Here is a 42,666-nt window from a genome sequence, read left to right as displayed (position 1 = left end):
CGCCCTTTACTAACAATATATTATTATCTTTATCAACTTCAATTATCTCTAAATTTTTAACAGTCGCCCTGTCCCCTCCCATGCGTCCGGGCATTCTCATTCCCTTGAAAACATGGGCTGGTCCGGTAGCGCCGATAGAACCGGGCATTCTCACCTGATCTTTTGTGCCGTGAGTTTTGTTGTGGCCATGAAAGCCATGGCGTTTAACTACTCCCTGAAAACCCCGCCCCTTGGAAACTCCGATCACATCAATGGTGTCGCCGGAGGAAAAAGCGCTAACATCTATCATGTCCCCGACTTTTAAATCTTTATCATCGGTTTTAAACTCTTTCAAATACCTTAAGTTGATTTTTAATTTTTTTAGGTGCCCTTTCTGCGGCTTTTTTATATTCTTTTCTTTTCTTTTCCCAAAACCAAGCTGGACAGCGTTATAACCGTCTTTATCTTCATTTTTGACCTGGGCTATCAGGCAAGGACCAGCCTCTATTCTGGTAACCGCTACCACCTTTTCGCCTTGCCAAACCTGGGTCATGTCTAGCTTTTTTCCTATAATAAACTTCATAATTACAAATTACAAATCACATACAAATTACAAATCACAAATCCTATTATTCGTATATTTGTAATTGATTTGTAATTTGTAATCAAAAAAACTGGTCCTTTTTAGAAAGACCAGCAAACACGCGCTATTTAACGCTTTTAGTGTGTTTTATGCTGAAATCTTCTAAATTCTTCCCTATCTGCCAGGCACTTTCCCCGCCTTAAGCAAAGAGTTGCCTACACAAACTTGATTATTTTAATGTATTATTTATATTATAACTTTAAACAATTTCTGTCAAGCACGATTACAAATTACAAATTGATTACAAATTTTACAAATGATTATTGTTTTTATTAAAATTTAGTTCTAATTTGTAATATTTGTATAGAATTTGTAATTTGTAACTACTGCATTTTTATTTCCACATCAACCCCGGCCGGCAAGCTTAAATTAGTCAAATCTTCAATGGTCTTGGCGGTCGGCTCGACAATATCAATCATTCTCTTGTGGATTCTCATTTCATACTGATCGCGCGCGTCCTTGTGGACAAAAGTCGATCGGTTAACCGTATATTTCCTTTTTTCCGTAGGCAAAGGAATGGGGCCGAAAATCTGCGCATCGCTTCTTTTGGCCGTATCAATAATAGTCTTGGTGGACTGATCTATAATCTTATGGTCAAAAGCCTTTATTTTTATGCGAATTTTCTGCTTGAAATCATTATTACCTTCGCTTTTGTCATCGGATTTTTTATTCTCCGCTTTTTCTTTTTCTGACATCAAATTTTGTCTGACAGAAGAAAACAAATTTCTTTTTCCTTCTTCTCTATAAATTAAAATAAACACTACAACCCCGCTCTTCAGAAAAGAGCGGGACTAAGTGACTACTTTATAATTTTTGTTACCGCGCCGGCGCCTACGGTCCGTCCGCCTTCCCGAATGGCAAATCTTAATTTTTCTTCCAAAGCGACCGGAGTAATTAATTTTATCTTCAGATTAACGGTATCGCCCGGCATAACCATCTCCGTTCCTTCCGGCAATTCAACTTCGCCGGTCACATCGGTTGTCCTGATATAAAATTGCGGCTTATAACCCTTAAAAAATGGCTTATGGCGGCCGCCTTCTTCTTTGGTCAGAATATACACCGCCCCTTCAAACTCGGTGTGCGGAGTAACCGAACCCGGTTTGGCCAAAACCTGGCCTCTTTCCACTTCGTCTTTCTTTGTGCCTCTAAGTAAAACTCCGGCGTTATCGCCAGCCTGACCTTGGTCAAGCATCTTATTAAACATCTCAATGCCGGTAACTACGGTTTTTCTTGTTTCCCCTAGGCCGACAATTTCCACTTCGTCGTTTAATTTTACAACACCCCTTTCAATTCTGCCCGTAACCACGGTGCCGCGGCCTTCAATGGAAAAAATATCTTCAATCGGCATTAAAAACGGATGGTCAACGTCTCTGGTCGGCTCAGGAATATATTCGTCCAAAGCTTTTAAAATATCCACAATCGGCTCGGCGTCAGGGCCGGTTGGATTTTCCAGGGCTTTCAGGGCGGAACCGCGAATAATCGGGGTCTTGTCGCCCGGAAATTCATATTTTTTTAACAAATCGCGAATTTCCTCTTCCACTAAGTCAATCAATTCCTTGTCTTCCACCATGTCGCATTTATTTAAAAATACCACAATATAAGGAACTCCTACCTGCCGAGCCAAAAGAATATGCTCTCTGGTTTGGGGCATGGGCCCGTCAGTCGCGGCCACAACCAAAATCGCTCCGTCCATCTGGGCGGCGCCGGTAATCATATTTTTCACGTAATCGGCATGGCCCGGACAATCAACGTGCGCATAATGGCGCTTTTCTGATTCATACTCAACATGAGCGGTGGCAATAGTGATGCCGCGCGCCTTTTCTTCCGGAGCCGAATCAATCTGGTCAACCGATCTTTGCGATGCCTTTAATCCCTTGGAGGCGATAATCTTAAGCATCGCCGCCGTTAAAGTGGTCTTGCCATGATCAACGTGGCCGATAGTGCCCACGTTGATATGGGGTTTTGAGCGTTCAAATTTATCTGCCATGGTTTTTTTGTTTGCGGCCCCCTTAGGAAGGGGTTACCTCTCCGCTCTAAAGCAGAGAACCAGCCGTCATTTGTTAATTATTTAGTTAAATAATAAAATAATATAAAAATAAAATAATATAAAAATCTATTTTATCTGACAGGACAACAGGCATCCAAAGCGCCGAAAATTATTTTATTATTTTATTATTTTATTATTTAAAAAGGAACATCTTTTACAACTTCTTCCGCGCTACTTTTTATATCAGGAGGTATTTCCCAGTTGTTGCCGAACTTATTTTTATCCTCATCTATCTCCTCCATACTTTTGCCGGAAATATGAAAATCGTCTTCCGCCGGCCCATCATCTTCCATCCCGCCAAAAGGTTCTTCGTAATAATACATATCCTCTTCGCTCTCATCAAAATCAATTTCTTCGTCGTCTTCGCTCTCCAAATCCCCCAGATCCCTCCGGAAGTATGGGGACATTTCCTTTCTTCTTTCCCCTCTTCTCTCTCCCCTTGGAAATTCCTTATCCCCTTCGGACCTCTCGTCATTCTCACTTTTCCAAATGGCTATATCACGATTTATTCTATCAAGTAGTTCATCTTCTGTCAAGTTTCTCAACTCGTTCTGGCCCAAAACAAATTTTTCGTATTCTTCCAACCCCATTATCACAAAAACGCTGTCCGGTTTGGCGCTGTCAATCACAATTATTTTATCGCCGGTAATTTTTGCTAAATTAATGGCTTTTTGCAATTGATTAAGCATGGTATTAATATTATTTTACTTTATATTAACCTGGTCTTAATCTTATCCTAATTTTAGCTAAAGGTCAATACAACTATTTAAATCCTAATTTCAAAATCCTAAATCCTGAATAAATCTAAATGTTCAAAATTCAAAACTCTAAACAATAGTTTAAAACATCTGGTAATTTTAATTTTAACTTTATTTGGAATTATCTCTGGCTGCGGCTGGTTATGGTTTCAACAATATTGCCCGGCACTTCGGAATAGCGGAAAAATTCCATCGTATAACTGGCCCGGCCCTGGCTAGAGGAACGCAAAGTGGTGGCATAACCGAACATTTCCGCCAAAGGCACTTTGGCCATAATCACTTTAGCCGTGCCTCTTTCCGTAAGCTGGTCAATCTGGCCGCGTTTGGAATTAAGGTCGCCGACAATATTACCCATATATTCTTCGGGCGTTACCACTTCCACTTTCATAATCGGTTCAAGCAATACCGGTTTGGCTTTGCGGCAAGCTTCTTTGAAGGCGAAAATTCCCGCCATCTTGAAAGCCGCTTCCGAAGAATCAACTTCGTGGAAACTACCGTCATAAACCGTAACTTTTATGTTAACCATCGGGTAACCGGCGACCACTCCCTGATCCATAGCTTCTTTCACCCCTTTGCCTATGGCCGGAATAAATTCCCTCGGAATCACTCCTCCTTTCACTTCATCAACAAATTCAAATCCAACTCCTTCCGGCTGCGGTTCAACTCGCAACCAGCAATCGCCGTATTGGCCGCGTCCGCCGGACTGTTTTATATATTTGCCCTGAGCCTCGGCCGTTTCCTTAATTGTCTCGCGATAAGAAACCTGGGGCGCGCCCACGTTAGCTTCAACGTTGAATTCCCTTTTCATCCGATCAACAATAATGTCAAGGTGCAGCTCGCCCATGCCGGAAATCAAGGTTTGGTTTGTTTCTTCGTCGGTTTCCACCCGGAAAGTCGGGTCTTCTTCCGCTAACCTCTTCAAAGCCGCCCCCATTTTTTCCTGGTCAGCTTTGGTTTTTGGCTCAACCGCTATTTTTATAACCGGTTCCGGGAAAACAATGGATTCAAGCAACAAAGGATGGCTCTCGTCGCAAAGGGTATTGCCGGTAGTGGTATTTTTTAATCCGATAACAGCGGCAATGTCTCCGGCATAAACTTCCTTTATTTCCTCCCGATGATTGGCATGCATTCTTACCAGACGGCCCACCCGTTCCTTACTGCCGGTAGAAGAATTTAAAATATAAGAACCGGCCTCCAAAACTCCCCTATAAACCCGGACAAAACACAACCGGCCCACAAACGGGTCAGTGGCTATTTTAAAGGCTAATCCGGCAAAAGATTCGTTGTCATCCGCCTTTACCGGCATTTCCTTGCTTTCATCGCGCACATCCATGCCCTTAATTTCCGGCACATCCAAGGGGGAAGGCAAATAATCATTAACCGCTTCAAGAACCAATTGAACGCCCATATTTTTTAAAGCGCTCCCGCACATAACCGGATAGATAGAATTGGAGATTACCCCTTTTCTCAAAGCTTCCTTAAGCTCTTCCTGGCTGATTTCTTCTCCGTTTAAATATTTTTCCGTTATTTTGTCATCGCATTCCACAATTCTTTCCGCCATTTCACTTCTGTATTTTTCCACCTGCGCTTTTATTTCTTCCGGAATGGGAATCTCAACCACTTGTTCCCCGTGAACTCCCTTAAATTCATAGGCCTTCTGGCTAATTAAATCAATCACGCCCCGGATGCTTTCTTCGGCGCCGATCGGAAGTTGAATGGCCACCGCTTTCGGATTCAATCTTACCTTAATGGAATCAAGACTCATATAAAAATCCGCGCCCATTTTATCCATCTTATTGATAAAACAGAGACGCGGAACTTTGTATTTATCCGCCTGCCTCCAAACTGTTTCCGATTGCGGCTCTACGCCCTGGGAACCGTCAAAAACCGCTACGGCCCCGTCCAGAACCCGCATAGACCTTTCCACTTCCACCGTAAAATCAACGTGGCCGGGCGTATCAATTATATTTATTTTATTACCTTTCCAAAAACAAGTCGTGGCCGCGGAAGTAATGGTTATGCCCCTTTCTTTTTCCTGGTCCATCCAGTCCATGTCGGCCGCGCCGTCATGAGTTTCTCCTATCTTATGCTTTTTGCCGGTATAAAAAAGAACCCGTTCCGTAAACGTGGTTTTCCCGGCGTCAATATGGGCGGCAATGCCGATATTTCGTATTTTATCTAGAGAATAATCTCTGGGCATAAGTTATTAAATTTTTAATTTTGTAATTTTTAATTAATTTCTAATTCTATAATTTTAAAACTATTAATTTGAAATATCTGAATCGTCGAACTTCACCGGTATTTCCACTAGATTCAATTCCGAGCCATCCGCGCCTTCTTCATAAACCGCGACAAAACCTTCTTTGGTATTATTAAATTCAAAATTCAACTTATTGATTACATAATCGCCCATTTCTCCGGTTTGCCCGGAATTGTAAATTTTAACCGTTTCTTTAACAAGGGTTTCATGGTTGTTGTTTCGCAATTCAACCGTCAAAACGTCTTTTTCAGCTGACGCTTTTCCAAAAACAGCAAGAGGGCTATAAACTGTTTGCCCGTCTTCTATATTAAAAACCTTGATCTTGTCGTTGCCTAATACTGAATTTATCTGTTGCGAACCATCCGAGGTGTCCTCGCCTTTATCCCCGGGCTGGCATTCCTTTCTGAAAAACGCCCATTCTTCGCATTCGGAGCCGTCGCTAAATTTGCAGACTCCGTACTGCCCGTCGGCATTTTCCCTGATTTCCAGCTCCCCGCCCTGCTCAAGGCAATACTGCGAAGCCGGATTGGCTAATTGGGCGCCTGATTCATCCGGAGTTTCTTTAACAACCTGCCTGATGCAGCCGCTTAAAACCAAGCTTACTATTAAAATTGTAAAAATAAATAACTTTTTCATATATTTTATTTCCTTTCTACCCCGCTTTAGCGGGCTTTTAACTCCGACTGAAGTCTGGTAGAATAATAATAATAATAATTTCTATTTTAGTTCCGCATAAGTCCATATCAGTCCGCGCGAGTCCGCGTCTAGCGGGAGAAATGCGCGAATGCCTTGTTGGCTTCGGCCATCCTGTGGACCATCTCCCGTTTCTTTACGGCCGCGCCTTCGCCCTCGGAAGCTTCCAAAATCTCGGCCGCTAATTTTTCCGCCATGGGTTTGCCTTTGCGCGCCTTGGCCGCTTCAATCAGCCAGCGGCAACCCAAAGCAAAACGACGGTCGCCTCTGACCTGGAAAGGCACCTGATAATTGGCTCCGCCGACTCTCTTGCCGCGAATTTCCACTATTGGCGAAACCCTTTTCAAGGCTTTATTAAAAACATGCCTCGGATCTTGCTTTGTTTTTTCTTTTATAAAATCAAAACAACCGTAAACGATTTTCTCGGCTGCGGTTTTTTTGCCGCCCTCCATAATGTAATTCATGAATTTGGCGACATTTTTGTCGTTATATTTGGCATCGCCATCTATATCTCTTCTTGGCGCTGGTTTTCCTCGCATAGTTACGAATTACGAATTCTTTACAAATTTACGAATTCGAATTATATTTATTAAATTTATTATTTTTTCATTAAATAATAATTCTAGATATAGCTTGTTTATAATTACAAATTACGAATATTATTTTTAACTTATTATTTAGTATTTGTAAATTTGTAATAGATTTGTAATTTGTAATCTTTATTTTTTTTCTCCTTTCGCCCCGTACAAACTTCTTGACTGTTTTCTGCCTTCCACCCCCTGCGTATCATAAACTCCTCTGATAATCTTATAGCGAACACCCGGCAAATCTTTTGTTTTTCCGCCCTTAATTAAAACTATGGAGTGCTCTTGCAAATTATGGCCCTCGCCGGGAATATAAGCCGTTACTTCCATGCCATTGGAAAGGCGGACGCGGGCAATTTTGCGCAGAGCTGAATTCGGCTTTTTCGGAGTGGTGGTTGTCACTTTTAAACATACCCCCTGTTTAAAAGGCGATCCTTTGGGCAATTCCTTCCTTCGCCGGTGCAGTGTGTCAAGATTGGTATGCAAAGCCAAGGTTTTCTTTCTTTTTCCGATTTTTTTCCTCCCCTTGCGGAGTAATTGATTTATTGTCGGCATATCTAATTAAAATAATATCACCGCTTAAGCCGCCGCAGAAGCGGGGCAGGCGGGATCCCGTCACCGCCACCTATGAAAATTTTAATGTAGGCGGGATAATAAAGTGGCGGGATAAAAATAAAATAAAAAAATAATATAAAAAATATAAAAACGCCAAAAAAATAACCTTCTTTTTATATTATTTTATTATTTTATTATTTTGCTTGTTATTTTACTACTTAAATTTAGCAAAATCCCAAAAATAAGTCAAGAGAACTTCAAAAAAACAAAAAAACAAGAAAAAAACACCTAAATGCCTATTATGGCTATAAATAACCGAAGAACCGTTAAGCTTACAAAACTTAATAATCCCATCATCAGTAAGACTAATATGATGATAATGCCATAAGGTTCTAATCTAAGGAACTTTTCTCTTAAATCATAATTCAAGAAGGCGGACAATATCTTTGACCCGTCCAGGGGGGGGATCGGCACCAAATTAAAGACCATCAGAATCAAATTGACAAAGCAAAAAATTGCCGACAAAACGAAAATGCTGTTAATTAAAGAGCCTTGGACCTGGCCCAATAGCGCCTCATAGTTCCCTCCCAGAAAATTTATAACCAATTCTTGCTTCAGCTGCGCCGGCGCGATAAACCTTGCCAAGAGGCCGAAGAATATAGCCAGAAGAAAATTCATCCCCGGTCCGCTTATGGCCACTTTTAACTCTCCATACTTTTGGTCTCTCAAGTTATAAGGGTTAAAGGGCACCGGTTTGGCCCAGGCTATAAAAACGGGGGATCTGGAAAAAACCAAAAGCAGGGGCAAAATTACCGAACCAAAAATATCCAAATGGGCGAGGGGGTTTAAAGTAAGCCTGCCCAAATCTTTGGCGGTCGGATCCCCCAGCTTATAAGCTGCCCAGCCATGGGCATATTCATGAAAAACTGCGGAAATAATTAAAGCAAATATAGAAAGAAATATTATTAACATAAAATATTAAATTCCAATAACCAATCTCCAATAATCAAACAAACTTCAATAATCAATAATCAAAATTTGGTTATTGGAATTTAGTAATTGGTTATTGCTTGATTATTGTTTCTTGGTTATTGATTATTATATCTTACCACAGCTTGCTCTTTTTTCCAAAACATGATAGCATTTTATTATTCATTATTCATTTTACATTATTCATTCCAAACTTATGGCTAAAAAATGCGATGTTTGCGGCCGCGGTTCTACCAAAGGCGCCAGCCGTTCCCACTCTAATATTAAAACCATCAAAAGGCAGCATATAAATTTGCAAAGCAAAAGAATTGACGGCAAAAAAATGAAAGTCTGCACCGCCTGCATAAGAACTATGGCGAAAAATAAAAAGTAGACGATAAAACAAAAAACCACCCCGCTCTTCGCGAAGAGCGGGGTGGTTTTTTGTTTGCCAGCCCTAATAACGCAAACTTTCAAAGGTATGTCGCCAGCGCGGAGACTGGCGACCAGCGGCAACCAGCGCTACTATTTATAGTTAAAATCTAATTTCAAACTCTTTATAATTTTTAATCTTCCCCTCCTCCGCTTCCGTATTTTCCACTCTGGCCCAAGAAGGGCCTTTTTGGCACCACTTTAAAAATTTTTTTAATTCTTCCTCCTCGCCTTCGGCCTCAATATAAACTCCGCCGTCCGCTTCATTGCGCGCAAAACCGGCCAAATTCAATTCTTTAGCCTTTTCTTGGGAATAATATCGGAAACTAACTCCCTGCACCTGCCCGTGAATTTTAATATTCAAATGCTTCATAACTAAGTTATAAAGTTTATAAAGTAAAAAGTTATAAAGTTTTTATCAAGCCAGACAGCAATTTTGAAATCTCTATTACTGAGAAAGATAATTTATTAAATTGTTTTTCATTAATGTAATTTAGCCTATAACCAAGATATAACATTGACCTTGCTTCGGCGCATGAGCCCTTGGCGATAAATAAAAAATTCCTGAATTCTTTATTGGTATTTCTTTCAAAACCTTCGGCAATATTATTCATTATGGAGATAACTGCTCTTCTTATTTGATTAAGAAATGAAAAATCAGAACAACTGTTAAAAATGCTATATATTTCTAAAGTCAGCTTTCCGGCCTTCTGCCAGGCAATAATATCCTCAAATCTTTGTATTTTCATAAACTTTCAACTTTATGGACTTTATAACTTTCTAACTAAAATTAGTCTTAGCGCTCTGATTATAACGACGAGCAAATATTATTAGGTAAATAACGAACAAATAATACGCCCCGGCCCAACCCCACCGCAAATAATCAATTTCCCAATAAGACAAAGGCAACCGAGTGAGCCAATCAGCCACTGCCATAATATATTTTAGCGCTAAAAAAGCTGGGAAGAAAAACAGCCAACTCAAACTCGGCCAAATTAGGCCCAAGGCCAAGCCGGTCAGAATTGCCGACAACAAAAATGGCAAAACCCAGAGAACCAGCAAATTGCTGATTGGCGCGATTAAAGAAACCTGGCCGAAATTAAAAGCGATAACCGGCAAAGTAAAAACTTGGGCCGAAAGAGTGATGCCCGCGATATCCAAAAAAATTTTAACCGCTCCCCTTTTCTCTCCCGCCAATTTTCTAAAAATTGGAAAAAAATAAGCGATGCCCAAGACCGCCAAAAAAGAAAGCTGGAAGCCAATATCATCCCGCAGGAGTTTCGGATTTATTAAAAGCAAAATGGCTGCGGCTAACACCAAAGAATTGGTTAACTTATTGAGCCGACCCAGATTCATGGCCCAAAGCACTAAAAATCCCATTAAACCGGCCCGCATCGCCGAGGCTGGCAAACCGATTAAAAAAATATAAACCAATAGAAATAAACCGGCCAGCCAAAAAGCTTTCCGCCGCGGCAAACCAATTCCCAGGGAAAAACCCATAACCAAAGCGGCCAAAATGCTAATGTGCAATCCGGAAATGGCAACGATGTGGCTTAAGCCGGCTTGGGAAAATTTTTCTTGCCAATAATCGCCAATGCCTTTTTTGTAGCCAAGAGTTATGGCTCCGGCCAACCCGGCCTCCGGTTCCGGCAAACTATAATTAATAACATCGCGGAGCCTGCCCTTTAATTTAAAAATTTTTCCGTAAAAATAATTTCCTTTCCCTCCCCCGATTTTTTCAATCTTCGGATGGTAGCAAACCGAATAAATGTTATAACGGGCCAAATACCGATCGTAAGCGAAACCGCTAAATTCTTCCGGCGCTTTGAGCTCGCATTTTATTTTTAATTCATCGCCATAACTAAAAGCCGGATATAAATTCGTTGTGACCAAAATTTTCCCGGAAATCTCCCGTAGAGACGCAAAATCTTGCGTCTCTGCGGATAAGGCATTAATTTCATATTTCACATTTTTCTCCCTAATATCCGGCTCATTGCAGACCACGCCGGTTATCACCGCCTCCTGCCCGTTGTAAAACCAAATTTTATCCGGCGTGTTGGCTGGCAGGGAAAAGCTATAACGCCAAATCCCCAAAAATAAAAATAGCCCCAGCAGGGCCATTATCATTATTTTTTTATTTTTAAAAAATAAAATTAAAATTACCAAACAAAATATTATTGCTCCAAACCACCATAAGTCAGGTGTCAACCAGGGCAGAGGCAGGAATGAAGCGATGGCAATACCGAGAATAGAGGAAATACACGAATACAAAAATATATAAGATTTAGAAAAATAAAACATTTTTAATTTTCAATTATCAATGACCAATTTTCAATCAATTTTCAATACCTAATTTTCAAAAATTGAAAATTTAGCATTGATTGTAAATTGAAAATTGTAAATTGAAAATTTTTTTGAGAAATATTTATTCTGAATTTATTTAAAGTCTGCATCAATCCGTTCTAGTCCGCATCAAGCGCAAATACGCTTCCATAAATCCCTCCAGCTCTCCGCCCAAAACCGCGTTAATATCCGAGGTCTCATAATTCGTCCGGTGGTCTTTAACCATCTTGTAGGGCTGCAGAACATAAGACCGGATTTGCTTTCCCCATTCGGCTTTCTGCGCCTCGCCCCGCAATTTTTTCTCTTCTTTGCCCTTTTCCTCTTCCTGCAATTTGTATAATTTTGATTTCAAAATTTTCAAAGCGGTTTCTTTATTCTGGTGCTGGGAGCGCTCGGTCTGGCAGGCCACAACCAGGCCGGTCGGCTGATGGGTAATCCTGACGGCCGAGTCGGTTGTGTTAACGCTCTGTCCGCCCGGACCGGAAGAGCGATAAACGTCCACGCGCAAATCTTCGTCTTTTATTTCTATAACTTCTGCTTCCGGCAGCTCCGGAATAACTTCCGCCAAAGCGAAAGAAGTGTGCCGCATTTTTTCCGCGTCAAAGGGGGAAATTCTTACCAAGCGGTGAACGCCGGACTCGCTTTTTAAATACCCATAAGCCCAGCGCCCGACAATTCGCATGCTCATGCTTTTTATGCCGGCTTCATTGCCGACTGTCCTGTCTAAAATCTCGGCTTTCCAACCCCTCTTTTCCGCAAAACGAAGAAACATCCGCTCCAGCATTTCCGCCCAGTCTTGCGCTTCTACTCCGCCTGTGCCGGCGTGAACAGAAAGAATGGCATTGCTCTCGTCATATTTTCCGGAAAACATAACTTGAAATTCCATTTTCTCAAATCTCTTTAACAACTCTTCATATCTCGCTTCCGCCTCCTCGGCCAAAGAAAAATCCTCTTCTTTGTTGCCAACCGCTACTAATTCTTCCAATTCGGTTATCTCTTTTAAAATTTCTTCCCACCCCCCGATTTCTTTTTCCAGTTCTTCCGCCTCTCGGCTTATTTCTACCGCTCGTTCCCTATTATCCCAGAATCCAACTTTGTTCATCTCGGACTTTAGGCTTTTGGCTTTGGACTTTTGACTTTCTAAACTTAAAAGCTGCCAAGCCTTCTTGGTTCTTTCTCTCAATTCATTTATTTTTTTAAGTAAATTTTCCATATATTGTCCCCCTTGTAAAGGGGGATTTAGGGGGTTAAATTTCGGGAATTTTAACCTCCCCTACCCCTCCTTTACAAGGAGGGCATCTTATCTGCCCCCCCTTCCCAAGAAGGACAAACGAACGCTTACTTAAATATCACCTGCCCCTTTAATATCACCTCTTCCTTTAATATAACCGGACTAGATTCAACATGGGTTATGGTCGGAATATAAGCGCCGTAGCCCGTGCCCTCGGTATTGGTGGCATAAGCCCGGACATAATAAACCGTCCCCTTGGTTAAACCCGTGATTTCTATGGTCGTGGTGCCGGTGGAAAAATCGCCGGTTTCATGCGCATCCCAGGTATCAGCCTCGGTCAAACCGTATTTAACTCCTCTGACCGTCGGGTTGACTCCGCCTGTGTCGGAAATGCCGATAATGACCGTAATGGAGGAAGTCGCCATTTCCGAAAATCCGCCCGTCACTACGGTTGGCGGCCCGATCGGCAGCCAAGTCGTGGTTACTTTATATAAATCACCGGCATCATCCATATTTATATAACCGGCCTTTTCGCTCCAGGCATAACCGGAAAAATTACCATTCTCATCAATTGTTACTTGGTAATAATTGTTTACGCTTGAATCGTCAAAACTTATCCAGCCCAATTTCTCGCTCCAAGCATAACCGGTCAAATTTCCGTCTCCGTCATTGGAAATCCCGTAATCAACCGTGCCGCAGGAAGAAGTGTTGGAACAGCTCAAACTGATGTAACCGGTTTTCTCGCTCCAGAGATAACCGGTAAGACCATCATCAGCCACCAAAGCGCCTTCAAAATTAGCGCCGTCCGCCCACTGGATATAACCGAATTTCTCCGCCCAGGAATAATCGGAAGAATTACCGGGCGCGGCCCAAACCGGTTGGCTGGTAGACAATACTATAACCAAAATAACCACGGTATATTTTATTACATTTTCTTTTAATTTTTCAAACATAGCGAACTAATTATCAATTACCAATTATCAATTTTCAATCAATTATCAAATTATCAATTTCTAAATTTTCAATTAAGAAACTCCTCTTCCTGTCCTTATTATCTTTGAAAAAATCAACAGCAATTATTGAGCCTCTTGCCAGAGCAAACGAATTTTTTCTTTTTTCTCCGGATTAGTTCTGGCTAAAAGTCTTAACCAATGCCTTGTCTCTTTTATTTCCTTTTTACAAATACAAATTTTATGCAAGAAATCTTTTTTGCTTTCCCCTTCGGTCGCCTCACAATAATTAGCCCCTATGGAACCGCCCGAACCAACTACTTGAGCAATAATTCTTGAATTTACCTCATCTTTTTTTATTTCTTTCACGAAATCAATAATTTCTTCAGCAAATCTAGCCGTTCTTTCTTCTAAATCAAACTTTCCTGCCATAAAATTTGATAATTAACTACTTGAAAATTCATTGAAAATTGATAATTTAAAATTGAAAATTATTTATAAATATCTCTCGTCTTCTGAACCCTCACATTATATCCCTCATTATCTTTTATATAATTATGCTGAATTTTTGCGTCCGAATCCTCGTCAACATATATCCCGTAGCTCTTGTTATCAGTAATCTTGTTATATTCAATGATAAAATCGCTTTTTATAAGTCTCACTCCGGACTTGGCGCTGGAAATTATGACTGAATTTCTGATTGAGCCGGATGAGCGCAAAACTTTTATGGCTTCGCCGCAAGTGTCAATAACATTATTTTTAAAATCCAATTGGCTGTCTTTGGCATACATGGCGGTGGCGGAAATATTTCTGAATCTGGTATCGGAAACAATAATTTCCGCGCTGGCGGCGTCAATCCCGGCGTAAGAATCGGCCAGCACAATGTTTTCCAGCCCTAATCCCGCGTCCCTTACCTTGATAACCGCGCTTTTTTCCTTGGCCGCTTTTAAAATTGTTGCCTCGCCCTGTCCGACCAGACGTAATTTTTTATTGATAAATAGGTTAACTGAATAAACCCCCCTGCTTAGATAAATGGCGTCATAATCTTCGGCCTCGTTTATAACCGACTGCAAATCTTCTTCCGGAGAAACCGAATGGCTTTTCCCTCTTATTCCCAATCTCTCCCCGATCGTCGCTTGCCTCTCTCCCTCTCTGAATAGCGGCCCCAAAATTAATTCTTCCAAACTGGCCGGTTGAAGATTTTTTTGGTCTTTATGAATAATAAAGGTTCGGGTGGAAAATTTATCGTTTCCGGTAAATTTTACTTTTTTTAATGTGTCGGCCCCGCCTTTTGTAAGCCAATCCCCGGCTGCCAGCAAAAAGAAAATAAAAAATATAATAAATATAATCCGCTTCCGGGATAATTTTTCCGCTTTTTTCTTTAACGCTTTTCCCGCCTTTTTAATTTTTTTAAAAAAGAGCTTGCCCCTATCCTTAATTTTTCCTAAAACACTAATCATAACCTTAATAGAAATATAAATTGAAACTACTTTAACTCTAACTATACTGGGACCCCTTGTCATTCCCGCCTTCTTCCCCTTGTCATTCCCGCGGCCTTTAGTCCCCGTGAAAACGGGGAGGGAATCCAGGGATGAGCCGCATGAACTACAAATCATCAAATAAATCCCGCCAAGCAGGATTTTCTTTTTCAATTAATTCTATTTTCCACTTTCGATTCCATTTTTTCAGTTGTTTTTCTCTGGCGATAGCGGCACCAATGCCAGAAAAAACTTCACAGTGGACTAATCTGTTTATATTGTACTTAGCGGTAAAACTATTTTTATTTTCTTTAATTCTGTGCTGGAAACTCCTATTTAATAAATTGTTGGTTACTCCGATATATAATGTACCATTTCTTTTGCTGGCTAAAATGTAGACATAATAATTTCTCTCCTCCCTCGCCCCGTTAGCCCCGCTTAGAAATTTATTTCTAACGAGGTTAGAAATATTATAACTTCTTTGCTTATAATAATTTTTGGCTGAATTTCTAACGGGGTTCATATTATATTTATCATTCGTGCCACTTGACCCTGGATCCTCGGGTCAAGCCCGAGGATGACAGAAAAGGTGATCTTCTCAAAAAAATAACCAATCTTCGCCTTTAATTTATAACCAATAATCATTCCTCTTGATTACTAAAACCCAATTATAGGCAGGGATTTAAACGGAGTCCGCATGAGTCCGTGTCAGTCCGCTCCAGTCCGCATTAGCGCGCGCAACGAAAGCCAATACTCTCGCTCACCGCGGTTGGCGCGTTGGACAAATCCAAGCTGTAAATTCCGCCTGCTCCCCGGACAAAACCCCGCAACACATCAATATTTGAGCCAATCTTAATCTTCCCGATATTATTATCTGCGTCATTCAAATAATAAGGCGGCGCGATATTCAACCCTTTGAAATCTATAACATCAAAGTATTCGTACCATTCGTTCAGGTTCGTTCCGTTCGTGTTTAATTCCGGCGCTCCCTTTTTCGTAATTGTCTGATTGGTCCATTCTCCGATTCCTATATTCATATATACAACATTATCATTAGACAACACATATTCATTTACGCCGTCCGCCTCACTTAATTCGTTTTTTTCGTTAAATTTCGTCCCTTTTGTGTTTATTATATTCTCCGCCATGGTAAGCCACTCGTTTTCGGAAATTAAATGGTAGCCCGCGCCCAAACTCTGGCAGGCAAGGCCTGCTTCACCCTGCGAAATATTATTCCATACCTGGCCATTCACATTCGTTATATTCGTTAAATTCGTTTCATTCGTGTCTGCCAGGCGAGCGATGCGAGCCGCCACGCAGAATCCCGGCATTGTCCCATACTTCGCCGAGCCCGGCGCCCAGACAAAACCCTCTTCGCAATAACCCTCAAACGCTCCGGCCACGACTTTGCCTTCTACCCCAATATCGCCCATGGTTTCATCAACCGCCAAATCTAAAGCCGTACCGCAAGATGACCCGGAGCAAGCCATGATCCGGCCGTCCACCGCCAAAGTGCCGACAATGGAAACTTTGCCGCTCACGCCAATATTTAAAATACTCACGTCATTAGCGCGGAAATCCGCCACATCTCCGGAGCCGGACTGATTAATCACAAACGCGGTCTGGGCCGTGGTAGTGGCGGTAACAATCTCCACCACGGCTACCCCCCCCTCTCCTTGCGAAGGAGAGGGTTGGGGTGAGGTCTTGCCTAATTTAATATTGCCATATTCGTCCACGGCAAATGCATTCGTTAAATTCGTCAGGTTCGTCAAATTCGTGTTTAATTGGCTATTGATTATTGAAATTTGTTTGGCTATTGTTTCTTGGTTATCGGTTATTACGCTCATCTCTTCCCTAAGCCCTAAGCCCTGCGCCCTAATTACCGCGTCTAAATTCGCCACCATACTGATTATATCGCTCACGGTTTTTTCCATATTCACAATTCTGCTCCCTAAATCATCGCTCTTAACAGTCAATCTGGTTTCCAGTAATAATAATTTCGGATCAAGGACTTCTGTGATCTCATCGTCTAAATTTAAATTATTTATGGCATTAGCAATTAATATATTAACTTCATCCTCTATTTCCATATTAGCGATTCGTTCAGTTACTTTCTCCTCTATTTCTTCCACGGTCAGACTCTTATTTCTTCTTGAAATCAGGACATTAATCACTCCCGTCCCAATCTCATTCGTTATATTCGTGTCGTTCGTTTCATTCGTGTCTAAGCCCTCTAATGCAACCCCGACCGTCGGATCACCGGCGCTTGCCCGCATAACGTAGCCCGGCCGAGAAGCAGAAGTTAGAGAATCGCCCGGCCGGATTGGCCCGTTCGCCGTAGTGACCCGAGCCGGAACCTGGCCCAGCATGCCAATAATGGCATAATGATTATCTTTACTTTTTTCCATCCCGTTTTTGCCCGGTCCGCCATTACCCACAATCGCCGGTTTGGTGGAAACTATACCCATTAAATTGCCATCTGCCGCCCGTTCGCATCTTTTAACCGCGTTTTCCCTTTCTATATCCACGCAGACCGCTTCTCCGGGCTCTAAATTATTATCTATAGAATAATAATATTCCGCATAATCAGCGCCGTTTGTTAAATAAGAACCGCTGATATCAATACTGCCGGTCGGCACAATTACTCCGCGATTAACATCCACTCCGCCTAAAATTGACAATTTTGACTTAGGCGTGGTTGTGCCTACGCCGATATTTCCCGAAGAATCAACTCGTAAAGCTTCGTCTCCGACCCCAATCGTCGTAGTCGCGTTATTGGCCGGAGCGATTGTTAATTGGCTGTCAGACCCGACCGTAAAATTCGCGTAATTGGTATCATCATAAGCTAAAGTAAGTTGCGACCCGGAGTTGGATGTCACCGAGAGTTTAGACATCGGCGAAGTCGTCCCGATGCCGACGTTGCCGGAGTTTGCCTCTAGCCTCATTACTTCTTTTGAGGTTGCTCCGCCACTGCGTCCTCTAAAAACCAAATCTCCATAATCCGTATCTTGCCATTCATTAAAAATTCCCCAGGTTGATGCACCAGCTACACGATTTCTTAAAATCAATCCAACTGAATTTGCAGCAGCATTCTCATTTTGAATATATAAAGCATCAGAAGTATCTGCTGTGGTTAATAAATCTGTATTGTCGTGAACAGCATCTGTTCCAGAAACTACTATGCCCAACTTCGCCCCCGCACTTGCCGTCCCGATACCCACTCTTTCATTAGCCGTATCAACGTAAAAAGTATTATCTTTACTCTCTACCCCTACTCTAAAATCCCCGTCAACGTCTAAAAGATAAGCCGGCGTTGTTGTTCCAATCCCGACGTTGCCTTCAACTATTAAACCATTTTGTGGAGCTGTAACATCTCTATAATTATATCCTATGCTTGCATTTCCAGAGACTATAAGATAATTTTGATTTTGAGATGTATTTATTGATAATTTAGTTACTTTGGCAATACCATTTACATCAAGGAGAGCTCCTGGACTATCAGTCCCAATCCCCACCCTCTCATTAGCCGTATCAACATAAAAAGTATTAGCTTTGCCCGCGATTCCCACCCTCATATCACCGTTAACATCTAAGAGATAAGCTGGCGAAGTCGTCCCGATGCCGATGTTGCCAGCGGTTGATATAAAGAGCCTACTTGTCTCTTGATCCCGAAAGTCATATGCACCAAACGAACCTTGATTTGCCGCATTTGCATTAAAGCGATAACTGGCATATCCAATTTGATTACCAGTAAATTCTAAGTAGCCATTCGCATTTCTTCCAATATCAAAATTTGTTGTTGCAGACCCACTACTACCAAGTCGCATTTGGATATTTCCACTGGTCGTCATTATATCTAACTTCGCCCCTGGACTATCCGTCCCGATACCGACTTTCCCCTGCGTTGCATCCACAAAAAGTCCGTTAAAATTAGCTCCTTCTCCTACCCTAAAGTCTCCGTTAACTTCTAAAACCGCTTGAGGCGAAGAAGTGCCTATGCCAAAATTTGCCCCATTATCAATCCAACTATTTCCTGCTGCATTTAAAATGATTGTATTGCCAACGGCGTATTTTCGTAGTGATATATACCCGGAACCTACAGTATTCTCATATAAATTAACAATTCCATTGCCACTCGCATCTTCAAGGCGTATTCCTTCAGTATTTATATACCCTGCTGATTTTACAGTTAATTTAGCTATTGGTGAAGCTGTCCCAATCCCCACTCTTTCATTAGCCGTATCAACGTAAAAAGTATTAGCTTTACTCTCTACCCCCACTCTGAAATCTCCGTCAACGTCTAAGAGATAAGCGGGAGTAGTTGTGCCGATGCCGACGTTGCCTGTTTGCCAGTCATAAACCAAACCGCTGGTGTCTACCGTCAGTCCTCCGGCGAAAGTGGAAGTGGCCGAAGCGTCGGTCGCGGTAAAATACGGAGCCGAGATTGAAGACGTGGCGGTAAAAGTAGAAGCCGTAATTGTTCCGTCCACCGCGATGTTTCCGGCTACGGATAATTTAGCGTAGGGTGAGGTGGTACCGATACCTATATTACCCAAGAAATAGCCAGTGCCATTTTCAAGAAAGCTGGCTAAAGTGGTAGAAGCGGAATTGGTCAGTTCAAACAGGCGATTGGTTCCTGTCCCAAAGCCCCAGACCGAGAGTTTGGAATAAGGAGTGGAGGTGCCGATGCCGACATTGCCGGCGGTATAATAAGCGTCCGCGCCGGAAACGCTCCAAATTACAGAAGGAATATCTCCCCAGGCTCCGCCGGAATTTTTAAACTGCAGGGTTCCGGAATTGTCGCGCAGGCCATAGCCGCCAGTTCCGTCAGTTGACCCCCAATTAATATACCCTCCGGCAGACAGGCCCAAGTTGCCGTCGATATCTAATTTGTGGCTCGGGGAATTCGTGCCGATGCCGATATTGCCGCCGTCTTTAATGGTAAAGACGTCAGCCGAACCGTCAACGACATTAACAATATCGCCCGAGCTGTTTTTGCTCACAGTTAAGCCGCCGGAGCTGGACAGGCCGCCTTCGCCCGCGGAAACGCTGTTGCCAGAAAGAAAACTGCTGGCGCTTAAACTGGTAAAATGGGCATACTGGGCGGAAAAAGTGCCGCTCACATTTAAAAAATTGGCGGAAAGCATACTGCCGACGGTTAAGTTGCCGCTGATAGCGGCCGAAGAGGCCTCTAAACTGCCTGCGCTTATTGCGGAAGTTATGGATACGCTGTCGGAAAATTCGGCATCGCCCCCAACCTTTAATCCGCCGGCAATTTTTACCGGACTGCCTCCGTAGATTACGCCTTTGACCGTAAGATTATCGTCAACCGTAAGGCTCTCGTTAAAAACAGCCGCGCCCTTTACTGTTAAATCGCCTCCGACATCAGTCGTCCCGTCGGCCGAGGCCTGCAAAATCGTTATCTGGGGTTGAGTCTGGACAATTGCCGGAGCCGGCGGCTCTGAAACCGAAGCCTCTTCGGTAATATAAACGGGAGGAGCAACAACGGTTTTTGGGGCAACCGCTTTTTTTTCAATTTTTTCCGCCTGCCCCGAATCTCCCTGCGGTAAATCCGATAAGTCATCCGAAAGTTTCTCTTCTTCCGCCAACGTTCCGACCGCCTCTTCCGGCAGAAGTGGAATAATCGGCCAACCCGAAGTTTCAGCTAATTTTTTCTCTTCTTCTTGGCCGGCATACTTATTCAGAAAATCAGGAGTCATAAAATCCACAACTTTGGCGTAAAAATCAGATACTGACCGCCCCGCTTTTTTCATTGAATCTAAAAATTTTCCCATTATCAAATTAGTCCCCGCGGACTCGCTTATGCCGGCTACGCGGCCGCGCCCGGCTTCATAAGCGCCCGAAAAAGCCGGCTGGATTTTTCTTTCGTAAATCTCCTCCCGGACAACATCAATCTTATCGGCCAAGACGGCTATTTGCCGGCCCGCCATTTCCTTGACCGGCCCGGCAACTTTTTTCATTTCTTGTTTTGCCTTGTTTGAGTATTGGCTCGCCTTTTCAAAAACCGAACTCTCGGCCGCCAACCGGCTCGCTGCTTTCGCCGCTTCGCCCGCTGATTCCGCGACCGCTCGCGCCGCCTCAATCGGCGCGATCAAAGTTTTGTCTATCATGCTCGTGAAAGAAGCGGCCGCGCCCGGAACAAAATAGGAAAAAGAAAAAGCAGCCATCAGCAAAACTAAAAGCATGGCTGCCAACTTAGCCCGCGAAAAACCAAAAACCAATTTTTCTGATTTATCCGCGGAATCGGGAAAATTCCTTAAACCGAAAAGACGGTTAAAAAAATTATCGCCCGCTTTCTTTTCTATTTTTTTACCTTCTTCTTCTCCGATTTTTTCTCTCCAGCTTTTTAAAAATTCGTCTTCCTCGCCCGCCTTTTCTGAAATTTTTTCCAAAACTGAAAAGTCCAACTCCTCCCTTCTCTTTCTTACCCCCTTTCGGCAAAGGGGGTTGGGGGGATTTTTCCCCCTTTCGTTAAAGGGGGTTGGGGGGATTTCTCCCCCTTTCGTTAAAGGGGGTTGGGGGGATTTCTCTGCCTGCGCCCCTTCCGCTCTTTCCACCTTCTCGTCGCGGGCGTGCATTTCCAAATACTGTTCAAACCATTCCCGCGTCGTAAAATAATTCCGGCCGATTTTTTCCGCCTTTAATTTTCCTCTTTGTACCAAAAGAGAAAGGTAGTTAACTTTGTACGGCGCCTCTTTAGCCAAACGGCGCAGAGGAATTAATTTTTTGGATTCCTCTTTATTTTGATTAAGCATGGGGATTGCTTTTACCTGTTTAAAAAATAACGGCTATTTTCTTATCTTATCAAACTATTATCATCTAATCTTATTAACAATTATACCACAAATTATCAACATTTTAAAACATAAATCCGGTATTTCTTCCAAATATTTTTACTAAAACGGCTGCTGCCCAAGGAAATAGTAAAAATTCAAATTTTTTTTGGAAAAAATCGGCTTATTTTAGGCAAAAATAAACCTCGCGCTTTTTCTTTAATATCTTTCTCCTGACTAAAAATATTGACTCGCAATGGCCTCGCAGTAAAACATATAACATTTAAAAAGTACAAGATAAAAGTTATCCACAAGAACCTCCTTACGGTAAAGGTCCCGTCTCGCCGAAGGCTCGCCGAGGCGGAGGGTGAGGCCTGCCCGCAACGCCCTCGCTTGCGAGGCCGGCCAGGGGATTTTTGCCCCCTTTCGTCAAAGGGGGGTAGGGGGGATTTTTCCCAACAGGGGTTTCTTCTTAAGGATTGCTGTTTAAATTGTTTAAAATTTTATATTATCTTTTTATTATCTTAAAAATATCAACAACTTAAAACAAAAAACAAGGAAACATTTCCTTGCTTTTCTATATTATTTTATTTTTATATTATTTTATTATTTTAACTACCGCTTGCTCCACTTTTCGCCTAACAGCAGTCTCTTTTCAAGGACTGCTGTTTAAATTTCTATATTGTCTTTATGCCGGATACTTCCGTCCTGGCAGAATCCCCTAACGGGAGATTCTGCCAAAGCGAAAGTTTAAAACAAAAACAGTGGCCGTTTCAGACTACTGTTTTTTCTTATTTTATTATTTTATTTTTAAGTTTACCGCTTGCTCCACTGCGGCGCGCGTCTGGCTTTTTTGAGACCAGGTTTTTTTCTTTCTGTTTTGCGGGCATCTCTAGTGAGCCAGCCTTTAGCTTTAAGGCCGGGCCTTAATTCTTTGTCAAAAGCCACTAAAACTCTTGCCAAACCATGCCTTACAGCTTCGGCCTGGGAGTGCTTGCCGCCGCCTGCGGCCAAGATGGAAAAATTCAAATCTTTTAACCGGCCGGTCAATTTGAGCGGTTGAACGGCAACCGTGGCTTCTCCTTCGCTAAAATACTGATTAATCTTTAAACCATTAACAACAATAAGGCCGCGTCCATCTTTATATAATCTTACCTGCGCCCGCGAAGTTTTTCTCCGGCCGATCGCTTTTATGAATTTGCCTTTAAACTTTATTTCTTCGTTCTTTTCTTCTTTAATTGTTTTTTTCTCTGCCATATATTAAATAATATAAAAATAAAATAATAAAATAATAAAAACAGTAAGGAATGCGTGGGTTAGCTGTTCAGATAAAAGAGTTATTAAATTTTATAATTTTTATATTATTTTATTTTTATATTATTTTGTTATTTTATTATTTAACAATCAACCTCTTAAGCATCGCCTTGCGGAATCTGACCGGCGGCAGCATATCCCTCACGGCTCGCCTTAAAATTTCCGCCGCTCCGTCCGGCCGGGACCGTTTGAGCTCTCCCATCTTTTCCGTTTTTAATCCGCCGGGGTAGCCTGAATACCTGTAGTATTTTTTTTGTTCCAATTTTTTCCCCGTAAATTTTAATTTATCTATATTGGCCACCTCCACGATATCTCCGCCGTCAAGCCGCGGTTCAAACTCCGGTTTGTTTTTGCCCCGAAGCAAAACCGCAATCTGGCTGGCCAGCCGCCCGACCGCTTTTCCGCTCGCGTCAATTTTATGCAATTTCCTTTCCATATATTACAAATTACAAATTTTTATACAAATATACAAATTTATATGAATTAGTTTATTTTAGATTTAAAACTCTTTTAAATTTAAGCCCATTAGGAGAAAAAATAGCTAATATGCCTAATTTTAATCTCGAAGCTTTTAAATAACCAATAACCTGATCAAAATCTTTTTTGCAAAAGTGATTTCCTCTTTTAATTTCTAATACAATCTTGTCATCTATAATAAAATCAATGAAATATCTTCCTAAAATCTTACCTTTATAACGAATCTGGTACGGACATTGCGGTTTATATTTTATTCCTATTCTTTGAAATTCTACTTCTATAGCTTTTTGATAATACTTTTCCTGATAGCCATAGCCGAAGTTATTATAAACATTAAACAAAATCCGTATTATTTCATAGCTTAATTCTTTATAAATAACTTTATCCGGTTGTTCCCCTCCCTGCATAATTATAATTATTTGTAAAATTTGCAATGGATTTGTAATTTGTAACTATACTAAACTAACTCTATCTGCGCCATCTCCGCCCCGTCTCCCTGCCTTCTGCCTGTTTTAACAATCCGCGTGTAGCCGCCCTTTCTGTCTTTATATCTGGCGCCCAAAACCTCCATGGATTTCTTTACCGCCATTGGCTGCGGCAAGCCCTTGATCAATTTTCTTCTGGCGGCCAAATCGCCGGCTTTAGCTGCCGTGATAAGCTTTTCCACCTGGGGTTTCACGGCCTTGGCTTTGGCCAGCGTGGTTTTTACTTTTTCGTATATTAAAATACTGGAAGCCAAATTCTTTAGCATCGCTTCTCTCGGTCCCTTTTTTCTGTCTAAAATTTTTCCTTTTTTTCTATGCCGCATATTACGAATTACAAATCTTTACAAATATTACAAATCGCTAAGGGCAAATTAGTAATATAATAAAATATTATTTTCTAAAAAATCCTTGAAATTTAATAAATATAGCCAATTTATCATCACGAATTTACCCGAATTTGTAATATTTGTAATAAATTCGTAATTTGTAACTAAATCTTCTTCGGTCTTCCTCTTTTTTTTGCCTTTTCTTCCCCTCCTTCTTCCGCTTCAGCCTTAATTTCGTCTTTTTTTTCAACCTGCTTTTCTTTTTCAGCCGCGGCCTCTTCTTTGTTCAGGAGTGAATTGAATTGCTGTATCAATATGGCTACGGACTGCTCAAACGCTTCCCGCGAAGTAATTGTGCCGTCGGTGGTAATATCCAACAACAATTTATCCCAATTAGTCATCTTGCCGACACGGGTATTTTCCACTTTAATGCTTACGGACAAAACCGGAGAAAAAATTGAATCCATTTCTATGTAGCCGATTTCTTTATTTTCGCTTTCTATGTTTTCCACCGGCCGATAGCCGCGTCCCTGGCTTGCATAAATTTCCATATTAAGGCTGCCGGCCATATCGGTGATGTGGGCCAAAACTAAATCGGGATTTTTTATTTCTACCTGTGAATTCTTGGCAATATCGCCCGCTTTCACTTCTTTCTTCCCGTGGGCGCTCAATTCTAATTTGACCTCTTCCTCGGAAAATACTTTTAGCCTTAATTTTTTCAAATTCAAAACAATCTGCAAAACATCCTCCTTGATATGAGGCAGGGCCATAAACTCATGGTCCGCTCCCTTAATCTTCACTCCGATAACCGCCGCTCCCGGCAAGGAGGAAAGCAAAATCCGCCTTAGGCAGCTGCCTATGGTCATGCCATAACCGGGATAACACGGCTCTATCGCCACGGTCCCCTGATTGGGCTTTTCGCCGTCTTTGAAATCTATTTTTTTAGGCAAAGCAATATTTTGCATATTTTTTATAGTTACAAATTACAAATTTATTACAAATTTACAAATAGTAAATACGACGTATCCAACAGTATGCTTTGTGCTTTTGTGTTTTAGTGTTTTTGTGATAAGTTTACTTTGAATAATATTCAACAATTATCTGGGCATTCACATTTGCTTTTATGTCGCCGGCTTTGGGCTCGTGCAAAACCTTACCGGCCATTTCGGCGATATTCAGATTAAGCCAGCTCGGGATACTTTCTTTTTGGCGGCTTAGCTTTTCCGGCAATTCCTTGAAAAATTTATATTTTTTGCTTCTTTCCTTTATTTTTATAATATCTCCCTCTTTAACTTCATAAGAAGGTATATCCACTTTCCGGCCGTTAACCTGCAGATGGCCATGGCCAACCAATTGTCTGGCCTGAATCCTGGAACTGGCAAATCCCAACCGGTAAACCGCGTTGTCCAGCCTTAACTCTAACGATTTCAGCAAATTTTCGCCGGCATCGCCCGATTTTCTTTTAGCCTTCAAAAAAGTAAGCTTAAATTGCTTTTCCAATAGATTATACTGCTTTTTGGCTTTTTGTTTTTCCGCCAACTGCATTCCATAATCGCTCTGCCGCCTTTTCCCCTTTTGTCCGTGGAAGCCGGGCGGATAATTTCTCTTGACCATAGCGCACTTAGGCGAATTGCAACGTTCACCTTTTAAAAACAATTTCTCCCCTAATCTTCGGCACTGTTTGCATTTGGCGTCTAAATTTCTTCCCATAGTTACAAATTACAAATTTTTATATCACCGCCTTGCCACGCCCCGCCAAAGGCGAGGCTCCGCTAAAAGCGGGGCCGTGGGCAAATAATTTTATATAAGTGGCGGGACAAATATACAAATAATTATATAAGTTAGTTTATTTTAGATTTAAAGCTCTTTATAAATTTAACGCTATCTCTGCAAATTACGAAATTTTTTACAAATTTACTAATCCACATAATCTCTTCCGCCTTCTAAACAATTATTTGTAAAATTTGTAATTTGTAATTACACTCTTCTTGGCTTTTTGGGCCGGCATCCGTTATGAGGAACCGGGGTTATATCTTTAATCGCGGTAATATTTAAACCGTTGGCGTTTAGGGCTCTGACGGCCGATTCCCTGCCCGTGCCCACGCCCTTAACAAAAACATTTACTTCTTCCAAACCAAATTCTTCCCTGGCCGCCGTTACGGCAATTTTAGTTATAATTTGGGCGGCATAAGGAGTTGATTTTTTTGCCCCCTTAAAACCGGCCATGCCGGCGCTGGCCCAAGCCAAAACATTCCCCGTCAAATCCGTGAGGGTTACAATCGTATTATTGTAAGTGGCCTTAATGTAAGCCCGTCCGGATTTTACGGTTTTGGCGGTTTTTTTCTTTCTCTTGAATTTTTTCTTGGCTCTTTCCTCTTTTTTTTCCGCCAATTTTTTCTTTATATCTTCCGGCAATTCTTCTGAATCGCCTAAGGCTAAAGGATTTTTTTCTTCCTTAGGCGGTTTGGCAGTCTTCTTCTCTTCTTTTTCTTCAGCCTTAATATCAGCCGTCTTTTCAACCGCTTTTTTCTCTTCTTTTTTATCTTCTTGTTTTTTTTCTTCCGACATATTTCAGTTTATCAATTTTCTTTAAAATGCAAATAGCTTTTTATTCTAATTATTTGTAAAATTTGTAATGGATTTGTAATTTGTAATTACGTTTTTTGCGCCGCCGGCTTTCTCCCCGACCCGGCGGTTTTCTTGACATTGCCGCGCACGGTTCGGTTATTGGTTTTGGTTCTCTGTCCCCTCACCGGCAAACCCCTAACATGCCTCATTCCCCGGTAGCTGCCGATTTCTTTCAAGCGCTTGATATTGCCGGCTATTTCCCTTTTCAGATCGCCTTCTACCCGATGTTGTTTTTCTATCAAAGTTCTTAATTTATTTATTTCTTCTTCGGTTAAATCTTTCACTCTCCTGCTCGGATCTATATTGGCCGTTTTTAATATTTTTTGGGAAGCGGAAAGGCCAATGCCAAAAATATAGGTTAAAGAAATCTCCACCCTTTTTTCATTTGGAATTGTTACTCCGGCTATTCTTACGGCCATAATGTTTATATCCTAAAATTTTATAACTAATAACCTATAACTTATAACTCGTGTCTGATGCGCTTAAATTGTGTTATGAGTTATAGGTTATTAGTTATACTTCACCTTAGATTAACCTTGACGTTGTTTATGCTTGGGATTTTTGCATATCACCCGCACTCTACCCTTGCGGCGGACCACTTTGCAGTCTTTGCAGATTTTTTTTGCGCTTGCTCTGACTTTCATATTGTTCAAAACGATTAGATTGGTTACTTAGTTTAGATAAACCCCGTTAGAAAGCTCCGCTTTTTCTAAACGGAGTGAACCATTAATGCCACCGCCCGCTGGCGGGGTCCCGCTTCAATATAAATTAATAGTGGCGGTGACGAATTCTATGTTGCTTATCTTCAAGGACGTTGCCATAATGCAAATGCTACGAATTACAGATATAAATCATTGCGTAATTAACATTCGCGGCATAATTCGCATGTGCCCTATTCGTAGCGGGGCTGCCGAAGGCAGAACATACATTCGCATTATAGCAGGAAGGTAAAAGTCCGTAAGCAGGATTCGCATAAAAAGATTATCGAGGGGTTTAAGTTCGTAAAAAGTCAATTCTATTTGAATTCTTATAATCTATAGACCACCCTGCCCTTGGTTAAATCATACGGGCTGATTTGCACCCGCACTTTGTCTCCGGGAAGCAGGCGAATTTTGTGCATTCTCATTTTCCCAGACAAGTAAGCGAATATCTCATGCCCGTTCTCCAAAAGAATCTTGAAAGTCGTGTCCGGCATTAACTCAAGCACCTCGCCCTGCATTTCTATAAAATCCTTGGCATTTAGCGTTTTCCCCCCTTTAGCCTCGCCTTGATTTTGAAAATTATTTTCAGCCATTAACACAAAAAAATTTTGGCAAAGGATTAAAAAACTTTACCAAAATTCTTGGTAAATATTTTAGCTTATTTGCTTATATTTTTCATTATTAATATCGTAAACTAATTATATAGGCAAACTTATTTGTTGTCAAGAGGTATTTATGATAACTGGGCACAATTAACTTTCCTCCCCTTTTGCCTAAATTCTTCCTTTTAAAATTTTCAATTTTACAATTTCCAATTTTCAATCAATGATCAATTTTCAATTTCTAAATTAAACCTCTGCTTGAAAATTAAATCATTGAAAATTTATTGAAAATTGATAATTGATAATTGGAAATTATTCCAGTACCGCTTTTATCCTTCTTACCCCCGCGCTTGAACTTTCTTCTTTCATTATTCTAAACCGCCCCAACTCTCCCGTGCGGTTAACATGCGGTCCGCCGCAAATTTCATAAGAAAATTGCTCGTCATCACTGCCTACTTTATAAACTTTCACTTTCTCCCCATACTTGGATTCAAAAACTCCCATAGCGCCCCTCTTCTTTGCTTCGGGCAAAGGCATCTCCTCGCAACAAACCGGCAAATCCGCCTCTATGGCTTCATTAACTAATTTTTCCGTTTCTTTAATCTGCTCCGGCGTCATTTTTTCTTTGTGGGAAAAATCAAAACGCAGACGCTCGGCCGTTATATTGCTTCCTTTCTGAATAACATGCTCGCCCAGAACTTTTCGCAAAGCCGCCAAAAGAAGATGGGCCGCCGTATGTAATTTTTTGGTTTTTTCCGAAGCGTCAGCCAGTCCGCCCTTAAATTTCCCGGCGCTAGCGGTGCGGGAAAGTTCCTGATGCTTTTCTAATTCTTTCTTAAATTCATTTATTATTTTATCTTTATTAAATTTATATTCACCAGTCGGATGCATTTTTGATCTCCTTTCAATTTCTTCTAAACTCATCTCAAGGGGAAAACCATACGTTTGAAATAAATCAAATATTTTTTTACCTGAATCTTTCTCTGCTATTTTAAAATTTTCACCAGGATCAGTCTTTTGCATCCCAAACCAATTATTTAAAATCCTTAATCCCCTTTCCAGCGTCTTCCCAAACTTCTCTTCTTCAATTTTGAATTGTTCAGTAATGAAATCAACGTTCCGGCGCAATTCCGGATAGGCTCCCGCGTAATCATGAATAACGATTCTGGCAATTTCGGCTGTCCAGGATTTTTCCTTTATGCCCAGTTGCTTGCCGTATCTGATGGCCCTCCTAAGCAAACGCCGAACAATATAGCCCTGGTCGGTATTGGAAGGACAAACCCCTTTATCATCACCGATTATAAAAGTCGCGGCCCGCAAATGGTCGGCAATTATCCGGATTGCTCTGACAGCCTCTTCTTCTTTATATTCTTTGCCCGACAATCTTTTTATTTTATTAATAGAGTTAAAAAATAACTCCGTCTTATAATTATCGTCTAAATTATTAATTACAGCCAAGGTTCGCTCCAAACCCATGCCGGTATCCACATTTTTCTGCTTTAATGGCTCAAACGAACCGTCCGCTTTCTTGTTAAATTCCATAAATACGTCATTCCAGATTTCCACCCACAAAACATTATCATCGTTAAAGCCGTCCGGAACCTTAGCCGGATCACCGGTCCAATAAAACATTTCCGTGCAGGGTCCGCAAGGCCCGGTCTGGCCGGCCGGCCCCCACCAATTGTTTTTTTTCGGCAATCTGGCAATCCTTGCTTCCGGAATCCCCAGACTTTTCCAAATGGAAAATGATTCTTCGTCAAAGTCCGCGTCTTCATCTCCGGCAAAAACCGAAACGGCTATTTTATTTTTGTCCAGCCCCAACCATTTTGGCGAAGTCAAAAATTCCCAGCTTAAATTTATAGCTTCTTTTTTAAAATAATCGCCCAAAGACCAATTGCCAAGCATTTCAAAAAAAGTATGGTGAGTGGCGTCGCCCACATCCTCAATGTCATCCGTGCGCACGCATTTCTGGACATCCGCCAAACGCCGGCCTTCCGGATGCTTTTCTCCCATTAAATAAGGCACGAGCGGATGCATGCCGGCCGTTGTAAATAAAGCCGTCGGGTCATTTTCCGGAATTAAAGAAGCGCTCGGGATAATGGCGTGTCCCCGGGCCTTAAAAAACTCCAAATATTTGTCGCGAAGCTCCTTGGAAGTCATGATTTTAGTTTAAAATAAAATAAAACTTTAATCAACTGATTTTACACGTTACACGTTATGCGTTATGCGTTATGCGTTGCGCGAAATTACTTAAATTCGTCCAAAACCACAATCTTTACAAAAATATCATCGCCTCTCTGGACTTTCAGGCCGATTCTGTCTCCGGGCTTATATTTTTGCAGGATTGAGAGCAAAGTATTGTTTCCCTCAACCTTTATGGCATTCACTTCAAAAATGATATCCCCGGCCGCCAATCCAGCTTTGGCTGCCGGCGAATCCGGCAAAATCGCCGATTCGCCCTTTTCTCCCCTAACCAACAGAGCGCCGGCGTCTCTTGCCAATTTCATCTCTTCTTTCAATTCCGGAGTTATCATTGTATAAAGCACGCCCAGCCGGGGCCGGACAATCCGGCCGATTTCCCGGACGCTCTTTATTACCGGCCTGGCGTCATTTACCGGAATGGCAAAGCCGATTGAGGAGCCGCTTTGGTCAATCGCCACATTAATGCCGATGACTTTCCCGGCCAGGTCAACTAGGGGGCCGCCGGAATTGCCGACGTTAATTTCGGCGTCGGTCTGGATGACATTATCCAAAGCTTCGGCATGGCCGGTCTGGTCGCTGGCCACGATGCTTCTGCCCAATCCGCTTACAATCCCCTTGGTAACGCTGTTTTGATAGAGACCCAGGGCATTGCCAATGGCGATAACCGTGCTCCCGACTTGCAGGCCGTCGCTGTCGCCCAATTCAACATAGGGCAAATCTTTATCAAAAATTTTTAAAACCGCCAAATCTTTTAACGGATCCTTGCCGATCAACTGGGCGTAATATTTTTTGCCGTCCGACAAAATTATTCTGTATTCGCCCTCGTCTCCGCCGACATTAACCACATGCTTGTTGGTTAAAATCAAACCGTCGGCGGAAATTAAAAAGCCGGTTCCCGAGCCTACTTCCGCCCTTTCCTTTTTTATTTTTGACGTTTTGGTCGGAATATCATAATCAATATATTCTTCTTGGGCGTAAATAATAATGCTCACCACGGCCGGCATAACTTTTTTTATGGCCAAAATCGTCGCTTCCTGATCGTCCAGGCGCAAATTGTCCGCTCCAGCCAGATTAAAACTGGGCAGGCTAAAATTAAGGTTTACCCCGATGCCTAAGACTAAAAGCAAAAGAAGGCTTATTAATAGCTTTTTTGTGGTTGATGTTTTCATATTTTTTCTAACTAAATAATAAAATAATATAACAAACTAGCTATACCGCCTTTAATTAGTTCCCTCTCCTCTTTATTTTATTATTTTGTTATTTTTTTATTTTGGTTTTATATTTATATTATAGCATTATAAGAAAAAAATCAAAAAAAATCCGCCCTTTCGATTTCTCGATTAAGGCGGATTGAAAGCGGTAAGGTCACGAGAACAAACTGAGTTGCGTAACCTTTTTTGGGCTTACAGGAGATGATTTCGGAGGCCATCTCTTTTTAACGATGGCAGCCGCTCTTCTGGTCAAAATACCTGCCATAAAATCTTCTTTGGCGCCCTTCTTCGGCCTTCCCTTTTTGCCATTCATACGGCAACCGAAATGGCCAATAATCTTCCAGTAGCCGTCTTTGTCTGGGTCTTTCAAAGATTCATCATTGGTTAATGTCCAGAGCAATTTCACCGGTTGAATGCAAAGAGGACAATGTCCGTAGTGAATACGTATGGTCGCAGCCTCTGCCATGGCGCACCCCCATGCGGCAAAAGATTAATTTAAAAGACCATTATTATCTAAAAATACTATATAATTATATTATATCATATCTAAAAAATCTTGTCAACCCGATTTAGAAATAAAATTTCTAACGGGGTCAACTAAAAAATACAAAAAATACCTAATATTAAACAAAATAGGCAAAGACACAAGGGGACTTAGTCGCCATAATGGCGACTAAGTCCCTAAATCGTATTATCTTAATAATCTCAAGAGTCTTAAAAATCCTAAGAATCCCATTTTTAAACCCCCAACTCCTCCAGCGCTTTTTTCTGCTTCCGCGAAAGATTAGTCGGAGTTTTAATAATAACCTTAACCAAGTGATCTCCCCTGCCGCGCCCATTAAGCTTAGTTACGCCCCGATCGCGCAGCCTGAAAACCGTGCCGGATTGCGTGCCTTCGGAAATTTTTAATTTTACCGGACCGTCAACCGTTTCCACTTCAATTTTATCTCCGGCTACGGCTTGAGAAAATTTTATTTCCGCCGTTGCTTTAATATCATAGCCGTCGCGCTCAAAGCGCTCATCCGGTTTAATCCTAATTTTTAAATATAGATCTCCGGCCGAAGCGCCTTTGCCTCCGGCTTCACCCTGGCCAGTTAAACGGATTGATTCGCCTTCGTCAATCCCGGCCGGAATTTTTATTTTTAAATTCGTTAATTCGCGGGTTATCCCGTTGCCTGCGCACTTTTTACATTTCTCACTAAAAGTTTTGCCTTCGCCATTGCAGTCGGAACAAGCGGTCTCTACCTGCATTTGGCCGAAAATCGTTCTCTGGACCCCGCTCACCCGCCCGGAACCTCGGCAGGTTTTGCAGGTTTCAATTTTTGCGCCCGGCTCGGCCCCGCTGCCTTGACATCGATCGCATTTAACGGTTTTTTGCAGACTGATTTCTTTTTCTGCGCCAAAAACCGCTTCAAAAAAATCAATAGTTAAAACCACTCCGATATCATTGCCTCTTCTGGCTCTTGTTCCTCCCCGCCGCCCTTGTCCGCCTCTGGCGGAAAAGCCGAAAATATCTCCGAGTCCGCCGAAAACATCGCCCAAGTCTTCAAAATTAACATTAAAGCCATTAGTAAAACCGGAAAAATCTCGAAAGCCTTCAAATCCGGAAAAACCGCCCTGGCCCCGGGCCTGCTCAAAAGCCGACCCAAACTGATCGTATTGCGACCGCTTTTGCGAATTTCCCAGAACCTGGTAAGCTTCGTTTATTTCCTTAAACTTAGCTTCATCTCCGCCCGCCTTGTCCGGATGATGCTGATGCGCTTTTTGCCGGAAAGCTTTTTTTATTTCTTCCTGGCTGGCGGTTCTAGAAACGCCTAATATGTTATAATAATCTTTACTCATATATTTTTACCCTCCTCCTCCTTACTAAGGAGAGGGTTGGGGTGAGGTGAGGTTATCCTTAATTTTCTTTCTCTCTCCGAACAAAATTCGTAAATATCAGCCAAAACACTTTCTAAACTCTTATACACATCATTGTTTGTATATCTCCTAATTTTTACCCCAAACCTATTTAAAAATTTCTCTCTTGTTAAATCATTTTTAATTTCTTCATCCTCGGAGTGGGTAGCTCCATCTATTTCTAGAGCGAGTTTTAATTTTGGGCAATAAAAATCAACTATATATTTGCCTATGCCATACTGCCGCCTAAACCTGAATTTTTGCTGTCTATTCCTTAATCTTGACCATAAAATTTTTTCCGCACCGACTTCTTGTTTTCTTAAATTCCTTCTTAATGTTTTATACTCTTTGTGATTATAAACGATATTTTTCATATTGCTCGCCAATCCCCTCTCCTTGTTAAGGAGAGGGTTAGGGTGAGGTGGGGTTGTTATCAAAAATAACTCTTTTATATCGCTCACCTCGCCACCCCCTCCTACCTCCCCCTTAGCAAGGGGGAGATTTTATATATAAACTTACAATTTGTAGAAAGGGAGCCTTAACCGAAGTTAAGGCCCCGAATATTTTTATCTCCTTTTAGGAACAGCAATGGAAACAAAGTTCCTCTGCCGGCCTGCCGATTGCCTCGGCTACCATTTCCCGAGTGGCAAAACGCAGGGAATCAACCCCTAGAAAATCCCTGATTCCATCTTCCGAGCCATACTTATGCATCGCCAACTCTTCTGGCTGGCGGGTGGAATAATCAAAGGGGCAAATCTTCGTAATCGGCGGAAAGGCTATCGCCAGATGAATCTTTTTTGCTCCGGCTTTTTTCAGCTTGGCGACGAGATTCATTTTCATTTGCGTAGCCCTAACGATGGAATCGTCAACCACGATTATTGTTTTTCCCCTTACTAACTCAGGAATAACAATAATTTTTATGCTGGCTTCAACGTCCCTCTCTTTCGTCGTTGGCTGGGTATAACTTCTGTCGGCATATTCATACTTCACCAGCCCCTCGTTGTAGGGCAGGCCGGATTCATTGGCATAGCCAATAGCGTGGAAAATTCCCGATTTCGGGACTCCCATCACAAAATCAGCTTTGGTTTTGGATTCTTTGGCTAATAAAGCTCCAATTTTTTCCCGGGTTACTGCCGTATTAATCCCCTCTATGGAGGAAACCGGATTATCGCCATAAATCCAGCGGAAAGTGGGCAGTTGAATTCTTCCTGTTTCATGCTGAAACAGAGTCTTTATTTCTCCTTTCTCCGCCAAAACTATTTCTCCCGGCTTCAAATTCCGTAAAATGGAATATCCCAGATTGCCGAAACCGGTGGAAGTGGAAGACAGGGCGAAACCGTTTTCTTTTTCCCCCAAGATCAAAGGTATTTGCCCCTCTTTGGATCGGGCGGCGTAAATTCCGTTTTCCGCCAACATCAACAAGGCAAAAGCGCCTTCCACCTTTTCAAAAACTCTCCGAATGCCGTCTAACGGGTTATTCCCCTGGGCAAGGAGTTTGGTCAGAATTTCAACGCTGCGGTTGGTAATGAAGCTATGGCCGAAACTCAAAAATTCATGCCTTAATTCTTCTTCGTTAGCTATGTTGCCGGAAAAGGTTAGGGAAAATCTTCCCCAGGAGCAATTGGCTTCCAGGGGCTGGCGTTCTTTCAGGGCTGTGTGGCCAATGGCAAAACTTGCGGACAAAACGGAAATTTCGTCTCCGAATCTCGGCCGGACAAGGCCCTTGTGCGTCGTAGTGGAAAAATCCCTATCCCTCTTGGGATAACTGATGCCGCAATACCGCTGACCAAGATGCTGGCCGTAAAACATCAGCCAAAATAAATCATTAATCACATTTTCTTCCTTTTTGGAAGAAACTCCGAAAATTCCTCCGGCCATACTTCCCTCCTCTCGCTTGGAAATGAACGTTATATCAATTGTCAATTACAAATTATCAATTTTATCTCTTCATGCCCCCTTGCCTGTCCCGCCTGTCCCGCTATTACGGTGGCTCCTGCGGCGGATAAAGGGGGCTGGGGGGATTATTTATCCTTTAAACCCAATTTCTTTTTCCGGTCCGGCGGCTTTTTCCACTTCTCCGAATTTTTCCTCATATTTCTTCAAGTTATCCGCCATAGCCGCAATCATTCTTTTGAAATGGCCCGGGCTGGTTATAATTTTTCCCGTTACCCGTCCGGAAGCGCCCATAATATTAAAAAACACCAGCTGAAATTCGTCTTTATTGTGGATAATCTGCATGGCGTTGGCGTATTCGGCGCCGGGGATATTGTCCGCCACTTTTATTTCCTGCGTCCCGGCCGGCGGATTATTCGGTCTCTGGTTTTCCATATTATTTTTAAATTATAAATAAATTATATAAAATACTAAATTGTTTAAAGAGGGAGATTTTTATCTCCCCCGGTTTCTTAATTTTGGCTTCCGTTATCCTCCGTATTCTCTGGCGTCTTTTTCTCTCATTGGACATAAAACAAAAAGGTCAAAAAGAACAAGGGCAACAACAATGCCGCCAAGAATCTCATAAAACAGTATTACCGGCCCTGATCCAAAAAACTTAACCGGCAATAACCAAAAAAGAGAAGCGAGCAGATAAAAATACCCTATAATTGCGACGAGTAAAAGAAACGCAAAACAACTTCGGCCAATAGAGTTATCAGAAAACATCTTTATCCTCCTCTTTTATTAAAAGTGCGCTTAACAAGTTGCCCCTTTTTAAATTTCAAGAGGCAACCAGTAAATACACTTCCTAATTATCCTAAGAATCTTAAGAATCCCAAGAATCCTAATTTTTATTTATCCACTACCTCTCCTTCCACCGGTTCATCACCCTTCTTTTCTTCTTTACTTTCTCCAGCCTTCTCGCCTTTTTGCTCGCCTTGTCCGGCTTGCGCTTGCTGTTGATACATGGCCGCGCCGATTTTTTGCGCCACCTGATTCATTTCTTCCATCTTTTTCTTCATCTCTTCATAATTATCAGAATCTTTAACTTTTTTCAAAGCTTCTAATTTTTCTTCCAGCTCTTTTTTATCTTCCGGTTTTATTTTACCTGCCCCGCCTTCATGGCTGGGGTCGCCGGATTCTTTAAGCATTTTTTCCGTAGAAAATACAACCGCGTCCGCCTGATTTTTTATGTCAATCTGCTCTTTTTTCTTTTTATCTTCTTCGGCATGGAGTTCCGCTTCTTTTTTCATTTTCTCCACTTCTTCCTTGGAAAGCCCTGACGAAGCGGTAATGGTGATGTGTTGGTTTTTGCCCGTGGCCTTGTCCGTGGCTTTAACGTTCAAAATTCCATTGGCGTCAATATCAAAGGAAACTTCAACCTGCGGCACGCCCCGGGGCGCGGACGGAAGGCCATCTAAAATAAACCGGCCCAAAGTTTTATTGTCCTGCGCCATCGGCCGTTCGCCTTGCAGGACATGGATTTCCACGCTGGTCTGTCCGTCAGCCGCCGTGGAAAAAATCTGGGACTTTGAAGTCGGAATCGTGGTGTTTTTTTCAATCAAAGGCGTGGCCACTCCGCCCAAAGTCTCAATGCCTAAAGTAAGGGGGGTTACATCCAAAAGTAAAACATCTTTAACGTCGCCCTGCAAGACTCCGGCCTGAACCGCAGCCCCTGCCGCCACCACTTCATCAGGATTAACGCCCAAATGCGGCTCTTTGTTGAAAAACTCCTTAACTTTTTTCTGAACCATGGGCATGCGGGTCATGCCGCCGACTAAAATTACTTCTTCTAAATCCTTTACTTCTAATTTAGCATCTGCCAAAGCCGCTTTACAGGGCTCTAAAGTTTTTTCCACTAAATCTCCAACCAAGTCTTCCAGCTTTGCCCGACTCATTTTCATGACCAAATGTTTCGGTCCGTCCGAACCGGTCGTTATAAATGGCTGGTTGATTTCGGTTTCATTTGTCGTGGACAATTCAATCTTGGCTTTTTCCGCCGCCTCCTTGATTCTCTGCAAAGCCAGGGGGTCTTTGCCCAAGTCAATTCCCTGATCTTTTTTAAATTCGCTGATTATCCATTCAATAATCCTTTGGTCAAAATCTTCTCCGCCCAAGTGCGTATCGCCGTTGGTGGATTTTACTTCCACCGTATCTTCGGAAACGTCTAAAATGGAAATATCAAAAGTGCCCCCGCCCAAATCGTAAACCGCGATTTGCTCACCCTTTTTTTTCTCAAAGCCATAAGCCAGAGCGGCCGCGGTCGGTTCGTTAATAATGCGTTTTACGTCAAAGCCTGCGATTTTCCCGGCATCTTTGGTGGCCTGCCTTTGCGAGTCGTTAAAATAAGCCGGCACGGTAATAATCGCCTCGGTAATTTTTTCTCCCAATTTCGCTTCGGCATCGGCTTTTAATTTAGATAAAATCATGGCTGAAACTTCCTGCGGCGTATATTCTTTATCCGCCATTTTCACCTTTACGCCTTCCCCGGCCTGAACGATTTTGTAAGAAGCATTTTTCACATCCCTTTGCACTTCTTCATCGTTAAAATGCCGGCCGATTAAGCGCTTCACCGCATAAACCGTGTTTTCCGGATTGGTAACGGCCTGTCGTTTGGCGGTTTGCCCGACTAGGCGTTCGCCGTTTTTGGAAATCGCCACAGTAGACGGCGTGGTTCTGGCCCCTTCCGCATTTTCTAAAATTTTCGGCTTTCCGCCTTCAATAATCGCCATGGCACTGTTGGTCGTGCCTAAATCAATACCTAATATTTTTCCCATAAATTTTATTCTTATTGCCATCTCTCCGTCATTCCCGCGAAAGCGGGAATCCAGAAATGGTTTCGCTGAACCCTAGATTCCGGCTCGGAGGCCGGAATGACAAAAAAAAGAAATGACGAATTAATTATTTTAATTTGTCTCCTCTGTCATTCCCGCGAAAGCGGGAATCCAGGGGTCATTTGTTAATTGTCGAATTATCAATAATATTTAATAAAATATCAATAAAACCACAAAATTTAAGTGCATCTTCTCTAGAAAATTTATCAGATAAATGGTGGTGTGTGGAATTTCTGAATGACGACATTACCCCCCTACAAATATCACAAATGCCTCTATGTCCATCCTCATCGCTACTAACTTTTAGTATTGTTTTTGATAAATTAGGGTTCAAAACTGTATTTACTAGCTTCACGCCTTCTAATTTATCTTTTACCTGGGATTTTACTCTGATTCTATCTTCCAGAATTAAGGTGGCTTGATTAATAACTCTATCAAAATTTGATGATGCACTTAACAAATCAAAACACCTATCCCTTAAATCTTGATCTTTAATTGCATTAATTAAACTTCCTATTTCCTGAACTTTTTCGCCTAATCCAAAACTTATTTCCAAATATGAAAGCAGCTGTTCTATTTTAAATTTACTTACACCTCTATCGTATGAACCAAAATTTTGATAACTCTGCGGAGGATAAAATGAGGATCCAGGTATTTTAAAATCATTCATTTCAATCTCCAGAGTTTTTGAAATATTATCTACTAAATTGTTATAATCCGTTACTATTTCTTGTCTTATTGAACTATTAGGAAAACCAGCTCTAATTCCTACTAATCTAGCATAATAAGAATTCAAAATTTTATATTTTTCTTCTTCCATATTATTTATGGTGGAGCTTCGCCTAATTGCAAGCACTCCGCCTGTTAAGATTTCTCTATATCCATATTTCTATCACTTAACCCTGGATTCCCGCTTTCGCGGGAATGACAGAAAAGAGTATGTTGCGCGTTTCAAGTTACGTGTTGTGCGTTACACGTTATGCGTTATGTGTTCCACGTTATGCGTTACGCGTTTTAATCTTAATCGTCTTCGGCTTACCGCCAACCGCTTTCGGAATAGAAATCTTTAAAACGCCGTCAATCGCTTCGGCGCTCGCCTTTTCGCCCGCCACATGAGCCGGCAAAGCCACGCTTCGGTAGAAACTGCCGCGCCTGATTTCTTTGCGGTAATAATTCTTGTCTTCCACCTCGGACTTTTTCTCGCCTTCGCCTTTGATGCAAAGCACATCGTTTTCAATAGAAATCTTAACGTTTTCCAAATCTACGCCCGCCAGCTGGGTTTCCACGATAACATTATTTTTATCCTCATAAATATCAACCGCCGGGGTAAAGCCGTTCCGCCCGCCCCAAAGAGCCGGGGTAAGTTCCGAGAACATCTTGTCCATGTCCTCAAATCCCGAAGCTTCGGGAAAGAATGGGGTCCATTTGATTAAAGCCATATTTTTTGCTGTCATCCTAATGACAAATTAAATTATTAATTAAATCTTAAACCCTAAATCTTAGGCGTTAAATCCTAAGCTCTAAATTCTAAATCCTAAACAAATTACAATTACCAAAATCCAAAACTCAAAACAATGGTTTAAAAAATTTGGTAATTTGAATTTAGGATTTGTTTAGAGTTTAGGATTTAGTGTTTAGAATTTCATCCAACTATCACCTTCGCCGCCACTATCACCTTTCCACTCAACTTATATCCCGGCCTTACTTCTTTTATAACTTTCTCGCCCTTGCCCTCAATCGCTTCCATCGTATTATGGTCAAATTTTTCTCCCACGGTTTTTATTTCTTCCACGCCCATACTTTCTAAAACATCTTTAAACTGCCGTATGACATGCTTTATACCTTCCAGCCAGCCGTTTTTTTTCACAGTTTCGTCAACGTGCGCCAAAGAAATTTTTAAATTATCGTAGACGGGAATTATGGATTGAATTAAATCCTCATTGGCGTATTTTACGAATTCCAACTTTTCCTGCGCCGTCCGCTTTAATAAATTCTGGTAATCAGCCAAGGCCAACAAATATTTATGCTCAAAATTTTCGTCCTTTTTTTCTAATTTTTCCAAAACTTCATAAACATAAGGGGCAAATCTTTTCTTATCCATCTTCAGCCATTCTTTAACCGGCGACCATTTGAAACCGGATGATTCCCCGTTTAATTTAATCTCATCTGAATTTTTTGCTTTGGCTTTATAATCAAGGAAAAAAAGGTGATTATCTTGACTGGCATAACTGTCGTTTACGTCATAACCATTTAAAAAATTTATAAATTCAATATTTTCTATCTCTAAGTTTGCTTCTTCTTTGGCTTCTCTCCTCAAAGTTTCTTCAATTTTTTCGCCAACTTCTATTTTTCCGCCAAGACATACGTATTTATCATGCCATTTGGTCCCTTTGGTTAAGAGCAGTTCGTCCTTATCATTGAAAATAAAAGCGCCAGCTATAATTTTTGGATATTTTTTTTCTTCACTCATACAAAGTTTGCGATATGTGATACGCGATATGCGACTGGCGATACGCGTTTCACGTTATGCGTTATGCGTTATGCGTTATGCGTTGCGCGACATACTTAACCACGGCCAGATTCTTTTCATAATCCATCCGCATCGGGCCTAAAATTCCGAACAGGCCGATTTTGCCGCTCCGCCTGTATTTAGAAAAAATCGTGGAGCAGGAATCGCCAAAAGGGTTGGCCGAACCGAGTAAAATTTCCGTCTCTTTCACTTCGTTAAAAATATCGTCAATAATTTCGTCCATCCGGTCAATAATAGCGGAGATGTCATAAATCAAATTCGGGTTGGAAAATTCCGGCTGGGAAAATAAATTGGAAATGCCGGTATAATAAAGATTGTTTTTATGGAAAGCCCAAAAAATCGCATTGCCCGAAATTTTGGCCATCTCTTTAGCCGCCTGCTTAAAACTGGCTTCGTCATTTCCTTTTAAGACCTTCCTTAAAACTTCCGCTTCTTTTTCCGCCAATTGCTTTTCTTTTAAACTGCTCAAATATAAATTATAAGCTTTTTCCGTGGGGACGCGGCCGGCCGAAGTATGGGGCTGGATTATAAAATCGTCTTCTTCCAGCTCTGCCATTTCATTTCGGACCGTGGCCGGAGAAATATCCAGGCGGTATTTATCAACCAAAACGCCTGACCCCACCGGAGCGCCAGTTTTAATATGTTCTTTTATAATTGTATTTAAGATTATTAATTTTCTCTCATCCATATTTTCATTATAACACTATTAGCACTCGTGTCAAGGGAGTGCTAATTATATAACAAAAGCGCTCGTGCCTGCCTCGCCGTAGTCCCGAAGCCTCGGGACGAAGGCGGGTCAAGGGAGTGCTAAGAGCGGGGCTTGCCTCGCAAGTCCGTAAAGGGGTTCGAGCCCTTTAGCGCGGGGTCGAAGCCCCCACAAACCGAGGTACTAATTTAACAAGAAAAAAAGGGACTACACCTTAGCGCAATCCCTTGTTTAATTATTTACCTCTTCAATCAAGCCGAGTCCGAATTTGTTCCTGCCCGGCTGAAGAAAACCTGACAAAAGCTATCGGCCGATTGCCGAATTCGTGCAGGGAGGCCAAATCAGCCGCGCCAGCATGAGCAAACCCTCCCTGGATCAATTCTATATCTCCTCCTATCCAGGTTTTTAAGGGTCCGCGGTGTTTAACTCTGCCCTCCACTCCTTCCGGCGCGGTTTTGCCTTGATACCGACTTCTGGCCATTCGGGCTTTTATCGCCCTGGCTGAAGCCATGCCCCAATATTTCACGAAGCCTTCGTTGTCTACGCCGTTTTCCCGGCAAGACAATGACTCGCCGGCTGCCACCAGCCACTTGCCGGACATGCAAGCGTCGCCGCCAGCAGCCAAAGCAATCACCATGTCTCCCGGACCCTCAACGCTGCCGTCGGGAATTATGACCGGAGCATGTTCTCCTTTGCTCTTCAGCTTCCGGCGGATAAAATCAAGTTCCCGGATTAAAGTAAACATAGGCATACCGGCGCCGGTTACCTGCGAGGTGGTGCAGATTGAACCGGGACCGATGCCGCATTTCACTCCGTGAACTCCGACTTGAGCCAAACGATAATAACCGTCAATATCAGCCACATTGCCGGCAATCACAGCGGCTAGGTCTCCGGACATCTCTACCACCGCCTTGGCTTGGTTAATCACCGGGGGACAATTGCCATGGCTGCTGTCAATAACAATTATTCCCACCCCCATTTCCAAGGCTTGCTTTGCCCGTTCCAAGTCGGACTTTTCAGTCCCGATGGCTATACCCACTAATGGCTTGCCCTTATGGACAGCCGGATCAGCGACGAAGAAGTCCTTCATAAAGTAAATG

The 42,666-nt window shown here is 42.1% G+C and carries 43 protein-coding genes; 1 reads left to right on the top strand and 42 read right to left on the bottom strand.

Annotation, left to right across the window (positions count from 1 at the left end; genetic code table 11):
- The 9 genes from rplC to PHQ42_01475 form a co-directional block, all read right to left on the bottom strand.
- Positions 1-565: 50S ribosomal protein L3 (gene rplC / locus PHQ42_01515; protein MDD5071393.1), on the bottom strand; the 565-nt coding region annotated here is incomplete at its 3' end.
- Between the two features lie 380 nt (positions 566-945).
- Positions 946-1,317 carry a 30S ribosomal protein S10 gene (gene rpsJ, locus PHQ42_01510; GenBank protein ID MDD5071392.1) on the bottom strand — a complete coding sequence of 124 codons (372 nt, stop codon included), beginning with the start codon at positions 1,315-1,317 and terminating at the stop codon, positions 946-948.
- 104 nt (positions 1,318-1,421) lie between these two features.
- Positions 1,422-2,609, bottom strand: a complete 1,188-nt coding sequence (gene tuf, locus PHQ42_01505; protein MDD5071391.1) for an elongation factor Tu — start codon at positions 2,607-2,609, stop codon at positions 1,422-1,424.
- Positions 2,610-2,806: 197 nt separating this feature from the next.
- Positions 2,807-3,358, bottom strand: a complete 552-nt coding sequence (locus PHQ42_01500; GenBank protein ID MDD5071390.1) for a hypothetical protein — start codon at positions 3,356-3,358, stop codon at positions 2,807-2,809.
- A 190-nt stretch (positions 3,359-3,548) separates the two neighbouring features.
- The gene (fusA, locus tag PHQ42_01495; protein ID MDD5071389.1) at positions 3,549-5,627 is read right to left on the bottom strand and encodes an elongation factor G; all 2,079 of its coding nucleotides are present in this window, start codon (positions 5,625-5,627) and stop codon (positions 3,549-3,551) included.
- Positions 5,628-5,690: 63 nt separating this feature from the next.
- On the bottom strand, positions 5,691-6,323 hold the full coding sequence (locus PHQ42_01490) for a DUF333 domain-containing protein (GenBank protein MDD5071388.1): 633 nt from the start codon (positions 6,321-6,323) through the stop codon (positions 5,691-5,693).
- A 128-nt stretch (positions 6,324-6,451) separates the two neighbouring features.
- The gene (gene rpsG, locus PHQ42_01485; protein MDD5071387.1) at positions 6,452-6,919 is read right to left on the bottom strand and encodes a 30S ribosomal protein S7; all 468 of its coding nucleotides are present in this window, start codon (positions 6,917-6,919) and stop codon (positions 6,452-6,454) included.
- Between the two features lie 180 nt (positions 6,920-7,099).
- The gene (gene rpsL / locus PHQ42_01480; GenBank protein MDD5071386.1) at positions 7,100-7,519 is read right to left on the bottom strand and encodes a 30S ribosomal protein S12; all 420 of its coding nucleotides are present in this window, start codon (positions 7,517-7,519) and stop codon (positions 7,100-7,102) included.
- Between the two features lie 288 nt (positions 7,520-7,807).
- Positions 7,808-8,491, bottom strand: a complete 684-nt coding sequence (locus PHQ42_01475) for a site-2 protease family protein (protein ID MDD5071385.1) — start codon at positions 8,489-8,491, stop codon at positions 7,808-7,810.
- Positions 8,492-8,705: 214 nt separating this feature from the next.
- On the opposite strand from PHQ42_01475, the gene rpmB reads away from it, so the two are divergent.
- Positions 8,706-8,882, top strand: coding sequence for a 50S ribosomal protein L28 (rpmB, locus tag PHQ42_01470; GenBank protein ID MDD5071384.1), 177 nt, complete (start codon positions 8,706-8,708; stop codon positions 8,880-8,882).
- A 141-nt stretch (positions 8,883-9,023) separates the two neighbouring features.
- Here the strand turns inward: rpmB and PHQ42_01465 are convergent, their stop codons facing one another.
- From PHQ42_01465 to PHQ42_01305, 33 genes are all read right to left on the bottom strand, one after another.
- Positions 9,024-9,293 carry an acylphosphatase gene (locus tag PHQ42_01465; GenBank protein ID MDD5071383.1) on the bottom strand — a complete coding sequence of 90 codons (270 nt, stop codon included), beginning with the start codon at positions 9,291-9,293 and terminating at the stop codon, positions 9,024-9,026.
- A gap of 31 nt (positions 9,294-9,324) precedes the next feature.
- Positions 9,325-9,669 (bottom strand): four helix bundle protein, encoded by a 345-nt coding sequence (locus tag PHQ42_01460; protein MDD5071382.1) that lies wholly within the window; start codon positions 9,667-9,669, stop codon positions 9,325-9,327.
- A gap of 31 nt (positions 9,670-9,700) precedes the next feature.
- Positions 9,701-11,191, bottom strand: coding sequence for a ComEC/Rec2 family competence protein (locus tag PHQ42_01455; protein ID MDD5071381.1), 1,491 nt, complete (start codon positions 11,189-11,191; stop codon positions 9,701-9,703).
- 181 nt (positions 11,192-11,372) lie between these two features.
- A complete protein-coding gene (gene prfB / locus PHQ42_01450; GenBank protein ID MDD5071380.1) occupies positions 11,373-12,476 on the bottom strand; it encodes a peptide chain release factor 2 in 1,104 nt (367 codons plus the stop codon).
- A gap of 125 nt (positions 12,477-12,601) precedes the next feature.
- Entirely contained in the window at positions 12,602-13,447 is an 846-nt protein-coding gene (locus PHQ42_01445) for a hypothetical protein (GenBank protein ID MDD5071379.1), read from the bottom strand.
- Between the two features lie 123 nt (positions 13,448-13,570).
- Positions 13,571-13,876: a four helix bundle protein gene (locus PHQ42_01440; protein ID MDD5071378.1), complete on the bottom strand. Its 306-nt coding sequence runs from the start codon at positions 13,874-13,876 to the stop codon at positions 13,571-13,573.
- A gap of 59 nt (positions 13,877-13,935) precedes the next feature.
- Positions 13,936-14,904 carry a right-handed parallel beta-helix repeat-containing protein gene (locus PHQ42_01435; GenBank protein ID MDD5071377.1) on the bottom strand — a complete coding sequence of 323 codons (969 nt, stop codon included), beginning with the start codon at positions 14,902-14,904 and terminating at the stop codon, positions 13,936-13,938.
- A 145-nt stretch (positions 14,905-15,049) separates the two neighbouring features.
- Complete coding sequence (locus PHQ42_01430; protein ID MDD5071376.1) at positions 15,050-15,391, bottom strand: GIY-YIG nuclease family protein; 342 nt, start codon at positions 15,389-15,391, stop codon at positions 15,050-15,052.
- A gap of 259 nt (positions 15,392-15,650) precedes the next feature.
- Positions 15,651-21,698 (bottom strand): hypothetical protein, encoded by a 6,048-nt coding sequence (locus PHQ42_01425; protein MDD5071375.1) that lies wholly within the window; start codon positions 21,696-21,698, stop codon positions 15,651-15,653.
- Positions 21,699-22,532: 834 nt separating this feature from the next.
- Positions 22,533-22,973, bottom strand: a complete 441-nt coding sequence (gene rpsI, locus PHQ42_01420; protein MDD5071374.1) for a 30S ribosomal protein S9 — start codon at positions 22,971-22,973, stop codon at positions 22,533-22,535.
- A gap of 136 nt (positions 22,974-23,109) precedes the next feature.
- Positions 23,110-23,466 (bottom strand): 50S ribosomal protein L13, encoded by a 357-nt coding sequence (rplM, locus tag PHQ42_01415; GenBank protein ID MDD5071373.1) that lies wholly within the window; start codon positions 23,464-23,466, stop codon positions 23,110-23,112.
- Between the two features lie 52 nt (positions 23,467-23,518).
- Positions 23,519-23,914 carry a GxxExxY protein gene (locus tag PHQ42_01410; protein MDD5071372.1) on the bottom strand — a complete coding sequence of 132 codons (396 nt, stop codon included), beginning with the start codon at positions 23,912-23,914 and terminating at the stop codon, positions 23,519-23,521.
- Between the two features lie 50 nt (positions 23,915-23,964).
- Positions 23,965-24,315 (bottom strand): 50S ribosomal protein L17, encoded by a 351-nt coding sequence (gene rplQ, locus PHQ42_01405; GenBank protein MDD5071371.1) that lies wholly within the window; start codon positions 24,313-24,315, stop codon positions 23,965-23,967.
- 167 nt (positions 24,316-24,482) lie between these two features.
- Entirely contained in the window at positions 24,483-25,283 is an 801-nt protein-coding gene (gene rpoA, locus PHQ42_01400; GenBank protein ID MDD5071370.1) for a DNA-directed RNA polymerase subunit alpha, read from the bottom strand.
- 109 nt (positions 25,284-25,392) lie between these two features.
- Positions 25,393-26,028 carry a 30S ribosomal protein S4 gene (gene rpsD / locus PHQ42_01395; GenBank protein MDD5071369.1) on the bottom strand — a complete coding sequence of 212 codons (636 nt, stop codon included), beginning with the start codon at positions 26,026-26,028 and terminating at the stop codon, positions 25,393-25,395.
- Positions 26,029-26,295: 267 nt separating this feature from the next.
- Positions 26,296-26,709 (bottom strand): 30S ribosomal protein S11, encoded by a 414-nt coding sequence (rpsK, locus tag PHQ42_01390; protein ID MDD5071368.1) that lies wholly within the window; start codon positions 26,707-26,709, stop codon positions 26,296-26,298.
- 263 nt (positions 26,710-26,972) lie between these two features.
- The gene (gene rpsM, locus PHQ42_01385; protein MDD5071367.1) at positions 26,973-27,365 is read right to left on the bottom strand and encodes a 30S ribosomal protein S13; all 393 of its coding nucleotides are present in this window, start codon (positions 27,363-27,365) and stop codon (positions 26,973-26,975) included.
- A gap of 111 nt (positions 27,366-27,476) precedes the next feature.
- Positions 27,477-27,590 carry a 50S ribosomal protein L36 gene (gene rpmJ, locus PHQ42_01380; protein MDD5071366.1) on the bottom strand — a complete coding sequence of 38 codons (114 nt, stop codon included), beginning with the start codon at positions 27,588-27,590 and terminating at the stop codon, positions 27,477-27,479.
- 383 nt (positions 27,591-27,973) lie between these two features.
- Positions 27,974-28,240, bottom strand: a complete 267-nt coding sequence (gene infA, locus PHQ42_01375; GenBank protein ID MDD5071365.1) for a translation initiation factor IF-1 — start codon at positions 28,238-28,240, stop codon at positions 27,974-27,976.
- Positions 28,241-28,561: 321 nt separating this feature from the next.
- Positions 28,562-30,409: an alanine--tRNA ligase gene (locus tag PHQ42_01370; GenBank protein ID MDD5071364.1), complete on the bottom strand. Its 1,848-nt coding sequence runs from the start codon at positions 30,407-30,409 to the stop codon at positions 28,562-28,564.
- 86 nt (positions 30,410-30,495) lie between these two features.
- Positions 30,496-31,620, bottom strand: coding sequence for a trypsin-like peptidase domain-containing protein (locus PHQ42_01365; GenBank protein MDD5071363.1), 1,125 nt, complete (start codon positions 31,618-31,620; stop codon positions 30,496-30,498).
- Positions 31,621-31,816: 196 nt separating this feature from the next.
- Positions 31,817-32,068, bottom strand: a complete 252-nt coding sequence (locus tag PHQ42_01360) for a hypothetical protein (GenBank protein MDD5071362.1) — start codon at positions 32,066-32,068, stop codon at positions 31,817-31,819.
- Between the two features lie 332 nt (positions 32,069-32,400).
- On the bottom strand, positions 32,401-33,504 hold the full coding sequence (dnaJ, locus tag PHQ42_01355; protein MDD5071361.1) for a molecular chaperone DnaJ: 1,104 nt from the start codon (positions 33,502-33,504) through the stop codon (positions 32,401-32,403).
- Entirely contained in the window at positions 33,501-33,935 is a 435-nt protein-coding gene (locus PHQ42_01350) for an endonuclease domain-containing protein (GenBank protein MDD5071360.1), read from the bottom strand. The genes dnaJ and PHQ42_01350 overlap by 4 nt, the downstream gene beginning before the upstream one ends.
- 202 nt (positions 33,936-34,137) lie before the next feature.
- On the bottom strand, positions 34,138-35,439 hold the full coding sequence (locus PHQ42_01345) for a hypothetical protein (GenBank protein ID MDD5071359.1): 1,302 nt from the start codon (positions 35,437-35,439) through the stop codon (positions 34,138-34,140).
- A gap of 147 nt (positions 35,440-35,586) precedes the next feature.
- The gene (locus PHQ42_01340; GenBank protein MDD5071358.1) at positions 35,587-35,889 is read right to left on the bottom strand and encodes a DUF3467 domain-containing protein; all 303 of its coding nucleotides are present in this window, start codon (positions 35,887-35,889) and stop codon (positions 35,587-35,589) included.
- Between the two features lie 93 nt (positions 35,890-35,982).
- Entirely contained in the window at positions 35,983-36,222 is a 240-nt protein-coding gene (locus PHQ42_01335; protein MDD5071357.1) for a hypothetical protein, read from the bottom strand.
- A gap of 125 nt (positions 36,223-36,347) precedes the next feature.
- Positions 36,348-38,273: a molecular chaperone DnaK gene (dnaK, locus tag PHQ42_01330; protein MDD5071356.1), complete on the bottom strand. Its 1,926-nt coding sequence runs from the start codon at positions 38,271-38,273 to the stop codon at positions 36,348-36,350.
- 175 nt (positions 38,274-38,448) lie between these two features.
- On the bottom strand, positions 38,449-39,150 hold the full coding sequence (locus PHQ42_01325) for a TIGR02391 family protein (protein ID MDD5071355.1): 702 nt from the start codon (positions 39,148-39,150) through the stop codon (positions 38,449-38,451).
- Between the two features lie 178 nt (positions 39,151-39,328).
- Positions 39,329-39,769, bottom strand: coding sequence for an Hsp20/alpha crystallin family protein (locus PHQ42_01320; GenBank protein ID MDD5071354.1), 441 nt, complete (start codon positions 39,767-39,769; stop codon positions 39,329-39,331).
- A 203-nt stretch (positions 39,770-39,972) separates the two neighbouring features.
- A complete protein-coding gene (gene grpE, locus PHQ42_01315; GenBank protein MDD5071353.1) occupies positions 39,973-40,800 on the bottom strand; it encodes a nucleotide exchange factor GrpE in 828 nt (275 codons plus the stop codon).
- Between the two features lie 61 nt (positions 40,801-40,861).
- Positions 40,862-41,548: a hypothetical protein gene (locus tag PHQ42_01310; GenBank protein MDD5071352.1), complete on the bottom strand. Its 687-nt coding sequence runs from the start codon at positions 41,546-41,548 to the stop codon at positions 40,862-40,864.
- Positions 41,549-41,813: 265 nt separating this feature from the next.
- Positions 41,814-42,666, bottom strand: an 853-nt coding sequence (locus tag PHQ42_01305; protein MDD5071351.1) for an IMP dehydrogenase, incomplete at its 5' end; no start/stop codon positions are given.

The organism is Patescibacteria group bacterium (assembly GCA_028711655.1).
Taxonomy (GTDB): Bacteria; Patescibacteriota; Patescibacteriia; order Patescibacteriales; family JAQTRU01; genus JAQTRU01.
This window is presented reverse-complemented; position numbering and strand designations above follow the sequence as displayed.

Excerpts from the sequence above, each read along its gene's own strand:
- PHQ42_01320 (MDD5071354.1), bottom strand. The coding sequence starts at position 39,769 with ATGGCTTTAATCAAATGGACCCCATTCTTTCCCGAAGCTTCGGGATTT.
- PHQ42_01500 (MDD5071390.1), bottom strand. The coding sequence starts at position 3,358 with ATGCTTAATCAATTGCAAAAAGCCATTAATTTAGCAAAAATTACCGGC.
- PHQ42_01340 (MDD5071358.1), bottom strand. The coding sequence starts at position 35,889 with ATGGAAAACCAGAGACCGAATAATCCGCCGGCCGGGACGCAGGAAATA.
- PHQ42_01410 (MDD5071372.1), bottom strand. The coding sequence starts at position 23,914 with ATGCAGGGAGGGGAACAACCGGATAAAGTTATTTATAAAGAATTAAGC.
- grpE (MDD5071353.1), bottom strand. The coding sequence starts at position 40,800 with ATGAGTGAAGAAAAAAAATATCCAAAAATTATAGCTGGCGCTTTTATT.
- PHQ42_01460 (MDD5071382.1), bottom strand. The coding sequence starts at position 9,669 with ATGAAAATACAAAGATTTGAGGATATTATTGCCTGGCAGAAGGCCGGA.
- rpsJ (MDD5071392.1), bottom strand. The coding sequence starts at position 1,317 with ATGTCAGAAAAAGAAAAAGCGGAGAATAAAAAATCCGATGACAAAAGC.
- tuf (MDD5071391.1), bottom strand. The coding sequence starts at position 2,609 with ATGGCAGATAAATTTGAACGCTCAAAACCCCATATCAACGTGGGCACT.
- PHQ42_01325 (MDD5071355.1), bottom strand. The coding sequence starts at position 39,150 with ATGGAAGAAGAAAAATATAAAATTTTGAATTCTTATTATGCTAGATTA.
- infA (MDD5071365.1), bottom strand. The coding sequence starts at position 28,240 with ATGGCTGAAAATAATTTTCAAAATCAAGGCGAGGCTAAAGGGGGGAAA.
- PHQ42_01310 (MDD5071352.1), bottom strand. The coding sequence starts at position 41,548 with ATGGATGAGAGAAAATTAATAATCTTAAATACAATTATAAAAGAACAT.
- PHQ42_01365 (MDD5071363.1), bottom strand. The coding sequence starts at position 31,620 with ATGAAAACATCAACCACAAAAAAGCTATTAATAAGCCTTCTTTTGCTT.
- PHQ42_01465 (MDD5071383.1), bottom strand. The coding sequence starts at position 9,293 with ATGAAGCATTTGAATATTAAAATTCACGGGCAGGTGCAGGGAGTTAGT.
- rpmB (MDD5071384.1), top strand. The coding sequence starts at position 8,706 with ATGGCTAAAAAATGCGATGTTTGCGGCCGCGGTTCTACCAAAGGCGCC.
- rpsG (MDD5071387.1), bottom strand. The coding sequence starts at position 6,919 with ATGCGAGGAAAACCAGCGCCAAGAAGAGATATAGATGGCGATGCCAAA.
- rpoA (MDD5071370.1), bottom strand. The coding sequence starts at position 25,283 with ATGCAAAATATTGCTTTGCCTAAAAAAATAGATTTCAAAGACGGCGAA.
- rpsL (MDD5071386.1), bottom strand. The coding sequence starts at position 7,519 with ATGCCGACAATAAATCAATTACTCCGCAAGGGGAGGAAAAAAATCGGA.
- rpsD (MDD5071369.1), bottom strand. The coding sequence starts at position 26,028 with ATGGGAAGAAATTTAGACGCCAAATGCAAACAGTGCCGAAGATTAGGG.
- PHQ42_01490 (MDD5071388.1), bottom strand. The coding sequence starts at position 6,323 with ATGAAAAAGTTATTTATTTTTACAATTTTAATAGTAAGCTTGGTTTTA.
- rpsI (MDD5071374.1), bottom strand. The coding sequence starts at position 22,973 with ATGGCAGAGAAAAAAACAATTAAAGAAGAAAAGAACGAAGAAATAAAG.
- PHQ42_01425 (MDD5071375.1), bottom strand. The coding sequence starts at position 21,698 with ATGCTTAATCAAAATAAAGAGGAATCCAAAAAATTAATTCCTCTGCGC.
- rpsM (MDD5071367.1), bottom strand. The coding sequence starts at position 27,365 with ATGGCCGTAAGAATAGCCGGAGTAACAATTCCAAATGAAAAAAGGGTG.
- PHQ42_01345 (MDD5071359.1), bottom strand. The coding sequence starts at position 35,439 with ATGGCCGGAGGAATTTTCGGAGTTTCTTCCAAAAAGGAAGAAAATGTG.
- fusA (MDD5071389.1), bottom strand. The coding sequence starts at position 5,627 with ATGCCCAGAGATTATTCTCTAGATAAAATACGAAATATCGGCATTGCC.
- PHQ42_01335 (MDD5071357.1), bottom strand. The coding sequence starts at position 36,222 with ATGTTTTCTGATAACTCTATTGGCCGAAGTTGTTTTGCGTTTCTTTTA.
- PHQ42_01435 (MDD5071377.1), bottom strand. The coding sequence starts at position 14,904 with ATGATTAGTGTTTTAGGAAAAATTAAGGATAGGGGCAAGCTCTTTTTT.
- PHQ42_01370 (MDD5071364.1), bottom strand. The coding sequence starts at position 30,409 with ATGACTTCCAAGGAGCTTCGCGACAAATATTTGGAGTTTTTTAAGGCC.
- rplQ (MDD5071371.1), bottom strand. The coding sequence starts at position 24,315 with ATGCGGCATAGAAAAAAAGGAAAAATTTTAGACAGAAAAAAGGGACCG.
- PHQ42_01440 (MDD5071378.1), bottom strand. The coding sequence starts at position 13,876 with ATGGCAGGAAAGTTTGATTTAGAAGAAAGAACGGCTAGATTTGCTGAA.
- prfB (MDD5071380.1), bottom strand. The coding sequence starts at position 12,476 with ATGGAAAATTTACTTAAAAAAATAAATGAATTGAGAGAAAGAACCAAG.
- dnaK (MDD5071356.1), bottom strand. The coding sequence starts at position 38,273 with ATGGGAAAAATATTAGGTATTGATTTAGGCACGACCAACAGTGCCATG.
- PHQ42_01475 (MDD5071385.1), bottom strand. The coding sequence starts at position 8,491 with ATGTTAATAATATTTCTTTCTATATTTGCTTTAATTATTTCCGCAGTT.
- rpmJ (MDD5071366.1), bottom strand. The coding sequence starts at position 27,590 with ATGAAAGTCAGAGCAAGCGCAAAAAAAATCTGCAAAGACTGCAAAGTG.
- dnaJ (MDD5071361.1), bottom strand. The coding sequence starts at position 33,504 with ATGAGTAAAGATTATTATAACATATTAGGCGTTTCTAGAACCGCCAGC.
- PHQ42_01445 (MDD5071379.1), bottom strand. The coding sequence starts at position 13,447 with ATGTTTGAAAAATTAAAAGAAAATGTAATAAAATATACCGTGGTTATT.
- PHQ42_01350 (MDD5071360.1), bottom strand. The coding sequence starts at position 33,935 with ATGAAAAATATCGTTTATAATCACAAAGAGTATAAAACATTAAGAAGG.
- rplM (MDD5071373.1), bottom strand. The coding sequence starts at position 23,466 with ATGGAAAGGAAATTGCATAAAATTGACGCGAGCGGAAAAGCGGTCGGG.